Source organism: Sedimentitalea sp., from assembly GCF_039973035.1.
Classification (GTDB): domain Bacteria; phylum Pseudomonadota; class Alphaproteobacteria; order Rhodobacterales; family Rhodobacteraceae; genus Sedimentitalea.
The window spans coordinates 1-56,556 of record NZ_JBDWLR010000090.1 but is presented as its reverse complement, the minus strand read 5'-3'; the positions used below and the strand labels follow the sequence as shown (position 1 = coordinate 56,556).

Sequence of the window (56,556 nt, the reverse complement as noted above, 5' to 3'; positions counted from 1 at the left end):
GCTGAACCAGCTTCCCGGTGTGGTCGAAAATGGCCTGTTCATCGAAATGTGTGATCTCGTGATCGTTGGTCATGCTGACGGTCGTGTCGATCTGCACCATGTCACCAAGGCGTCGGTCTGACATGACCGGCACCCCAAACCGACAGATCCATTTAACCGAGTGAAGGTGCATCCGGATGAGCTTTGATTATGATCTCTTTGTAATTGGAGGCGGCTCTGGCGGTGTGCGTGCCGCGCGCGTGGCCGCATCCGAGACCGGCGCCAAGGTCGCGCTCGCCGAGGATGACCGCTATGGCGGCACCTGTGTCATTCGGGGCTGCGTGCCCAAGAAACTCATGGTGTTTGCATCCGGATATGGCGAGATGGCGGCTGAGGCGCGGTCCTATGGCTGGGACATTTCTGATGGCGCATTTGACTGGACCGCGTTCTGCGACAAACTGAATGCCGAACTCGACCGGCTCGAAGGCGTGTATCGCAAACTTTTGGGCAATGCGGGTGTCACCACGTATGACGCACGGGCGACGCTCAAGGATGCGCATACGGTCAGCCTGTCGACCGGCGAAGAGATCACGGCCAAGCATATTCTCGTGGCGACGGGTGGGCATCCGGTCCGGCCTGATCTGCCCAATGCCGACCTTGGGGTCGTGTCCGACGATATCTTTCATCTGACCGAACTGCCGAAATCTCTGTTGATCATCGGTGGTGGCTACATCGCCTGCGAATTTGCCTGCATCATGCGCGGGCTGGGCGTCGAGGTAACGCAATACTATCGTGGGGCGCAGGTCTTGCGTGGCTTTGACGAAGAGGCCCGCGGACTGGTGGCCGAGTCGATGCGCGACAAGGGGGTCGATCTGCATGTAGGTACCGATATTATCGAGATGGGCCCCGCAGAAAGTGGTGGCAAGGCAGGCGATCCGGTTCGGGTCAAGGCCACCAACGGCAGCGAGCGCGTGTTTGATTCGGTGTTGTTTGCCACGGGTCGTGTCGCCAACACCGGCAACATGGGGCTGGAAGATGTCGGGGTCAAACTGGGTCGCAAGGGTGAGATCGTCGTTGATGAATACAGCCAGACCGCGGTGCCATCCGTTTATGCCATCGGTGACGTGACAGACCGGGTCAACCTGACCCCGGTTGCGATCCGCGAGGGCATGGCCTTTGTCGAGACCGTATTCAAAGGCAATCCGACGCCGGTGGATCACGAATTGATCGCAAGCGCGATCTTTACGCAGCCAGAGATGGGTACGGTTGGCCTGAGCGAAGAGGCCGCTGCCGAACAGGAACCGATCGAGGTCTATTGCACCAGCTTCCGGCCGATGCAGACAGCCTTTGCCGACAAACCCGACCGGGTGATGATGAAGCTTGTAGTCAGCAAGGCAAACCGCAAGGTTCTGGGCTGTCACATCGTTGCGCCCAATGCGGGCGAGATGATTCAGCTCGCTGGCATCGCAGTCAAGATGGGGGCGACCAAGGAAGATTTCGATCGGACGGTTGCGGTCCACCCGACGATGAGCGAAGAAATCGTGACAATGAAAACACCGATACGGACGGCCTGACCGTTTCAGGCTTGAATATTCTGATATGGCATCCACCTATCAGACACGCATCAGCGCAGCGCCTAATGGCGCGGTATGACAAGGGGAAACACAACATATGGCGGGAAACAGTGGCGGTCCCTGGGGGGGCGGCGGTTCATCCGGCGGCGGTGGCGGCGATGATGATCGTCGTAACGGCAGCGGCAAACGAAGCGGAGAGGGCAAGCCCGGCTCTGACGGCGCGCAGATTCCGGAAATCGACGAACTGGTCAAGAAAGGCCAGGAGCAACTGCGCGTCCTGATGGGCGGTCGCGGTGGTTCGGGGCAGAAAGGCGGCGGCAGCAACGGCACCGGTGGATCCGGTGGCGGTGGCGGCGGCAGCCCTCTGTTCACTCGTGGAACACTCGTACTTGGCGCGCTCGTCGCAGCTGTTGCTTGGGGTATGGCGAGCTTCTACACCGTCAAGCCCGAAGAAAAATCGGTCGAGCTGTTCCTTGGCAAGTTCTATTCGATCGGCGAACCCGGTCTGAACTTTGCGCCTTGGCCATTCGTGACGGCAGAAGTCATCCCGGTCACGCGCGAACAGATCGAAGAGATCGGTGCAGGCACCCGTGGCAATGATGCCGGGTTGATGCTGACCGGCGATGAAAACATCGTCGATATCGACTTTCAGGTTGTCTGGAACATCGCGTCACCGGACCAGTACCTGTTCAACCTGCGTGATCCGCGTCTGACCATTCAGGCGGTGTCGGAATCGGCGATGCGCGAAATCATCGCGCAATCCGAACTCGCGCCGATCCTGAACCGAGACCGGGGGATCATCTCGCAGCGGCTTGAGGAACTGATCCAATCCACCATGGATAGTTATGACAGCGGCGTGAACATCGTCCGAGTTAACTTTGACGGTGCCGACCCACCAGAGTCAGTCAAGGACGCCTTCCGCGCCGTACAATCGGCTGGGCAGGAACGCGACCGGCTGGAAAAGCAGGCGGATGCCTATGCCAACCGGGTGCTTGCGGGCGCAAGGGGTGAGGCCGCACAAACGCTGGAAGAATCCGAAGGCTATCGTGCGCGTGTTGTGAACGAAGCAACCGGTGAAGCCAGCCGTTTCAGTGCGGTTCGCGCCGAGTACGACAAGGCACCGGAAGTGACGCGCAAACGTCTCTATCTGGAGACCATGGAGCAGGTGCTGGGTGATGTGAACAAGATCATTCTGGATGATACCAGCACCAGCGGCGGACAGGGCATCGTTCCCTACCTGCCCCTGAACGAGCTTCGCAAGCCAGCGCAGGAGTCAAACTGATGCGGAAAACTACTTTTCTCCTTCCCATCCTCGTGTTGGTCGTTGTTGGCGCCTTATCTGCGGTATTTATCGTAGACGAACGTGAACGGGCGCTGGTTCTTCAATTCGGTCGTGTGATTGACGTCAAGGAAGACCCCGGCCTCGCCTTCAAGATTCCGGTGATTCAGGAAGTCGTTACCTATGACGACCGCATTCTGGGACGTGAAGTCGGCCCGCTCGAAGTCACGCCGCTGGATGACCGCCGACTGGTTGTCGACGCGTTTGCGCGCTACCGCATCACCAATGTGCGCCAGTTCCGCGAAGCGGTTGGTGTCGGTGGTATTCCTGCCGCCGAAGCGCGGCTGGATTCAATCCTGCGTTCACAGATTCGCGAGGTTTTGGGTTCTGTCAGTTCAGACGACATTCTGAGTTCGGACCGTGCGACGCTGATGCTCCGTATCCGGAACGCGGCGATTGCCGAAGCGCGCGGACTTGGTCTTGAGGTGATCGACGTGCGGCTGAAACGTACTGACTTGCCGCAGGCCAACCTTGAAGCGACATTTGCAAGGATGCGGGCAGAGCGGGAACGTGAGGCGGCGGACGAAATCGCGCGTGGTGAAGAGGCTGCACAGCGGGTGCGTGCCCAGGCCGACCGTACGGTGGTCGAACTGGTGTCCGATGCCCAGCGTGAGGCAGAGATTATCCGTGGTGAAGCAGATGCGTTGCGCAACAACATCTTTGCTGAAGCCTATGGTAAAGATCAGGAATTCTTCGAATTCTATCGCTCACTCATTGCGTATCAACGTTCGCTGAAGGGCGACAACTCGTCGATGGTCATGTCGCCGGATTCCGAATTCTTCAACTACCTGCGCTCGCCGACTGGCGCGTCGTCGGACAAGTAGCGACCCAATATGGGTATGATTCTTCTGGCTCTCGGGCTGGTACTGATTGTCGAGGGGCTGGCTTGGGTGCTGGCCCCTTCGCTTATTGAACAGATGCTTGAAATGCTGCGCAATCTGCCTGAGTCGGCGCGCCGTCAGATTGGCGCGCTTGCCATTGTCAGCGGGTTGATCCTGCTGTGGTGCGCGCATTGGTTCGGAGCAGTCTGAGAGAGAATGGCTGTTCATACCATCCGTGCATCCATTCAATTCCACTTGAATATCGGCAACACCCTTTGCTGCGCGCGGCAAAGACCCTACATATTGCAAGGAATGCAGGATCGGCACCGCGCGTGCATCCGGTCCGGAGAAATTTAAAGAGGAGATGGCATAGTGAGGCCACAGGCAATTGCAATTCCAGCAGCGGACAAACACCCCGTACAGGCGCGGATACGCCTGCTTTGGCTAGGTCTTCTGGCGCTGAGCTTCCTTATGGTGCAGGCGCTCGCTGCGCAGGCCAAGCCGGAAAGCCTGGCACCGCTCGCTGAAAAGATCAGCCCGGCGGTGGTCAACATCACGACATCTACCATGGTCGAAGGCCGAACCGGACCGCAGGGCATCGTACCCGAAGGCTCGCCCTTTGAGGATTTCTTTCGCGAGTTTCAGGACCGCAACAATAGGGACGGAGAGCCCCGGCCGCGCCGTTCTTCGGCACTTGGTTCCGGTTTCGTGATTTCCGAAGATGGATATGTCGTCACCAACAACCACGTGATTGACGGTGCGGATGAGATCCTGATCGAATTCTTCTCCGGCGATGAACTGCCCGCCAAGGTGATCGGGACAGACCCGAACACTGATATTGCCCTGCTCAAGGTCGAGTCGGATGAGCCGCTGTCTTTCGTAAGCTTTGGCGACAGCGACAATGCGCTGGTCGGTGATTGGGTGATGGCCATGGGCAACCCGTTGGGGCAGGGCTTTTCTGTCTCGGCCGGTATTGTGTCGGCGCGCAACCGGGCGCTGTCGGGCACCTATGACGACTACATTCAGACGGACGCGGCGATCAACCGGGGCAACTCGGGTGGCCCCCTGTTCAACATGGAAGGCGAAGTGATTGGCGTGAACACTGCGATCCTATCACCGAATGGTGGCTCGATCGGTATCGGGTTTTCGATGGCATCCAACGTGGTGACACGCGTGGTCGATCAGTTGAAGGAGTTCGGTGAAACCCGTCGCGGCTGGTTGGGTGTGCGCATCCAGGATGTGACCGAGGAAATCGCAGAGGCCATGGGGCTGGAAGTTGTGGCGGGTGCGCTGATCACCGACGTGCCGGAAGGTCCCGCCAAAGAGGCAGGATTGCTGTCTGGCGATGTGATCGTCAACTTTGACGGAACCGAAGTCACCGATACCCGCAGCCTTGTGAAAAAGGTTGGAAACACGACCGTCGGCAAGGCCGTCCGTGTTGTGGTTTTCCGCGATGGCGCCACCAAGACCATTCTGGTTACACTTGGCCGCCGTGAAGAAGCCGAAGGCGCGGTTCCTGCTGCTGCCACCGAACCGGATGCCGAGATCAAGGAAGAAGAGGTTCTGGGCATGACCATAACCGTTCTGACGCCTGAGATGCGCGGAGAGCTTGGCGTTGACGACGGGCTGAACGGGTTGGTCGTGATGGATATCGACGAAACCTCGGAGGCCTTTGAAAAAGGGCTGCGGGCAGGTGATCTGATCACCGAAGTTGGCCAGCAAAAGGTGACGTCAATCGATCAGATGGACGAGCAGATCACCGCTGCGCGTGATGCAGGCCGCAAATCACTGCTTCTGCTGGTGCGCAGGGGTGGTGATCCGCGTTTTGTGGCGCTTAACATCGAAGACTGAGATCCGCCGGCATTCACCGCGAAAACACGATGAAACGGCAAAGAGCCATGCGTTTGCACGCATGGCTCTTTTTCCGGGGGCCGGTAAGGGAGGAGCACACAGGGAAATGGCCGGCCCTGGAAACTGGGGGAACAGATGGTCAGGGCCACCTGTCCCGGGAATGCAAGCGCAGCTGGACACGATGGAACTGGTTACCGAGAGAAACAAAAAAACTGACTAAATGTCCCATTGGGGAAAGATGTTTGGGGACGGAGGAACAGGCACGATTTCGGAGCGTTAGGGGACGGCGTGTCATTGTAGCTCCTTTCATTTCTAACTGTGCCAGAGGCGTTGCGCTTTTCGTACACCCTTTTTGCCCGAGAATCGCCTCGCCGTATGTGAACCAGCACACATAGCAGAGCTAAAAAGCACAAATTGTCAGAATTTTTTCGCATGGGTCGCAAGACCCTGCACCCGGTTCAGATCCGGCCGGGTTCGGCCAGCCGCGACAGACCTTCCCAGTCCTGGATCACCAGACCACCGCGCGCGCCCTTGATGATACCGTCGCGTTTCCAGATCGACAGGATCTTGGAGACCGCTTCGCGCGTTGCGCCGACGAACTCCGCAAGCTCTGCCTGAGACAGGTCGAGTTTGCAGGGCGTGATCGTTTCCCCGGGGGCCAGATGAAGAATCTTGCAGGCCAGCCGGGTCGGCAGAGGTAGGAAAACCTGTTCGTTCAACTGACGTCCCATCCACCGCATGCGCTGACCCGCAAGGTGGATCATGTCGACGGCGAGTTCAGGTTGCCTGCGAATTTGCTTGAGCACATCCGCATGGCGCACACGCCACAGCAGCGCGTCTTCGACAGCGGTGGCGGTAGCAGTGCGGGCACCGGGATCAAACAGGGAAATTTCGCCAAACAACTCGCCGCGCCGCATCATTTCGAGCGTCAGCTTGCGCCCATCCGCCGCGAGCACGCTGAATTCCACGGCCCCCTTGATGATCGCATAGAGCGCATCGCCCTCGTCGCCCTGCTCAAACAGCGTATCCCCCGGCGCCAGTTTGATCTCGGTCGCCTGCTCGGACAGCATTTTTCGGAGCCCGGCGGATACATCCGACAGGAATCCGATCTCGGGCAGGCGTTGCGATGCCATACTTATGTCCCCTTTGCTCTCTCCGGCTGCAGACTAGCAAATTTCACGACCCCGGCAAAAGCGGGAAAAGTGGTTTTCTGACCGGGAGCGCAGGGGATCGTGAGTTTCGTGGCGTCGAAATGATCCAACAGAGACCCGCACGGTTAGATCAAAATGCGAAATTTAAGCGAATCCGGGTCGATCAAGAACCTCGTGCGGGCAGATTCGGCTGGCGTGTCTCAAATTGCTTGACTAAAGAGAGGTTCGAGACACGCAGGGGAGCCGGACGGCATGGCAAAAATCACATATATCGAGCATGGCGGCAAAGAGCATGTGGTCGAGGTCGCCAACGGGCTGACCGTGATGGAAGGTGCACGCGACAATAATATTCCGGGTATCGAAGCCGATTGCGGCGGGGCCTGTGCCTGCTCGACCTGCCATGTTTATGTCGATCAGGGTTGGGTGGAAAAGCTGCCGGCCAAGGACGACATGGAAGAAGATATGCTCGACTTTGCTTATGAGCCTGATGCCGAACGCTCGCGTTTGACCTGCCAGATCAAGGTCACGGATGCTCTGGACGGTTTGATCGTTCAAATGCCGGAAAAGCAGATATGATACCGGACCGGGCGCGGCGTCGACCCGCCCGCCTGTGGCAACGGCCCACACGCCGCGCATTGCTTGTCTGGGCGCTTTCTTGCGGATGTCGCTTGCACCTGAGCGAACCCTTTTCGACTGACAAACCGGCCTTGCTGCCTGGGCTGTCTTGATTAAGTGGAGAGGGCGGTGAAGTATGCAGCGCTTACTGGAGTTAAAACTGGTGTTTCCCGTTTTGTCGATCGCGATGCCGAGCTTCTCTTGCAGGACTTTGTTCCGCCCGCCGCGCCGTTGATGATTTCCGATGCTATCGCGACTCCAGCTTTGTGTCCCTGACGCTGCCTCCGGGGTGGCAGGGCGAGCGCGCCGTTCGCCGCATCGACAGATCGCGGGGATCCTGTCCGGTAGCTATCGTCCAGACGCCTGAAGAGGGTTAGGGCGAGCCCGTCCTATAAGGCCCGCCAGCCAATGTCGCGCCGGAAAAAGCCCTGCGGCCAGTCGATGTTGTCGGCCATATCATAGACCCGTTGCCGGGCTTCGGCTAACGAACTGCCACGGGCGGTGAGGTTCAGAACCCGCCCACCGCTGGCCGTGACCTTGCCATCGCGTTCGGAGGTGCCTGCGTGAAAGCACATCTGGGCGCTGGATTCGGGTAGCCCGTCAAGCCCGCCAATTACATCGCCCTTTTGGTAGCTGCCGGGATAGCCTTGGGCCGCCATGACCACCGTCATTGCGTGATCATCAGCCCAGTGCACCTGCGCCTTGTCTAGGCGCGCTTCTGCTGCGGCATGCATCAGGTCCATCGCCTGCGCACCGAGGCGCATCATCAGGACCTGGCATTCCGGATCCCCAAAACGCACGTTGTATTCCACCAGACGCGGCTGGCCGTCCTTGATCATCAACCCGACATAGAGCACGCCCTGATAAGGCATTTCGCGCCGCGCCATTTCGGCCATGGTGGGGCGCACGATTTCTGACAATGCCTTTTCGGTGATGTCGTCCGTCATGACGGGGGCGGGAGAATAGGCACCCATGCCGCCGGTATTGGGGCCGGTATCGCCTTCGCCGACACGTTTGTGATCCTGCGCGGTGCCGATGGGCAGCACGGTTTCGCCATCGCAGAGCACGAAAAACGATGCTTCTTCGCCCTCCATGAACTCTTCGATGACGACTTCGGCTCCGGCACCGCCAAAGGCACCGCCGAACATGTCATCGATTGCGGCCAATGCCTCGGCTTCGTCCATCGCGACGATCACGCCTTTGCCGGCGGCCAGACCGTCGGCCTTGACCACGATCGGTGCGCCCTGTGCGCGGACATAGGCCTTGGCGGCATCAGCGTCGGTAAAGTGCCCATAGGCGGCGGTGGGAGCGTTGGCGGCGTCGCAGATTTCCTTGGTAAAGCTCTTGGAGGCTTCGAGCCGCGCCGCTGCTGCGGAAGGTCCAAAGACCAGAAACCCACCTTCGCGAAGCCGGTCGGCCACGCCAGCCGCCAGCGGGGCCTCGGGGCCGATGATCACAAAATCGATTGCATTCTCTTCGGAAAAGGTCACAACCGCGCCAGCATCTTCGATGTCCAGCGCTGCGCAGCTGGCGATCTGAGCGATCCCGGCATTGCCCGGTGCCACGATCAGCTTGTCGCATTTCGGGTTCTGCAACACAGCCCAGGCCAGACTGTGTTCGCGTCCGCCGCCGCCGAGAATGAGGATGTTCATGAAAATGCGCTCCGATCTGCTTGGCCTTGTTGCGCCCGCGTTCTAAGCTGCGCGAACAGGCGAAACAAGGCACCCTCATGTCAGAACTGATAGACGACCCGCTTCCGGGCCAGAACCTGCCCGAATATTCGGTTACCGAGCTTTCGGGTGCGGTCAAACGCACGCTTGAGGGCGAGTTTGGGCGCATCCGGGTCAAGGGAGAGGTCGGGCGTGTGTTCAAGGCACGGTCCGGCCATCTCTACTTTGACGTCAAGGATGACCGTTCGGTGCTGGCCTGCACCACATGGAAGGGCCAGATCGCCGGACTGTCGGTGGTGCCGGAAGAGGGATTGGAAGTGGTTGTGACCGGCCGCATGACTGCGTTTGGCGGGCAATCCAAATACAATCTCAACGTCGATGACGTGGCGGTGGCAGGGCAGGGCGCGTTGATGGCGCTGTTGGAAAAGCGCAAGAAACAGCTGGCTGCAGAAGGGCTGTTTGATCCGGCGCGCAAGCGTCCCTTGCCCTATTTGCCCGAGGTCATCGGGGTTGTCACCTCGCCTTCCGGGGCGGTGATTCGCGATATTCTCCATCGATTGCGTGACCGGTTTCCGCGCAAGGTGTTGATCTGGCCGGTGGCTGTGCAAGGCGCCGCCTGCGCACCCGAGGTCACACGCGCCATAGAAGGGTTCAACCGTCTGACACCGGGTGGCGCATTGCCACGGCCCGATCTGCTGATCGTGGCGCGCGGCGGTGGTTCGGTCGAGGACCTGTGGGGCTTCAATGAAGAGATCGTGGCCCGTGCGGCCGCAGCATCAGAGATCCCGCTGATCTCAGCGGTCGGTCATGAAACCGATACGACCTTGATCGATTTTGTATCGGATCAACGTGCCCCGACCCCGACGGCGGCGGCCGAACTCGCGGTGCCCGTGCGGCTCGATCTCATGGCGCATATGGATGGGCAGGGCGCGCGCCTTAGCCGTGCGGTTAGCCAGGGCGTTACCCGTCGGCGTCAACGTCTTGCCGATGTCGCCCGCGCGCTGCCTCGGCCTGACGGGTTGTTGGATTCGCCGCGCCAGCGGTTGGATCAGGTCGGTGACCGGCTTGACTCGGCGCTCATCCGTTCGGTTCAGGCCCGGCGCATCAAACTTGCCGACCTCTCGGGCAGCTTGCGGCCTTCGGCGTTGCGCCGGATGTTGCGAAACCACCGCGAAGACCTTGATGCACGTGCGCTGGCGCTGCCTCAGGCGCAGGCTCGCGCCAATCGGCGGCGGCACGATGCACTTGGCAACCTTGCGTCCAGGCTGCGCCCAAATCAGCTTTTGACGCGGGTCGAGCAGAAATCTGCGAGCTACCAGACGCTGATTCGCCGCCTTTCGATTGCCGCGACCACGCGCACCGCGCGCTTGCAAAGTCAGGTGGATGGCATGGATCGGCTGCTGGCCACATTGGGATACGAATCCACGCTGAAGCGAGGCTATGCCGTCGTGCGCGCCGACGAACAGGTCGTGACCACGCGCGAGGTTGCCGCGACATCCGCCTCGCTAGAGATCCAGTTTGCTGACGGGCGGCTTACCGTTGCCAACGGGCCATCGCGCAAGGCCGCGAAACCGTCCGATAAACCAGATCAGGGCAGCCTGTTCTGAGCGGCGTCACGCCGTCAAAGGCGGAAACTTGCGGTCAAACGCCTGTTTCGGGTCCATAGCATAGCATCTCGGTATCGTTTTCCTGCGCCTCGTACAGTTCGGTCTCGTCCGGGCTGTTCTCAAACCGGGCAACCAATCCGCGAGATGTTTCTGTGAACGCCCAGCATTGTGCATCCAGCCGATCCTCGTAGACAAAGCAAATCTGCCCCGCCTCTTCGTACCAGATGCCTTCTCTGCAATTGCCGTCGAGAAAAGACCAGATCACCCGTCGTCCATCAAGGTAACGCTCAACCCCATAGGCTTGGCCTTCGTAGCCGTAATAGAGGGTCTTGCCTCGCGTGTAGGAGTCAAAGGCCTCGGCATCCATGGTGCTTTGCGCGAGCACGGGACCAGCAATCAGGCATAGGGGAATCAGGGTGCGTATCATCATTCTGTGAGAATGGCAGATCGGGGCGGTTTAATCCAAGGGTGCAGCCGACTGCCATTTTGCCACGCGCGGGTCCATGATGCGCCGCCAAATCGGGGGAAACAGCGCCAACGCGGCCATCACCGGCATCGGCCTTGGCAAAATCGGCATGGTCGCCGCATCCAGATCGAGTGCTGCGAAATGGCGGGCAGGGTGCTGGTGGTGGTCCGAATGACGCGGTGCGTTCAGCATCATTGCACCCGAGTACCAGTGCGGTGCGTTCCAGGAATGCTGCGGCCCCGCCGGTTCGCGCCGCCCGTCAGGTCGGTGACCACGGCGCAGTCCGTAATGTTGGACATAGTCCGCGAGTAGTAGCTGCATCTGTGCATAACCGGAGATGGCGAGCAAGACCCAAATGCCGCGTATACCGGCCATAAGATATGCGAGAGCCAGCATCGCGACTGCTCCACCGCAATAGGCGACATAGGGGTGGTTTAACGCGCAGGGAGCCGGAACCTTGCGCGTCCGCGCCACATTTTCCGCCTCCAGACCCGCCCGGAATGACCCGACCCAAGCGCGGGGCCAGAACCGGTAGAACCCTTCGCCGGTGCGTGCCGAATTTGGGTCGTTTTCGGTTGCGACGTGAACATGATGCACTCTGGGGTGGGCCGAGGAGTGATGACCGAACAATAGTGCGATGAACACGGTCTTGCCCAATCGTCGCGGCCATTTTTCTTGTCGATGGATCAACTCGTGTGCGTTGGAGTTGGCCACCTGCCCGAGATAGAGGCCGAGGGCCAAACCTAGCACCACGCCTTGTGTGACGCCCAGCTCTGTCCGGGTTGCGATCGACCAAACGCCCAGCAGGAGCAGCGGCACGTGCAGAATGGCAAGACAGATGTTCAGCGCCAGACCCAGCCGTTCGGCTCGGTCATTGCCGCTGGCCGGCAAAGGAGCGACAGGCAGGCGATCCATAACCATCACGAAAGCGGTCACATAGAGAAACGCCGCCAGTGGCCAGAAGCTGCCCCAAACACAGGCCGCGACCAGAACCGCGATCGGGCTGAGACTGGCCAGTGAAAACCGCAACATGTTTGGGAACAACGCTTTCTGTTCTGAACCGGGACCGGGCGTTCGGACGGCAGCATCGCGCGCAGTTCTGAAACTGTCAAATTGCGGTTGTACCAGGGGGTGCGCAAACGAGGTTCATTCCCTCCATAATCCGCGGCAAAGGCTGACGCCCTTTCAAACCGGCGCAAACCTGATTAGGTGGGGGAAAGACCCGCGTGGAGACCGGCATGGCGTTTTTCAAGAAGCTCAAGGACAAGCTGTTCAAATCCTCTTCAAAGATCGAAGAGGGGCTTGATGCGATCGTCGAAGATGGTGGCGAGGTGGAAGCGCTCGCGCCGACACCCGATCCTGCCCCGACGCCGGTGGAAACGCCGCCGCAGCCCGAGCCCGATGCGCCAGCGCCTCCGGTCGAGGATCCCGAACCCGATGTCGTTCCGGCGCCGGTTCCTGAGCCCGTAGAGATCCCGGAACCTCATCCAGCACCGATCCCGTCTGATCCGATGCCTGCCCCCGTGCCTGTTGAAGCGCCGCAGCCAGCGCCGGAAGCGCCGGTGCCCTCGCCGGGGCTGCTTGGTCGACTGCTGGGCCGTTCACAGTCCAAAACCGTGGTGCGCAGGGCGCTTGACGATGACATGCTGGAGCAGCTTGAAGAACTGTTGATCAGCGCCGACATGGGCGTGGATACTGCTCTGCGTGTCACGGCCAACATGGCCGAAGGCCGTTTTGGCAAAAAGCTCTCGACCGACGAAATCAAGTCACTGCTCGCCAGCGAGATTGCACGGATCATGGAACCGGTGGCACGTCCGTTGCCGATTTATCCCAAGCGACCGCAAGTGGTGCTGGTGGTCGGTGTGAATGGATCGGGCAAGACCACGACCATTGGCAAACTGGCCAGCCAGTTCAAGGCAGCTGGAAAATCGGTTGTAATCGCCGCCGGTGATACCTTTCGTGCCGCCGCGGTCGAGCAATTACAGGTTTGGGGCGACCGCGCAGGTGTGCCGGTTCTGACCGCGCCTGAAGGATCCGATCCTGCCAGCCTCGCGTTTGATGCAATGACCAAGGCGCAGGAAGACGGGGCTGATCTCTTGATGATCGACACGGCCGGGCGGCTGCAGAACCGCGCAGATCTGATGGAGGAACTGGCCAAGATCGTGCGCGTGATCCGCAAGAAAGACCCGGATGCGCCGCACAACACGCTATTGGTTCTCGACGCGACGACCGGGCAGAACGCGCTCAGTCAGGTGGAAACCTTCCGCAATATTTCGGATGTGTCGGGTCTGGTCATGACCAAGCTGGACGGCACCGCCAAGGGCGGTGTTCTCGTGGCACTGGCGGACAAGTTCGGGCTGCCGATCCACGCCATTGGCGTCGGTGAACAGATCGATGACCTCGCGCCCTTTGATCCCGAGGATTTCGCCGCAGCCCTGACCGGTGTGGACACGGCTGTGTGAGGGAGGCGCAACCGCGCTATTTGTCTTTGGTTCCGATGAAATGTTCCAACTGCCTGAGCAGGGTCAACACCACGACCACGATCACCGCGGTCATGGCCGCAAGTGGCATCTGTCCTGAACCACAGGCCAGACCGATAGCTCCGGCAAGCCACATTGAAGCTCCGGTCGTGATGTTGCGAACCTCGCCACCCGAGGTAAAGATCACGCCAGCGGCCAAAAAGGCGACGCCTGCGGTGACCGCTTCGATCAGGCGCAGAGGGTCCACCCGTTTTGCCTCTTCGGCACCAAACGGCATCGAAGCCAATTGCTGGCTGACGAGAATAAAGAGACACGCAGCCATCGACACGAGCATGTGCGTGCGCAGGCCTGCGGGCTTGCCCTGTGTTTCGCGCTCGAGCCCGATGACGGCGCCCAGCCCCAGTGCCGCGACCAATCGGGCCGCGGCAACTTCGGGTCGCACCGCACTGAACGTTCCGTTGAGTTCGTCGAGAAACACTTCGATCATCTATAGGCCTTTGGGTTCGGGTTATCGGATCAACGCGTTGACGCGCAATTTGTTCCAACGCCGGATTGCGCGGATATGAGCGATTGGCTGATTTCGCTGGAGGGGACTGCCGCCGGGCACAGTCTGGCGCTTTGGCTCGCTTTGTCGGCGGCATTGTTGCACGCGGTGTTTGGAGCGTTGCAAAAGGGCCGGCATGATCCGTGGCTGTCGCGTGGCGCAATTGACGCATCGTATGCGTTGATGGCGGCCCCGTTTGCGCTGTTCGTCGTGCCGTGGCCCGAGCCGCATATGTGGCTGATTTTTGCGGGCGCCTGGGTCATCCATGTCGCTTACAAAGTGTTGCAGGCGCTGGCCTATACCAAAGGGTCCTATACGGTTGTCTACCCGGTGGTGCGTGGCACCGGGTCGCTGTTTGCCGTGATCGGTGCCTACCTGCTCTTTGGCGAAGTATTCACCACAATACAGTGGGGCGGGGTTGCGGTGCTGCTAGCGGGCATCTTCGGACTCGCCGCCTATAACCTGCGCTATCTGGACAACCAGCGCGAGACATTGCATCTGGCGTTGGCACTGGCGGTTGTAACTGGCCTGTTTGTCGCGCTCTACACGACCTATGATGCCTATGGCATTCGATCTGCAGCCGATCCCTTCACCTTTCTGGCGTGGTTTTTCATGATCGACGGGATTGTGATGCCGATCTATGCGGCAATGCGATGGCGCGCGATGACGGAACGCCCGGCATTGCCCCCTCTGATGGCGCGCGGCGTTGTGGGCGGCCTCGTGGCGTTTGCCAGTTTCGGGGGAATCATGCTTGCCACGCGCCTGGATAAAGTGGGCGAAGCGGCGGTGTTGCGCGAAACCTCGACCGTATTTGCCGCATTGATTGGCTGGCTGGTGCTGAAAGAGACCGTGGGGCCGCGCCGGATCGCACTTATGACCTTGATCGCGGCAGGTGCAGTGATAGTTGAGATAGGCGGATAGGAGCGGATATGGCCGAGCAGAAACCAAAAGAGATCAACATGGTCCTTAAGCAGGTGCTGGAGTTGGGTCCGACCATCGCCTTTTTCCTGCTATATTTGCGCATTCAGGACGACGTATTCACGTTCTACGGAACTGAATATTCGGGGTTTATCGTTGCCGCCGTGGTCTTCGTACCGATCCTGCTGGTTTCCATGGCGATCCTGTGGCGCCTGACCGGACATCTCAGCCGGATGCAGATTTTCACCGCGATCATGGTGATCTTTTTCGGGGGTCTTACAGCGTGGTTCAATGATGAACGGTTCTTCAAGATGAAGACCACGATCGTCTATGTTTGCTTTTCCACGCTGCTGGGGATCGGGCTCTTGCAGGGGAAATCCTATCTGGCCTTCGTGATGGGCGAGTTGATTCCCATGCAGAATGAAGGCTGGATGATCCTGACGCGCCGGTTGTTTATCGTGTTCATCGTGCTGGCAATCGGCAACGAACTTGTCTGGCGAAACATGTCGGATGCGGCCTGGGTCAAGATCGAAACCTTTGCGTTTCCCGCCGTGCTGTTCGGGTTTCTCTGGTGGCAGATCCTGGCACTCCAGAAATACATGATCGATCCGGAGGACAAATCCGACCCGGACGTTCGCGCCTAAGCCAACTACGCAAGCGTTGATATGAAATATCCTGTACGGCCCTGATCATGTGGGTCTTTGCATAAAGAACGAGGGCTGCGGCAACTTTGGACGCGGGCAAATCCGTGACCAACGCCTCGCAGGCTGTGTGGGTAACCCGGCGCGCAAACGGTCGAGTGTCATGTGTTCGGGGTGCCGCAGAAGATTCGCGTAGAACCTCAGGATGCCGGGACGCATATAGCTGGACCAGTGACAGATGCGCCGCTCAGGGGGGGCAATCTTGGCCCCCAAGGATGACAGGTGCTGCAAGGTATCGGCGCAATCCAGTTGCAGCGTTACGGCATTCTCCGCATCCAGCCCCTGTCCCAGAGTGCGGTCTGCAGGTACAGGTGACGCGATCAGTTGTTCATAGAGACAATCATAGAAATCGTTCTCTCGGCTGGTGACATTGACAAAGCTGGCGCTGCGCCCGGCATCTGTTTGCAAGGCGTCCTGTATGCGGGATTGATAGCAGGCCCCGGTCATCGAGATAATCCGGTCCACTTCGCCGCCCGGTAGGTGATGAAGCGCCTCTGCCGCGACTTCGATACCCATCGAATGTGCCACGATATGCACCCGTCGATGCGGCGCGCGTTGTCTGATCAGCCACAGCGTTTTGGCAAGGGCGCGCCCGGCAGAAACGGCGCGACGCCGCGCCGCCCAGATCGACCCTCGTGCAAACCAGCCAAAGGCCAGCCCGATGCCCTCGTCAGAATGACCCGTACCCAACCCCAGCCCACGTGGCCAGCTTGGCGCGGTCCAAGGCACTGACTCGGGATCAAGGCTCAGGATGTGGCGATGTGGGCAATGGCCGTGACGTCCCGGTTCATAGCTGAAACCGTGTGTCATCACGATCACAGGCCCGCGTCCGGTCGCCATCCGTCTCAGGAGGCTCGCAGGTGATTGCGTGGAGCCGTGCTGTTCGCAGGATTCGCCCGTTGCGTTTAATCTGATGATCGGCATCGGTCCGGTCTCATACAAGAGCATGTGTCGTCAGAGTAGCTCGACACTATGATGCAATGATGAAAGCAACATTACGGGGCCGTAACGATCGGCTTACTATGGCTTGACCTGCAGGGCCCCCTCGCGCTAATCAACCTGCGAACGACGTGGCGATTTGTTACCGGATTGCGGGCCACGATAAACAACACCGCTAAAAGGTCAGGATGAAAGGCTCCTTTCGCTTGACCGCGATCGGGGCCAATTTTTTGCGCCCCCATATGAGCAAGAGGGTGATATGATCAAAGATTGGAATAAGCGGACGACTGCCGTTCATGGTGGCACGCGCCGCAGTCAGTATGGCGAAGTCAGTGAAGCGATTTTTCTGACCCAGGGCTTTGTCTATGACAGTGCCGAAGCGGCCGAAGCGCGGTTTATCGAGGCCGGAGAAGACGAGTTCATCTATGCGCGCTATGGAAACCCGACGGTACGCATGTTTGAGGAACGTATCGCCGCGCTGGAGGGCGCCGAAGACGCCTTTGCAGCGGCCTCGGGAATGGCCGCTGTGTCAGGCGCGCTCACCGCAATGCTCAAGGCAGGTGACCATGTCGTTTCTGCCAAGGCGTTGTTTGGCTCCTGTCTCTATGTGCTCGAAGATGTGCTGAGCCGTTTTGGCGTCGAGGTGACCTTTGTCGACGGGACCGATCTGGACCAATGGCAGGCGGCCATCCGCCCGGACACCCGGGCCGTGTTTTTTGAATCCGTCTCCAACCCGACCCTCGAAGTGATCGACATTGCTGCGGTCAGCGCATTGGCACATGCGGTCGGAGCGACGGTTCTGGTGGATAACGTCTTTGCCACGCCTGTGTTTTCGCGCGCGATCGAACAAGGTGCCGACGTGGTGGTTTATTCCGCCACCAAGCATATCGACGGGCAGGGCAGGGCGCTGGGCGGCATTATTCTCGGAACCCGCGAATTCATTCGCAAAACCGTCGAACCCTACATGAAACATACCGGTGGTGCGATGAGTCCGTTCAACGCCTGGATCATGCTCAAGGGGCTGGAAACGATGTCGCTCAGGGTCAATGCCCAGGCCGTATCTGCGCTGGCCCTGACCGAGGCCTTGCAGGGACATGACGGATTGGCGCGCGTGCTGTATCCTGGCCATCCTTCGCATAGTCAGTTCGATCTGTGCACAAGGCAGATGGGCAAGGGCGGCACCGTGGTATCGCTTGATCTGAAGGGGGGGCAGCCGGCAGCATTTCGATTCCTGAATGCGCTGACCATCCCGAAGATTTCCAACAATCTGGGCGACGCCAAATCCATCGTGACTCATCCGGCGACCACGACGCACCAAAGGCTCAGCGAAAAACAGCGGGCCGAGTTGGGTATCACTCCGGGGCTGATCCGCCTGTCGATCGGTATCGAGGATACCGACGATTTGATCGCGGATGTGCATCAGGCGCTTGCTGCGGCGGACTAGACACCGCCCTGCTGACTATTTAGCCGATGGCCTGCTCATGGGCGATGCGTAGCTCGTCGATCAGCAGGTCGATATCGGCACGGTCGGTTGCGTGGTTGGTGATCGAAACCCGTATGATCTGGCGATCGTGCCAGACCCCGTGGCTGGGATAGACTTTGCCACGGGCCTGTACGCGCTGCAAAACTTCAGAAGTTCGGGCATCTTCGCCACAACTGATCGCCACTTGGTTTTAAACGACATCGTTCAGAATCTCGAACCCCGGCTCTGCTGAAAGCGTTTCTGCCAGATACGTTGCAAGTGCGCAGTGACGGCTGATCATCTCACGCACACCAGAGGCCCCGAGGTGTTTCAGGATGGCATAGCTGGGCACACCACGCGCGCGACGGCTCAGTTCGAGGGTGCTGTCGTTGGGTTCCCAGATTTCGCCGGTATCAGGCAAGTATGCGCCCCGTGCACTCATCGCTGCGACAAGCGTTGTCCGGTCGCGCAGGATACAAAGACCAGCGTCATAGGGCGCGTTCAGCCATTTGTGCAGATCGACCGCCCAACTGTCTGCATCGGCAACGCCTGCAAGTCGACTGCGCAGTTCGGGAACCGCGTGCATCCAGAGGCCAAAGGCCCCGTCGACATGCACCCACCCCTGTTTCTGCCGCACCAACGGAATCGCGTCGGCAAAGGGATCAAAGGTCCCTGTGTTGATCTGCCCGGCCTGCAAAACGACGAGAGGTGGCTGGGCACAGCCTTCGAGGGCGGCTTGCAACGCGTCCAGCAGAATACGCCCCTGATCATCGGTCGCGATGTGGATCGCCTGCCCAAGGCCAAATCCGGCATATTTAAGCCCGGCGAGAGGGGCCGAATGTGCGTCGGCGCCGATCAAGACAGGAATTTCGGGCGCGCCGAACAAACCGCGCTCGCTCACATCCCAACCGCGCCGCGCCAGCAAAGCATCTCGGGCTGCGATAATCACCTGAGTATTCGCCACGGTCGCGCCGGTCACGAGGCACACGCCGCAATCATCCGGTAATCCCAGAAGGCCAAGGCACCAGCGGCACACCGTCTGTTCGATCACCGCGACCGAGGGGCTTTCCCAAGCCGAAGCGGAATTCTGACCCCAGGCAGCGACGAGAATGTCCGCCGCCAAGCCCACGGGCATCGATCCACCGCAGACATATCCAAAGAACCGTGGCAAGGTGTGTCCATGAATACCGCTTGCCGCCGCGCTCGCGAGGTTTTCAATGACCGTCGCCGCGTCTTCTCCGATTTCTGCAAGAGGCGCGTCGAACCGTTCTGATATCTCTGCGGGTCTCAGGTTTGGTGTCACCTGAGAACTCTCAAGAGAGGTACGATAGGCGATGGCGATCCGTGCAGCGGCTTCGACGGCTTGTCTGTCGCCGTCGCGAAACGGCTGGACGGCATCATGGAGGCTCGGATTGTCTGCTGCGCTCTTCATGATTGGCTCTCCAGTTGATGTTTCGCCGTAACACGCGCTGCTCGCCAACGTGCCATCTCATTCCGACGCTATGCCGTGGTCTTGTACGAGAAACATAGGGTGCGCATTCGCGCTGCGTCCAGCCTCGGGTTCGAAGGTCGAGGTGCCATGAGGCTGCGGATTCGTTAACATTGTTTCCCCCGGGAACCGCCAGCGGTGTGTCGTTTTGTGCGTAATCGAAGGTGGCAATGGAAATGTCTACACCATCGAACTATGTTAAGCCCTGCGCATTCGTCCGACCGGGCAAGACAGGAGCATGAAATGAACATCCACACGCCGGAGCCTGACCACATCCCGGACGACCACGAGGCAAAAGCCGCGCTGGATGTGTTGCGTGCATGGGCGCAGGGGGCAAGCGAAGCCGAGATTCTGGCACTTGATCCGTCGATTGCGCGGCTGCTGCCCGAATCAAATCTGAACTACCCGTCGCTGTCGCGCGAATATCCTGAAGATTTCAAGGTGGACGCCGCCTATCGGGCGTCGATGCCCGATCTGCAAAATGGCCCCTCCAGCCTTATCCGGGGTTCTCAGCAGCAGATTCAGCATGTGGGGATCAGCAATTTTCGCCTGCCGATCCGCTTTCATACGAGAAACGGTGCGGATCTGACCCTGGAAACGTCGGTCACTGGAACTGTGAGCCTCGACGCTGACAAGAAGGGCATCAACATGTCCCGCATCATGCGCAGTTTTTACAAGCATTCGGAACGAACGTTCAGTTTCGAAGTGATCGAATCTGCGCTTGATGACTATATGGCCGATCTCGACAGCCTTGATGCGCGCCTGCAGATGCGGTTTTCCTTTCCGATGCGGGTGGAAAGCCTGCGCTCGGAGCTGGAGGGCTATCAATACTACGACATCGCGCTGGAACTGATTGAAGCGGCCGGTGTCCGCAAAAAGATCATACATCTCGACTATGTCTATTCTTCGACCTGTCCCTGTTCCTTGGAACTATCCGAACATGCGCGCGCCCTGCGCAACCAATTGGCCACACCGCATTCACAGCGATCAGTTGCGCGGATATCGATTGAAGTCGAGAGCGATGTTGACTGCCTGTGGTTCGAGGACTTGATTGATGCCTGTCGCCGCGCGGTGCCAACTGAAACACAGGTGATGGTCAAGCGCGAGGATGAACAGGCCTTTGCCGAACTCAATGCCGCCAATCCGATCTTTGTCGAAGACGCCGCACGCCTGTTTTGTGAACAGCTCAAGGCTGATCACCGGATCGGTGATTTCCGTGTTGTCGCCAGCCATCAGGAAAGCCTGCACAGCCATGATGCTGTCAGTATTCTGACCGAGGGTGACATTTTTGCGGCGCAGAGCCTCGACCCCCGCCTGTTCGGAACGCTGGTACATCCGGGCTGAATTGCGATCGGATACATCGCGCGCGGGACCGTGTCAGCGATTTGCTGCCTGTAAATTAGGTATTGACTTCTGGTGCTTATGTGCCGGAACGCGCGATTATGCCGCAATGCAGCATTTGATGCTGCAAAAGCAACCTTCTTTGTATATAAGAGTAGCGAGCAGGGCTGAATCTGTCCCGGGAAACCCGGGCGGAGTCCCGCCGGAGGCAAGAGTAAATGAACCAAGCGATCAACCGGATCGGCGAAGTGGCTCAGAATTGGGTGGCTGTTGCACAGTTGGCGACCGATACCCATTGGGTTCTGACCATGCGACTAATGGGGTTGTCAGGGGCTTGGTCGTTGCCGGATGGCGAAAGCCAGGCAATGATCGGCGAAAAAATTCCCGCCTTTACTGAGGCAGCGCTAAGCGGAACATTTGCGATGATGTCCGGAGGCAGCCCCGACCGCGTGTTTCGGGAGACACTGGAACCAATTTCAAGCAAGGCCAGCGCCAATCGTGAACGATTGATTGAACGCGGCCCACTTGTTTTCGGGCGACGCGTCTCCACGAACTGAACAAGATTTAACGGAGTAAGACAAGAATGACCCCTTTGCCCAACGCGCTGGACGTTCAAGCCGCCTGTGCGCGCATGACCAGCAAGATTTTCAGCAATAACCTCAAGCTGGTGGAAATGATGACCCGCACGGCTTTGCAGGCGCAGATGGCCCCCCTTCGTGCGCTTCAAGGTACTGGGTTTGCACCGAAGCCCGCGGCCAAAGTTGCACCAAAGCCCGCAGCAAAAGCTGCGCCCAAGCCGACCGCCAAGGTTGCACCAAAGCCAGCCGCCAAAGCTGCACCGCAACCCGTTGCCAAGGCCGCACCCAAGCCGGCGCCGAAACCTGTCTCCAAAGCAGCGGACGCTCCTGCAACCACGACCGCATCGGCACCTGCTGCAAAGGTCGCGCCGAAGCCGGTCGAAAAGGCTGCTACAAAGCCAGCCGCGAAGGCCGCACCCAAGCCTGCCGCGAAGGCCGCGTCCCAGCCAGTTGCGAAGGCCGCCCCCAAGGCAGTCGCGAAAGCCGCGCCCAAGCCAGTCGCGAAGGCTGCGCCCAAGCCTGCCGCGAAGGCCGCACCGAAGCCTGCTGCGAAGGCCGCGCCCAAGCCAGCCGCCAAAGCCGCGCCTAAGCCTACGGCTGCGAAGGCCAAAGAAGAGCCCAAGACGGCGAAACCTGCCGCAAAGCGTGCAACGGCGACTCCCGAGGCCATGCCGAAATCGTAATCGGCCAAGGTATGCGATCAACACGAACTGACTCAGCACGATTTCGTGCTGTTTGGTCAGTCTAAGAAACTTCAGGCGCGGTCCGCAGAATAGCGGATCGCGCTTTACGTAGATGCCGCACCGCAGAATGGCCCTGTGAAAAATCAGGGATTCGTGTTAGGCTGTTGGCATGTGGGAGGAAACCAAGCGACCGTGATCGAGGTTTCCAAATGAACGATGACACTGTTTACATAGACTACGCCCCAACGGGCTGGCGAGATCGACTGGATGCATTTCTCGTCGAACAGGGACAAGGGTTTAACGCCCGCCTGGTCAGCCAAGATCGACTACATGATCTCATGGCGCTGGAAAGCTTTTCCGATGCCGAACTCGAGCGGATCGGATTGCAACGACAGGACATACCAGCCTTTGTCTTTGCGGATCTCTTTGGCTCTGTCTCCAGCGGCGCACTGGCTGGTCCTTGACACGCCTCACTGGTCACGCCAACGCTGCGCCTCATGATGGACCTGCGCCCAGTTGGATATGTGATCGGTTTGCTCATCGCCATTCTTGGTGGTGCGATGCTGTTGCCGATGTTCACAGATCTCTTTTACGGCAATGACCATTGGCCGGTGTTTTTTGAATGTGCCGTCATCACCATACTGGCGGGTGGCGCCACATCTCTTAGCTGCGCAAATGGTGTAAAGCAGGGGCTGACCATTCAGCAGATCTTTTTGCTGACATCCGCTGTGTGGGTTGCCCTGCCATTGTTCGGAGCTTTGCCGCTAATGCTCGGCGAGACCGAGCTTTCCTTTACCGACGCCTATTTCGAGGCGATGTCGGGCCTTACAACCACTGGGTCAACGGTGATCAGCGGGCTGGATGATCTGCCCCATGGCCTGCTGTTGTGGCGTGGCCTGCTGCAATGGCTGGGTGGGGTCGGCGTTATCGTGGTCGCGATGGTGTTTCTGCCCGAACTTCGGGTTGGAGGCATGCAGATTTTCAGATCTGAAGCCTTTGATACAATGGGTAAAATCCTGCCGCGCGCAACCGAGATATCCAGCCAGATATCGGTGATTTACCTCGGGCTGACCTTTGGGTGCATTGCATGTTACTCGGCGCTTGGGATGGATATGTTCGACGCTGTGGTACATGCGCTGACCACGGTTTCCACCGGCGGGTTTGCCAACTACGATGCGTCGTTCGCGAAGTTTTCGGGCCCCCTAGAATATGTCGCGGCGGTATTCATGATCCTCGCTGCGCTGCCATTCGTACGCTACGTGCAACTGATCAATGGCAATTCCACCGCGATCTGGCGTGATCCGCAGATACGCGCGTTCTTTGGGACCATCGCCGTTCTTGTTCTGGTGATGTGGGCCGAGCTTCAACGCATCTTCCCGCATCATTGGGAGCAATCGTTTCGCGAAGCGTTGTTCAACATCACCTCGATCATCAGCGGCACCGGTTATGCCAGCGTCGATTACATGACCTGGGGGCCGCTTCTCATCACCCTGTTCTTCTTGATCGGGTTGATCGGGGGCTGTGCGGGATCAACGACCTGTTCGATCAAGATTTTCCGCTTTCAGCTCCTCTTTGCGTCGATCCGGGTGCAGCTACAGCGGATTCGCCTGCCCAACGGGGTGTTTATCCCGCGATATGATGGCAAGCGCGTAGATGACGATGTGCTGAATTCGGTCATGTCGTTCTTCGTTTTCTTCATCGTGACCATCGGAATCGTGAGCTGGGCGCTTGCGATGACCGGGCTTGATTTCGTCACCTCGATTTCGGGCGCGGCGACTGCGGTCGCCAATGTCGGTCCGGGACTTGGCGATATAATCGGCCCGGCGGGTAACTTTGCCACGCTGAATGATTCAGCCAAATGGATCCTGTCCTTTGCAATGCTCTGCGGTCGTCTGGAACTGATGGCCATATTTGTAATCTTTACCGTTCAATTCTGGAGGGCCTGATGCCTGACACAGCACCCCAAACGCGCCGCCCTCTTGGCGCGCAGATTTCTCACATGCTGCACGATCGCGGGGTCGAGGTGATCTTTGGCATTCCCGGCGTGCACAATCAGGAAATGTATCGCGGCATCGAAGAGGCGGGGATCACCCACGTTCTGGCGCGGCACGAACAGGGTGCGGGGTTCATGGCCGATGGCTATGCACGCGCGACGGGAAAACCTGGCGTTGCCTATGTGATCACAGGGCCGGGGCTTTGCAACATCATGACCCCGCTGGGGCAGGCGCAATCGGATTCGGTTTCGGTACTGGCGATTTCGTCCTGTCTGGATGAAACCGCCTCCCGCAAGGGCCAATTGCATCAGATGAACGACCAGGAAATCGCGGCTGGTACCGTGTGTGACTGGTCGGCCACCGCGCACAGCGCAGCTGCCGCCTATGGTCTGATCGACCGCGCGTTTGAAGAGTTCGAGAGCGATCGTCCCCGTGCCAAGCACATTCAGGTGCCGATTGCCCAACTTGAGGCCGCAGCCGAGCCCGCGCCAGCGCCTAACATGCCCGCCACACCCGTCCGGGCGGGGGAGGCTGACATTGCGCCCATCCTGTCGTTGCTCAATGTCGCGCGTCGCCCATTGTTTATTTTGGGCGGCGGGGCAAAAGGTGCATTCTGGCGGCAAATCATGTCCCAGACCGGCGCCGCCTGTTTCACCACCTATGCAGGCCGGGGCTGTGTGGGGGCGGGCTATCCGCTTGATTTCGGCTCAACGCTCGCACGACCGGGCAGCGTTGACATCATCGCCAGCGCTGATCTTGTCATCGCCATCGGAACAGAGCTGGCCGAGGTCGATCTCTGGCGTGCCGAACTGGGTCATACTGCTCCGTTGGTGCGGGTCGATCTGGACCCGGCCTGTCTTTCGGATGCACAGCGTGCCACGGTCAAGATCCGCGCAGATGCTCGCAACGTGGCCACGGCGCTGCTGCACGCCACCGAAGACTCCACCTCCAAGACCGATTGGAGCGCTGAGGACGTGGCTGAGATCAGAACCCGCTGGCGCGCCGAAGCAGCCGCCGAGCGTCCGGGGATCGCCCCGATCTGTGATGCCCTGCGGGATGTGCTGACGCCGGATACGATGATCTACTCCGACATGACGCAATTCGCCTATGTTGCCAACGAAATCTGGCCCATGCATCGTCCCGGCCATTGGCACCACCCCAGCGGCTTTGGCACGCTGGGCTATGCGCTGCCGGCTGGGATCGGCGGCGCGATTGGTCGCCCGGGCAAGCAAACGCTGGTGATCATCGGTGACTACGGGTTCCAGTACACGATGGCGGAACTGGGCGTGGCGGTCGAACTTGGTCTGCCACTTCCAATCCTGCTTTGGGACAATGGCAAGCTCAAGGAAATCGAAGACAGCATGACCCGCGCGCAGATTGCGCCAAATGCGGTGATCGCGCGCAATCCGGATTTCTGCAAACTGGCCGAGGCGTTCGGCGCAAATGCGGCTGCACCGAAATCGCTGGAGGACCTGCAGAACGAGGTTCGCACCGCGTTTGCCGCCGATGGCCCGACCCTGATCTATGTGACCCCTGAGATCACTGGCTAGGGGCGCGGTTGACAGCCCCCGGGTATGTGCGTTCACATCACTGCAACCTAACGTCGTAATCTGGAGTACCCATATGTTCACCCGAAGCCTTTGCCTCGTTCTCGGGCTGGCCGCTACCGGCCTGTCTGCTACCGGCCTGTCCGCTGATCCGCTGCCGTCGTGGAACGACACGGATGCAAAATCACGGATCATCGATTTTGTCGTTGGCGCCTCCGACCCGGACAGCGAAGATTTTGTGGTGCAGGCGGACCGTATCGCCGTTTTTGACAATGATGGCACGCTGTGGGCCGAGCAGCCGGTCTATTTCCAACTTCTTTACGGGATCGACTTTGTCGCACGTAAAGGCGCCGAAGATCCCGATTTCCTGACCACAGATGCGCTTAATGCTGCCGCCGCAGGTGACATTGAGGCGCTCATGGCGACCGGGGAAGAAGGACTGCTTGAGGTTGTGAACGCGTCCCATGCCGATATGTCGGTCGAAACGTTTCAGGCGGGTGTCCTGACGTGGCTCGATACTGCCAAACATCCAAAGACCGGCAAGCGCTATGACGAGATGCTCTATCAGCCGATGCTAGAACTGTTGCGTTATTTGCGGGACGAAGGTTTTGCCACCTACATCGTTTCGGGCGGAGGTATCCATTTCATGCGGGCCTTTGCCGAAGACGCCTATAACATCCCGCCACAACAGGTGATCGGCAGTTCAATCAAGTCGAGCTATGAAGTAATTGATGGCACCCCAACCGTTCTCAAGGACCCGGGAATTGCCTTTATCGACGACAAAGAGGGCAAGCCGATTGCGATAGAAACGCGGATCGGAAAACGACCGATCTTTGCAGCCGGCAATTCGGATGGTGATTTTCAGATGCTTGAATGGACCACGGCAGGCGAGGGCCCGCGTTTTGGCCTAATCGTGCATCATACCGACGCCACCCGTGAATACGCCTATGATCGTGACAGCCATATTGGGCAATTGGCGCGCGGCCTTGATGAAGGCCCGGATCGGGGATGGCTGATTGTCGATATGGCAGAAGATTGGGGAACCGTCTGGCCCTCGGAATAGACGGCAGACAAGCCATGGCCGGACAGATCAGGCGCGTCCGGCCATCAGGATTGAGGCGCTTCAGCCAAGCACGCGATAGCCGCGTCCCGCCATGCAGTTCCTGACGATGTTCTCGCGGCTGTTGTTCTGCCGCGCAATGCCTGACGCGAGACCGGCAATCGCACCGACTGCTGCCGCCTCGCCAAGGTTGTCGCTGTTGCCGTTCCAGATCACGGTCGAGGCCGCGCCGATGCCCGCGCCGGCGGCCGTTGATCCCGCAACCTGCCCATCCACGACACCGCCAGATGCCGCGAGTTGCTGGCAAGCGGCCAGATCAGCTTCGTAATTGGGTCCTTTGGGCCCGTCGATTACCGGCGTATAGTTCGCACCGCTGTTCGCGCAAGCTGTCGCAAGAAAAAGCGCAGGAAGGGTGACAAGCAGGCTCAGTCGGGGCATTTCAGGTCCTCTCAATGGTCCCGTGAATTTGTACACTTTGGACCAAATGAGTCCAAGAAAAACAGCATCTTTTGGTGACGCCTCAGTCCCAGCAATTGACCAGAACGGTCATGCCGGACGCGATGCGCGTCATTTCGGTCGGAGGAATATCAGACACATCAGCGCTGTCTTCGACGGCGACTCCGGCAAGCTCCAGCACGCCCCTTATCGCATCTGCATCGGTGGCAAACCCAACGTCTGCGGGCAGTTGCTTGCCGTCTTCGGAGATAGAGGGCAACAGCATCCCTAACACGCCACCACCGGCGTCGAGCACCGGTCCGCCTGCATCTCCGGGCAGTGCGTTCAACGCCAGTCGGCTCATTTGCGCTTCGCCGCGCAACCCTTTCACATCGGCCAATGTGCCAAATGTCAGGGTCGGTGCGCCCAGTTTGCCTTCATAGCTGAACCCAGAGACTGCAACTTCGGATTGCAAACGCCCCTTTGCTGCACGGAATCGGGCGACTGACATTGGGGCCAATGCCTGCTGTGGGCGCAGAACGGCAATTCCCAGATCGGTGTCGCTGGTCACTAGGTCAGCCTGATATTCATCGTCCAGCGTGATCCGCGTGCATCCCACCGCCGCATCTGCCGATGTGACAACCGTGCCCTTGCCATCAACATAAAACCCGGATCGCGAAAGGCGCGGTTTGCGCACCTCAAGCCCGGCGACAAGGTCCACGTTCTGCACGGTGTCGCCGCCTGCAGCGGGGTCCAGCACCCCCTGGGTTCGGGTAAAGCTGGCTTTCATCGCCTCAAGCACCCGTTGCCGACGGGCTTCGTCGCCATTGGGCCACAGCAGTGTGAAGCCTTTGATTTCACCGCTTTCAAGCCGCGCTTCGGTGTAAGAGGTGAACGCCTCGCCGTGGCCTTCAAGCATAAAGTCGATCCTGCCGCGTTCGCGATGCCCGTCCAGCGGTACGATTTCCAGCGTCTGCATGATGTCATACAGACCGTAGAGCGTCGCCTGTGTGCCCGGCTGACTGATCAGCAAGACCTTGGCTGCAAGATCGTCGGTGGTGGCCTCGTAATGGGCAAAGGGAGGCTCATAGCGGTCAAAGGCCACGACACCGGCAGGCATTTCCATCTCGATCCCGGCCTGTGGGTCGGATACGCGTTTCATCCCAACGCTGATCAGCGGCTCGTTATATTGATCCATCAACACTTTGCGCTGCGCCGTGGTCAGGATGCCGGTCGCCTCAAAGCTATTGTTTAGCTGCCAGTCCGACATGGATTGGCGCGTGCCTCGGCCAAAGGAGCCATCGATGACCGAGTTGTAGAACCCCGCCGAGCGCAAGGCGACCTGCAATTCGCGCCGTTCTTCACCGGTTAGCAATCGTTCGCTGCGGCGTGCTTCGGCAGGTGTTTCATCTGACGGTGCCAAGGGCGCTTCCGGCAATGTTGTCTGGGGGTCCGTCTGCGCGATCGGCGCGGCAACCACGCCGCGATCGAGAACATCCGAGCCTTCGGGCCAAAACTGCTCGTCGAGGTTGCGAGAGTAGGCGATAAAGGAATCTGACGGGATCAGCCGGTCTGCGCGATAGACCTGCAGCACCCGCTGAGCATCCTCACGCAAGTAAGGGCCGAGCAGGATGCCGTACCAGGTGCCGCCCAGAGAAAACCCGTTCACATCTGCCAGCTGCGCCGCATAGTCCTGTGCCCTATTTCGGGCGACTTGCAAATTTGGGTGCGCTTCGATCTGCACCCAGACCGCTTCTTGGCTCGCTTGCTGCGCCGTGACAGCGCCGTTCAATGCAAAAACCGCAACTACCAGCGATGCGAAAAAAGTCCTGACCATGTAAACCTTGCCTCAAACCGTCGTGAATCTGCGGCACATAAACAGGATTTCGCGTCGAATACCACGGATTTCAACTTGCAGGCGGGCGCTCTTTGCGGCGTTGACCCCGCTGTGCCACAGGCATAGGTAAAACCCGCTTCGCTTGGCCATCCGCGCCGGGCCAGAGGCAGCACTTCTCCGGACCGTAACGGGAACCGCCGCATGACCGACCAGACTACCGCCCCACGCTCTTTTCAGGAAATCATCCTGAGGCTTCAATCCTATTGGGCGTCAAAGGGCTGCGCCATTCTGCAACCCTATGACATGGAGGTCGGGGCAGGGACATTTCACCCGGCCACCACCCTGCGCGCGCTTGGCAGCCAGCATTGGGCCGCAGCCTATGTGCAGCCTTCGCGCCGTCCGACCGATGGACGGTACGGCGAAAACCCCAACCGTTTGCAGCACTATTACCAGTATCAGGTACTGATCAAACCCAGCCCACCAGATTTGCAGGCGCTGTATCTTGGTTCACTTGCGGCCATCGGGATCGACATGGAACTGCACGACATCCGCTTTGTCGAAGACGATTGGGAAAGCCCGACGTTGGGCGCATGGGGGCTTGGCTGGGAGGTTTGGTGTGACGGGATGGAAGTTAGCCAGTTCACCTATTTCCAGCAGGTTGGCGGACACGACTGCACCCCGGTCTCGGGCGAACTGACCTATGGTCTGGAACGTCTGGCCATGTATGTGCTGGGCGTCGAGCATGTGATGGACATGCCGTTCAATGACCCGTCTGCGCCGATCCCGTTGAGCTATGGGGATGTGTTCAAGCAGACCGAAGAGGAATACGCCCGCTGGAATTTTGACACCGCCAATACCGAGATGCTGTTGCGTCACTTTGAGGAAGCCGAAGAGGAATGCGCTGCCATTCTCGCGCAGCCCGCAGACGACCCCAAGACCGGCAAGCGCATCGTTATGGCGCATCCGGCCTATGATCAATGCATCAAGGCCAGCCACATTTTCAACCTGCTTGACGCGCGGGGGGTGATCTCGGTCACTGAACGGCAGGCTTACATCGGTCGGGTACGCGCGCTGGCGAAACAATGCGCGGATGCCTTCGTGGAGACCACAGCCGGCGGATACGCCGCATGACATACCTTGGCAAGCGGGCCCAGCCATGACACTGGGCCGTCTCGTTATCTTGCTGTTGCTGTTCTGCGCACTCGCGGCGGGGGCAGCACTCTATTATCTGCAGGTCTATGGATATTATGACACGGTCGAGCTTGATCCGGGCCAGGATGTCCAGTTGGTGTCGCTAGAGACCGACACGGCCGAACCGATCCCTTATGATGGGTTCCAGGCGATTGATGCCGAGAGTTCGCCGATCCGGTACCGGGCTTGTTTCACCACCACTGCCAGTCCGGAAACACTGGCCGCGAGCTATGTTGCCGTGGCCGATGCAACCCCGCGCAACGCGCCGTTCTGGTTTGATTGCTTCGACGCTAAGGCCATCGCTGAACGGATCGCAGCAGGCAGCGCGCAGGTGTTTCTCGGGGCAAAGAACGTACATTACGGCGTGGACCGTATCGTTGCGGTCACGGATGACGGTCGGGGCTATATCTGGCACGAGCTGAACAACTGCGGTGCCAAGGCCTATGACGGGACCGTTGTCGGCGAAGAATGTCCGCCATTTGAGCCGCAGAACAACTGAACCGGGACTGTCCGTATGAACGCCGCCCTCCTAGTTCCTGACTTCCTCACGGCCACGATTGGCTTTGCCGTATTTCTTGCAGGTGCGGAAACCAATGCACGCCTCGAGTTCCTGCGCCGTTTCAACATTCCCGAGCCGGTGACGGGCGGCTTGGCCATGGCGGTGATCGTGCTGGCGATCTACCTGTTCACCGGGATCGAGATAAGTTTTGAACTCAATACGCGTGATTTCTTGCTGGTGCTGTTTTTTGCCGGGATCGGTCTAAATGCGCGGTTCTCAGATCTGTTGGCGGGCGGCAAGCCGTTGATGCTGCTGGCCATTCTGACGGTGCTGGCGATTCTGTCGCAGAACATGATTGGCGTAATCGGCGCGTCGATCTTTGGCTTTCCTGCGCAAACCGGGGTCATGTTCGGCTCTGCCGCCCTGATCGGTGGGCATGGCACTGCGATTGCCTGGGCTCCGGATGTGGCCGCCGCCACAGGGCTTGCGAACGCTGCGGAGCTTGGCGTTGCGGTTGCGACACTGGGCCTCGTGCTGGCGGCACTGATCGGTGGCCCGATCGCCGGTCATCTGATCAGCCGTTACAAGCTGACTCCTGATCGACCGGACGAGGTCAACACCGTCGGTCTCACCGATGATCCAGACGGCGGGACTGCCATCAACCACATGTCGATCATGCGGGTTCTGTTGTATCTCAACGTTGCGATCATCCTCGGTTATTTCTTGCACAGCGCACTGGATGCCGCCGGGGTAAAGCTGCCGCTGTTCGTGCCTTGCCTGATCATGGGCATTGTCATTGCCAACCTGCGGGCCCTCCTGCTCCCGCAAGCCCGGCCGGTGACACGAACCCGTTCTCTGGCCCTGATCTCGGAATTTGCGCTCGGTGCCTTCCTCGCCATGTCGCTGATGAGCTTGCAACTCTGGACCATCGCCGATCTTGGGATCGCGATTGCAGTCATCATGCTGGCGCAAACCGTGTTCACCGTGATCTTTGTGCGCTACCTTTTGTTCCCGTTGATGGGGCGGGGGTACCGCGCGGCAGTGTTGGCGGCGGGTTTCGGCGGCTTTGCCCTTGGTGCGACGCCCACAGCCATCGCCAATATGACGGCTGTGACCAAACGCTATGGGCCGTCGCCTATTGCCTTTGTCATACTCCCCCTTGTATCCGCCTTTATCGTCGATATCGCCAATGCGGTGATCATCCAGATGATCCTGAATTTCTGAGGACCTTCCATGCCTGACCTGCTCATCGAACTGTTTTCCGAAGAGATCCCCGCCCGGATGCAGGCGCGCGCCGCCGAGGACCTGAAAAAGCGTGTGACCGACGGTTTGGTCGAGGCCGGTCTGACCTATGCCGGGGCCGCTGCCTTTTCGACCCCGCGCCGATTGACCCTCGCGGTTGAAGGGTTGCTGGCGCAATCCCCGGCACAGCGCGAAGAGCGCAAAGGCCCCCGTGTCGATGCGCCGGAAAAGGCGATTCAGGGTTTTCTGCGTGGGGCGGGCGTGGCGCTGGACGATCTGGAGCAGCGTGATACTCCTAAAGGCGCAGTCTATTTCGCCGTGATCGAAAAGCCGGGCCGACCCGCCGCCGAGATCATCGCCGAAGTGCTGGAAGCCACCATCCGCAATTTCCCGTGGTCAAAATCCATGCGATGGGGCAACGGTACCCTGCGTTGGGTGCGCCCGCTGCATTCGATCCTCTGCATTCTGACAGATGAGGCCGGGGCCAGTGTTGTGCCGATGACACTGGACAATCTGACGACATGCGACAGCACCGAAGGCCACCGTTTCATGGCGCCGGGCCGGTTGCCCGTCACCTCGTTTGAGGATTACGAAGCCAAGCTCAAGAACGCCAACGTGATGCTGAACCCGGCAGAGCGTGCCGATCACATCTGGGCCGATGCCTCCAACCTCGCCTTTGCCGCTGGCCTTGAAATCGTCGAAGACAAGGGCCTGCTCGCCGAAGTCGCTCGATTGGTCGAATGGCCGGTGACGTTGATGGGTGAGATCGACGCCGAGTTTCTCGACCTGCCGCCGGAAGTGCTGCAAACCAGTATGCGCGAACACCAGAAATTCTTTTCCGTGCGCAACCCGAAGACCGGCCGAATCGAACGCTTTGTCACCGTCGCCAACCGCGAAACCGCTGATCAGGGCGAGACCATTCTGGCGGGCAACCAAAAGGTGCTGTCCGCACGATTGGCCGACGCCAAGTTCTTCTGGGAAAACGATCTGCGCGTGGCGAAATCAGACCTGAGCGTCTGGACGCAATCGCTTGAAAACGTGACGTTCCACAACAAACTGGGCAGCCAGGCCGAGCGCATCGGGCGCATCGCAACCTTGTCGCGCGACCTCGCCACCGCGACTGGTGCCGACGCCGACGAGGCCGAACTTGCTGCGCGCTTGGCCAAGGCGGATCTCTCCAGCGAAATGGTTTATGAGTTCCCTGAACTTCAGGGACTTATGGGGCGGTATTATATTGAAGAAGCGGGCCACCCCACCGAAGTCGCCGCCGTGGCGCAGGAACACTACTCGCCGCTCGGCCCCTCCGACGATGTGCCCACCGCACCGCTTTCGGTCGCCGTGGCGCTGGCCGACAAGCTCGATACATTAACGGGATTCTGGGCGATCGACGAGAAACCTACGGGATCAAAAGACCCCTTTGCTCTTCGCCGGGCCGCTTTGGGGGTTATTCGGTTGGTGTTGGAGAATGAGATTCGCGTTGACTTGCTTTCTCAGCTTGGTTGGGGAACATCACTGAATCGCTTCCAGTTGTTGATTAATGAAGCGCTTCTAAGTGGGGACGTTCAATCGGCCGATGCACACAAGCGGAGCGGTGCCGAGGGCCGTTTCGCGAAGGGTAAGTTTGATGTAGTCGATCTAAATCTCCTTGCCTTCATCCACGACCGCCTCAAGGTCTACCTACGCGATCAGGGCATCCGCCATGACATCATCGACGCCTGTATCGCGATGGACGGTCATGACGACCTGACCCTGCTGGTGAAACGGGCGAAGGCTTTGAATGAGGTGCTGGCCACCGAGAACGGTGAAAACCTTCTGCAAGGCTTCAAACGCGCCAACAATATTCTGTCCCAAGCCGAGGAGAAGGATGGCGTCGAGTATTCCTATGGCGCGGATGTGAATTTTGCCGAGAGCGACAGCGAAAAGGCTCTCTTCGCAGCCCTTGATGCGGCCAAGGCGAAAATCGACCCGGCGCTTGCGGCGCAGGATTTCCCGACCGCAATGGCCGCCATGGCCGGATTGCGCGCGCCAATCGACGCGTTCTTTGAGGATGTGCAGGTCAACACCGACAGCGAGGTCTTGCGCCGCAACCGGTTGAACCTGCTCAGCCAGATCCGCAGCATCTGTAGCTCGGTGGCTGACCTGACTCGCGTCGAAGGCTAGCGGCCCGGCGTACGCTTTCTCTTGCGCCGCCGACCCCTGCGCCTATGGTGCAGGGCTAGATACAGTTCGCCGCAATGCAGAAAACCCATGCAGAATAATCCGCATACCACGCTGATCACTCCGGATGCGCCGCTGGCGGCCTCGTCTCATGGCGGGCGGGCAAAGTGTTTACAGCGATTGGTCAGGCTGGACATGCCGGTGCCGCGCACGGTGGCCCTGTCGTTTGACGCGGTGCATCGGATTGCGGCCGATGAAATGCCGGATATCGTCGCCATTGTCGGACAGTTCGAGCCGGACACCCTGTTGTGCGTGCGCCCGTCGTCGGAAGACCCGGATTGGGGCGGTCCGGGGGCTGTGCTGAATGTCGGGATGAACGACGCCCGCTATGCCGAGCTGTGCGAGTCGTTGGGGCGCGATGCGGCGGCGGCACTGTATCTGCGGTTCGTGCAATCCTATTCGTTTCATGTCGCACGGCTTGACCCCGATATGTTCGACGATGTTGCCGGTGACGGGGCGCAGGGGTTGCGGGATACGCTGCATGCCTATGAGGCCGAGACCGAAGAACGGTTTCCGCAGGACCCCGCGGCGCAGCTTGCCGCCGTGCTGCGATCCATGGCGCGGGCTTGGGAAGGAACGTCGGCACGATTGCTGCGTCAGGCCAAGGGCGCGCCGGCCGATGCCGGGTTGGGCCTTGTCGTGCAGGAAATGATCCCCGGTCTGGGGCAGGGGGAATGTGGCTCGGGCGTGTTGCAACTTGTTGATCGCGAGACCGGCAAGCCACAGCTTACCGGGCGGTACCTTAGCCAGAGCCAGGGGCGCGATGCGCTTGGGGCCGGGAGCGAGGCGCTCTATCTGGAAAAAGACGAACGCGGTCCGTCGCTGGCGGAACTTGCTCCTGAGGCCTTTGCTGATCTCAAGGAGCACGCGGCCCTGATGCGACGCAAGCTGCGCGAAGAGATGCAGGTGGAGTTCGTCATTGGAAACGGTGATGTGCACATTCTGGACGGGGTGCGCGTATCGCGCAGCAGCCGTGCGGCGGTCAGGATTGCCGTTCAACTCGCCCGTGATGGCATCATAACGCCGCAAGAGGCGGTGATGCGCATCGATCCACATGCGGTGACTGAACTGCTGCACAGGCAAGTCGCGCCGGATGCAGAGCGCGACGTGCTGGCGACCGGCATTGGTGCCAGCCCCGGTGCGGCCACCGGGCGCATCGTCTTTACCTCTGCCGAAGCACAGGCGTCTGCGGCGCGGGGCGAAGCCTGCATCCTGATCCGGCGCGAGACGTCGCCGGAGGATATTCGCGGTATGCACGCCGCAGCCGGGGTGCTGACCGAACGTGGCGGCATCACCAGCCACGCGGCGGTGATCGGGCGCGGGTTGGGTCTGCCGTGTATCGTTGGGGCCTCTGAACTGCGCTTTGTCACCGGCAAGCGGCAACTGATCGCGCCCGATGGGCGGGTGTTGCGCGCAGGCGAGATCATCACCATCGATGGCGGCAACGGTGAAGTGCTTGCTGGCGAGCCGGCCACGATCGAGGCCGCGCTCGATGATGCCTTTCAGACGTTGATGGGGTGGGCGGATGAGGCGCGCGACATCGGTATCCGTGCCAATGCCGACAGCCCTGCCGACGCCCAAACCGCGCGAAATTTCGACGCGCAGGGCATCGGCCTCTGCCGAACCGAGCACATGTTCTTTGATCCCGGTCGCATGACCGTGATGCGCGAGATGATCTTTGCCCAGACCTCCGCCGGGCGCGCCGCGGTTCTGGAGCGTTTATTACCGATGCAGCGCGACGACTTTGTCCAGCTGTTCCGCATCATGGAAGGCAAACCGGTTTGTATCCGGCTGTTTGACCCGCCGCTGCACGAGTTTCTGCCAAACACCAAGTCCGGGCAGCGCGAGTTGGCCGAGGCACTGAACCTGCCTGTCAGCGATGTTGTCCGTCGGATCGAAGCGATGGAAGAATACAACCCGATGCTCGGCCTGCGCGGCGTGCGACTTGGGGTTACGGTGCCTGAAATCTACGACATGCAGGCCCGCGCCATTTTCGAGGCGACGTTGCGCGCCAGCGAAGATGGCGAGCCGGTGGTGCCCGAAATCATGATTCCGCTCGTTTCGGCTCGACGCGAAGTTGAACTGGTGAAAAAGCGGGTGGATGCGGTCGCGGCTGCGGTCCGGGCCGAACAGGGCAAATCCTTTAACTTCCGTCTTGGGGTCATGGTCGAAACGCCCCGTGCCTGTCTGCGCGCGTCTGAATTTGCGCCCTATACCTCGTTTCTCAGCTTTGGCACCAATGATCTAACCCAGATGACATATGGCTTGTCGCGCGACGATGCCGGGCGATTCATGTCTGATTATGTGCAGCAGCACGTCTTTCCTGAAGATCCGTTTCACGTGCTCGATACCGACGGGGTTGGCGAATTGGTACAGCTTGGGGCCGAGCGGGGCAGGGCCAGCAATCCGGGGATTACCCTGTCGATCTGTGGCGAACACGGGGGAAACCCCGAGTCCATTGCGTTCTGCCGGACCGCCGGATTTGACTATGTGTCCTGTTCTCCGTTCCGGGTCCCCGTTGCAAGGTTGGCCGCTGCCCAACTTGCGATCGCGGACACGCTATCCGGGGGCTGACGCCAAATTTGCCAAATATTGAGACGATCCACCATTCAGTTGACTCAAATTAGAGCAGTTCATACGCGAAAATCCGCTTGCAAAATCCGCAAAACTGGATCTTGCGCGAAATATTGTCTATGGCCTGCCCTGCGCTTGTCGCGGGAGGGTCCAGCGCGGATCGTTCTTTGGGGAATTGAAAAAAATGTTTCGCTCGAAAACCGCAGTTGCGGTCGTCTGCCTTTTTGCGTTTACACATGGCTTGGTACCTGACACGGCCAACGCCGATGCCAAACTTTCCGACTCTGTCGCAGAAGCGCAGGATGGTGCCAAGTCCAAGAAATTGGGATTGGGCCCCTACTTAAAATCGCTGCTGACGGCCTCGCAGCCACGGGCCGAAGTCAAGCCGATCACCGCGACCTTCTCCAAGAACTGGCTCGACAACCAGCCCGCCGCCAGCGGCGGCGAGCAGTGGCGTTGCCTATCCGAGGCGCTGTATTTCGAAGCACGCGGCGAAACCGTCAAAGGCCAGTTCGCAGTTGCCGAAGTCATTCTGAATCGTGTTGAAAGCGCCCGTTTTCCTGACTCTGTCTGCAGCGTGATCAATCAGGGAACCGGTCGTCGCTACCAGTGCCAGTTTACCTATACCTGTGATGGGCGTGACGAGGTGATTGCAGAGCCCGGGGCGTTCCGCCGTGTTGCCAAGGTTGCGCGCGCCGCAATCGACGGTGTCGGTGTCGGTGTCGATCTGACCGATGGGGCCACCTATTATCACACCAATGCAGTGCGCCCATCCTGGTCGCGCCGTTTTCAGGAAACCGCCCGTATCGGCGTGCATGTATTCTATCGCCCGGGGATTCGTACAGCGAGCAGCGAATAGGCGTTACATCGCCGGGTAAAACTATTCTGCGTCAAAAGGAGCGGCCATCCGGGAGGGGGCATCCGCGAGGAAGCAAGCGATGGTTCGCAGCGATCCTGATCTGACGCACTTTACCGACCGCCACTTTGGTGATGCCGGACGGTCTAGGGTCAGCGATAATGAACTTGGGAGGGTTCATTGTCGCTGGCCCGCACTCTTTTTAAATGTCAGTTTTTTACGCGACCGGAGAAATGATTGTCGTCTGGTGACGTCCCTCTTGTCCTGCTAGGTTAAACGGTACATTTGACGTTCCATCGCAACAGGCCCAAACCACAGGCTCCTAGATGACTTCTGAAATCCGTCTCGCCTTTGCACATCCCTCCGAACGCGCCGAGGCAACTGCTCTGCAGGAACCGCTTGATCGAATCTCGCTGCGCGATCACATCGTCGCGGTTGATATCGGTGCCTTTCAGGCCGAACGGGGCAAGACCCAGAGGATCTGCTTTAACGTTGTTGTCGAAGTCCAGCCGCTCACCGGACCGATAGACGACGATGTCGACCGCATCCTGTCCTATGACAAGGTGACCGAGGCCATTACCCATGAGCTGGCCGAGGAACGGCTGAATCTGCTGGAAACACTCGCCGCACGTATTGCCGAGCGCATTCTGCTGGAGCCGCAAGCGATGCGCGTCTTTGTGCGTGTCGAAAAACTCGACCGGGGGCCGGGTGCTCTTGGGGTGGAAATCGTTCGTGGCCGCGATCAGGTTGTGCAAGAGGGGCTGGAAAGCGCCACACATGAAGATGATCGGCCACATCCGCGCCTTACTTACCTGTCCAATCGCGCGATCGCGTCAGACAACCTTTCAGGCTGGATCGACCAACTTGCCGGTGGTGATCGCCCATTGGTGCTCTGTGTCGGCGCACATGAGCAGCCGCGTCCGATGACCGGGCACAAGATGACTCAGCGGCGGATCGACCTTTTGGCCATCGAACAGAACGCTTGGGCACTGGCCGCGCGTGATTTACGGTGCAAGGTCGTTGCCACAAGAACCGAACTCGATTGGGCGATGAAGAACGGCCAGATCTGTGTCTGGGCACCGTCCAAAATCGTGCTTGATGCTGTCGACGGCCCATCTGCGGCGCCATCTGACGCGGTGACGCTGGCGGCTTGGTTTGCCGCTACGTTTGCGGCTGATGAAATGCTGGTGATTGGCTCTGACCTTCCGGATGATCCCGGCGTGCCTTTGCGCGCGGTTTCAGTGGAGCAGCAAATCCTGTGATGCTGACTGCGAGACCGCTGGTTCAGCATGGGGTCACCCGGCCAGACGACGCGATGCCGCTCGCTGGCAGCACGAGTCATTGGTTTAGCCATGCCGAAATTCTTGACCGGACCGCTCAGCCACGACTGGTGACAGTTTCAGAACTGCCCGGTGATCTGCTGGAGAAGCTCACCGCGCCGCGTGCAGATGTGATGGGCCTCGACATGGGGGTGCCGCAGATCATGGGCATCCTCAACGTCACACCTGACAGCTTTTCCGATGGTGGCGTGCATTTTGATCCCGATACGGCCCGCAACGCCGCGCTTGCTATGGTCAAGGCGGGGGCAACGATCATCGACATCGGCGGCGAATCGACTCGCCCCGGAGCCGACACCATTGATGACGAGAGCGAGACAATCCGCACCGCTCCAGTGATTGCAGCGCTCAGGCGCGAAACGGACGTTCCAATCTCGATAGACACCCGCAAATCTGTCGTTGCCCGTGCGGCGCTGGCCGCTGGCGCATCAATGGTCAATGACGTCGCTGGCTTTACCTATGATCCTGATCTCGGCCCCCTCTGCGCCGCAGAAGGGGTGCCGATCTGCATCATGCACGCGCTTGGCGACCCGGCGACGATGCAGCAGAACCCGCGTTATGATGATGTGGTTCTGGATGTTTATGACTACCTACAGGCCCGTGTTGAGGCACTTTCAGCGATCGGAATCCCGCGTCATCGCATGGTAATCGACCCGGGTATTGGCTTTGGAAAGACTGAGGCGCACAATCTCGCACTTCTGCGCAACCTCAGCCTGTTTCACGGTATTGGGTGCCCGATCCTGCTCGGTGTTTCGCGCAAACGCTTTATCGGAACGATTGGTCAGGCCCCCGATCCGGCGACCCGTGCACCGGGTTCCATCGCGGTGGGACTTGCCGCACTGGCCCAGGGTGTGCAAATCCTTCGGGTACATGACGTGGTCGAAACGGCACAGGCCCTGCGGCTTTGGACTGCGGCGCGATAAGAGCAAGGACATCTGATGCGAGAATTGTTTGGAACCGACGGCGTGCGTGGAACGGCCAATGTACATCCGATGACGGCCGACATGGCGCTGCGCATCGGGGCTGCGGTCGGACGCTATTTTCGGCGCGAGGCCGGTGGCGTCCACCGGGTGGTGATCGGCAAGGACACGCGGCTCTCTGGCTATATGTTCGAAAACGCTCTGACAGCCGGGCTGACCTCGACGGGTATGAACGTGCTGCTGCTTGGCCCGGTGCCGACGCCCGCCGTCGGGCTGATGACCCGTTCGATGCGCGCCGATCTGGGCGTGATGATTTCGGCCAGTCACAATCCCGCCCAAGACAACGGGATCAAGTTCTTTGGCCCTGATGGCTACAAGCTCTCCGATCAGGTCGAGGCAGAGATCGAAGCCCTAATCCACGTCGGCGTAGAACCCGCACAGGCCATGAACATCGGCCGCGCCAAACGGATTGACGACGCGCGGTTCCGCTATGGTGAGCGAGTCAAATCGTCATTGCCGCGCGACCTGCGGCTCGACGGGCTTAAGGTGGTCATAGACTGCGCCAACGGCGCCGCCTATCGCACTGCACCGGAAACGCTCTGGGAACTGGGCGCGGATGTGATCCCAGTTGGCGTTGCGCCTGACGGGCACAACATCAACCGCGACTGTGGCTCGACCAAACCGCGTGCTGCGGCGGAAACGGTGGTCGCCCATGGGGCGGATGTGGGCATCTGTCTGGACGGGGACGCTGACCGCGTCATCCTGATTGACGAAACCGGCACCATTGCAGACGGCGATCAGTTGATGGCGCTGCTGGCAACACGCCGCGCCGCCGAAGATCAGCTTGCTGGCGGCGCTCTGGTTGCGACGGTCATGTCTAACCTCGGGTTGGAACGTCATCTTCAGTCACAGAGGCTGCGGCTGGAACGCACCGGCGTTGGAGACCGCTATGTCGTCGAGCGCATGCGCGAGGGTGGCTATAACCTTGGCGGCGAGCAATCGGGTCACATCGTGATGACGGATTATGCCACGACGGGTGACGGGCTGATGGCTGGGCTGCACTTTCTTGCCGAAATGGTGCAATCCGATACGCCCGCCAGCCAGCTTGCCCGCCAGTTTGAACCGGTGCCTCAACTATTGAAGAATGTGCGTTATGGCGACGGGCAGCAGCCGCTTGATCTGCCCGCTGTGAAGACGGCCATTGCCGATGCGGAATCCGAACTGACCGGTAAGGGGCGTCTGCTGATCCGTAAATCGGGGACCGAACCACTGATCCGGGTGATGGCGGAATGCGAAGACCCGGCGATCCTCGACCGCGCGGTCAATAGCATTGTTCAGGCGGTGACAGAGGCCGTGGCGGTCTGACCTCTACGGGTCAGCCTCCGAACAGCCGCCGCAAGGCCCCAAGCTGGCTCAGAGCGACGCCTGCCAGAATTAACGCCATCGCCCAGATCAGCGACGCTGGCAGCGGCTCTCCGAGGATGGCCGCGCCCATCAGGACCGACCACACCGGTACTTGGTAATTCACGAGGCTCATGAACACCGGCCCTGCTGTGCGCACCACGGTGACTCGCAGCAGGTTGGCCGCTGCTGTCGGGACCATTCCAAGAAACACCACCAGCCACAGGGTGCGCGTATCCAGCATCGGGGGCGGCCCCTCGACGATCCAAGCCATTGGGATGACCAAAAGCGCGCCGAGCAACAGCAACACCGCAGACAGCCCGACCGGATCGACCGGGGGCAGGCGGCGCATCAAAATCGAACTTACCGCATAACAAGCCGCCGCACCGACACAGGCGATCCGTCCCGGCATCTCCAACGATACGCCGGTACTTTCAAAAGCCTGTCCACCGATCAGCATGGTGATCCCGACGAATCCAATCACAAAGCCGATGGATCGACGCAGGGTGATGCGTTCGCCCGGCACAAGGAAATGCGCGAGCGGCAGCACCATCAGCGCGACGCTTGCCATCGACACTCCGGCGAAACCCGAGGTGACATATTGCTGACCCCATGACAGCAGCATGAACGGCACAGCCGAACTGAGCGCGGCGATCACATAGAGGTTGAAACGCTGCCCGCCTGTTGGTGAGGTCGTAAACAATTGCCCGCCGCGCATCCACCAAATCACGCTGGTCAGCAAGGCACCGAACCCAATCCGACAGGCGGCCAGCCAAAACGGCGTGATACCCACGAGGGCGAGTTCGATCACCAGAAAGGTGCCGCCCCACACGAACCCCAAGGTTGCGATCATGGCCCAGCTCTTGGCGGTGATTTCGGGGCGGGTATCCATAAATATCAATGGCCTGTTGGGTGGTGTTAACGAGGTGCGTTACATTGAAACGAAATGACCCCGGCGGTTAGCCGGGGTCAAGAACGAACGCTTCGATCATGATCGAAGGATGCGCCTAAGCGCCCTGCGTTGATCAGTTCTTTTCTTTGTCGACCATCTTGCCGGCAGAAATCCAAGGCATCATGCCGCGCAGTTTTTCACCGGTTGCTTCGATCTGATGCTCGTCATTGATCCGGCGTGTCGCTTTGAACGACGGCTGACCGACCTGATTTTCTACCATGAAGTCACGCACGAACTTGCCGGTCTGGATGTCGTTCAGAACCGCTTTCATCCGTGCCTTGGTTTCGTCATAGGGCAGGATCCGCGGGCCGCTGACGTATTCGCCGTATTCCGCCGTGTTCGAGATCGAGTAGTTCATGTTGGCGATGCCGCCTTCATAAATCAGGTCCACGATCAGCTTCACTTCGTGCAAGCATTCGAAATAAGCCATTTCAGGCGCATAGCCGGCTTCGACCAGCGTTTCGAAACCCATGCGGATCAGCTCGACCAGACCGCCACACAAGACCGCCTGTTCGCCGAACAGATCGGTTTCGCATTCTTCGCGGAAGTTTGTTTCGATGATGCCCGAGCGGCCGCCACCGATGGCAGAGCAATAGGACAGGCCGATTTCCAGCGCCTTGCCGGACGCGTCCTGATCCACGGCAACCAGGCAGGGCACGCCGCCGCCTTTGGTGTATTCCCCACGCACAGTGTGGCCGGGGCCTTTGGGGGCCATCATGATGACATCGACACCGGGTTTGGCTTCGATCAGGCCAAAATGCACGTTCAGGCCGTGGGCGAACGCAATCGCGGCACCTTCGCGGATGTTGTCGTGCACATATTTCTTGTAGGTCTCGGCCTGCAGTTCATCGGGCATTGTGAACATGATCAGGTCGGCCCAGGCGGCGGCTTCGGCGATTCCCATGACCTTCAGGCCTTCGCCTTCGGCTTTGGCCGCGCTGGCCGAGCCTTCGCGCAGGGCAACGACGAGGTTCTTGGCGCCGGAATCGCGCAGGTTCAGCGCGTGGGCGTGACCCTGGCTGCCATAGCCCAGAATGGCCACTTTCTTGTCTTTGATCAGGTTGATATCGCAATCGCGATCATAATAGACGCGCATTTTGGCGTTCCTTTCACGGTCAGATGTTCTGTGAAGGGTGTATCCGGGGTTGAGACGGATTGGCAGGGGCAATGGGTGGTAATTTTCCACGGTATTCGCCATAACTATTCGCGAAACATTAATCTTTCGGAAAATTCATGCTAGACGATACGGACCGCCGTCTTTTGCGCCTGCTGCAGTCAGAGCCGACTTTGACAAACGCAGAGCTTGCGGAAATTGCAAACCTCAGCACGTCTAAGGTGTTTCGCCGCATTGAAAAGATGCAGGCACAGGGATTGATCCTGGGCAAAGAGGCGGTGATCGATTGGTCCGCACTCGGCTATGATGTCGAAGTCAGCCTCAGGTTCACATTGGACAAGACACAGCCGCGGGCTTTTGACGATTTCATGGCCGCCGCTCGCGAGGTGCCTGAAGTCCTCGAAATCCAGACCTTTCTGGGTCGTGTCGATGTCCGCCTCTCGGTGATCGCGCGGGACATGGCGGAGTATCAGCAGATCTACCGCACACGCATACTGACCCTGCCGCATATTGCCGACATCGAGTCGCTGATGCATCTCGCCCGTATCAAGAGCAACGAGGCCCTGCCGCTGTGATCGAACTTGATGACACTGACCGGCTTATTCTGCGCGCGCTGGCTAAGGACGCCAGCCAAAGTGCCGGTGCCATCGGCCGAAGACTGGGTATGTCGCAACCCGCTGTCTGGCGGCGGATCCGGCGATTGGAGAAAGAGGGCGTGATCAAGGGCACGCGTCTTCGATTGAACGCTGAGGCACTTGGTTTCGGGGTGACGGTTTTCCTTGGTGTCAAACTTGCGCGCAAGGGTCAGGTCAGCCTCGAAGATTTTGAGCGCGCGGTCAGTGCGATCCCCGAAGTGCAGACTGTCGAGCATGTTCTGGGCCTCTATGATTTTCGCCTGCGGGTCGTCGCACGCGATCTTGCCGATTTCGAACGGGTGCTGCGTCGACGCATAATGACGCTGCCCGGCGCGGGTGATGTCGAGGCCAATGTCCTGCTGAGCGAAGAGCGTCGTCCCGGGCCAATCGGATAGGGCGCAACAGTGCGAAATGGCGGTTTGCCAAAGCGGCCTTGGTCGGGCTATGGAAGGCTGAATATTCTCACGGAGGACACCCATGCCCGCGCTGCTCGATACCGTTGACCCCGAAGGACTTCAGGAGTTTTCCGTTGTCTTTACCGATCGTTCGCTCAACCATATGTCCGCCGTGTTCCAGCAGGTCATGCGCGACATCTCAGGGATGCTGAAAGAGGTCTACAACGCAGATGCGGTTGCCGTGATCCCCGGCGGCGGCACCTATGGGATGGAAGCGGTCGCGCGGCAGTTCGCCCGCGATGCCAACGTGTTGGTGGTGCGCAATGGCTGGTTTTCCTACCGTTGGAGCCAGATCATCGAAACCGGAGGCCTGACAGCCCAGACCACCGTGATGAAAGCGCGGCAGACCGCCAACACCAGCCCATCGCCTTTTGCGCCAGCCCCGATTGACGAAGTGGTCGCGGAAATCCGGTCCAGCCGCCCGGACGTCGTGTTTGCCCCGCATGTTGAAACCTCGGCGGGGGTGATCCTGCCGGACGACTACGTTACCGCCATGGCCGCTGCCGCGCATGAGGTTGGCGCGCTGATGGTGCTCGACTGTATCGCGTCTGGTTGTGTCTGGGTGGATATGAAGGCAACCGGCGTCGATGTGCTGATTTCCGCCCCGCAAAAGGGCTGGAGCGCGTCACCCTGTGCCGGTCTGGTGATGATGTCCGAGCGGGCCGAGGCCAAGCTGCAAGAGACCACATCCGACAGCTATGCGATTGATCTGGCCAAGTGGCGGCAGATCATGGTGGCCTACGAGAACGGTGGCCATGCCTATCATGCCACCATGCCGACCGATGCGCTGCGCGATTTCCGTGACACGATGCTGGAAACCCGTGAATATGGGTTTGATCGCCTGCGCACCGCGCAATGGGCGCTTGGTGACGGGGTCCGCGCGATGCTGCGCGAGATGGGCGTAACTTCGGTTGCCGCTGATGGTTTTGGCGCCCCGGGCGTTGTTGTCAGCTATACCGGCGACCCGGACGTTCAGAATGGCAAGAAATTTGCCGCAATCGGAATGCAGATCGCAGCAGGCGTGCCACTGCAATGCGATGAACCTTCGGATTTCAGCACGTTCCGGCTCGGCCTATTTGGTCTGGACAAGCTTTATGACGTGGATGGCACCATCGGTCGTCTCAAGAGTGCGCTTGATCAGGTCCTTTAAAGGACCTGATCAACGGTCCGCTACCTGACCCCAAGCCCCATCTGCATCAAGGTGCGTCGGACGGGTTTCAGCGAATAAAGTGCGTCCAGTCCAGCCGCCCGCGCGTCACGCAGCGGGCGGGCATCCAGCATCGAGGCGCGGTTCAACAGGTCAATTCCTTGCGCGCGCAGCGCGACATCGCGGATGCGCGCAGCGTGATAGGCGTCGAGCATCTGCATATCGCCCAGTCCCTCTGGGCGCGCCAATGCCAGGTCGAGCAGCGCGCGCAGATCGGCGAGAGACATGTTCAGACCCTGTGCGCCGATCGGCGGCACCACATGCGCCGCCTCGGCCATCAGCGCGATGCGTTCGCCTGATATGCGATCGGCCTTCTGGGTGATGATCGGCCAGATCGTCCGGCGCGAGGCGAGCGTTAGCGGACCGAACAGACCACAGGATCGCTCTGTCATCTCGGCCTCGAAATCGGGTTGATCCATCTGGAACAGCGAAGTTGCGCGGGGGCCATGCTCCATCCAGACCACGGCCGAAGACGGCTGCCCGTTGTAGTCGGGCAATGGCACAAGCGTGAATGGTCCGCCGCTGCGGTGAATCTCGGTCGAGACGTTTTCGTGGGGTACTGAGTGGTTGACCGCAAAGGCCAGAGCCTTTTGCCCATAACGCGTGGTATGCACGTCGATCTCGGCCGCTTGGCGCATGGGCGAGTCGCGCCCGTCGGCGGCGATCACCAGCCGTGTCTTGAGTCGGCCCCCATCGTCCAGACCGACGCGTGCTTCGCCCTGACGCGTGAACAGGCTGGTGGTGCCGGTTCCCGGGCGGAAATCAACGTTTGGCAGATCGGTGAGCCGCGCGACAAGCTCGCGACGCAGAAGCCAGTTGGGAAGGTTCCAACCAAAGGGTTGGTCCGAAACCTCGGAAGCATTGAAATCACGTACGATACGCGGTTCCGGCCGCGCGCCTCCGGCATCGACGATGCGCATCACCTGAAGCGGCGCAGCATAGGGGGCAAAACGATCCCATAATCCGCAGGGTTCCAACAGATCGCGCGCCGGTTGCAGGATCGCGGTGGTGCGCAGGTCGGCGCCTTCGGCGTCACGGACGGTGATGGGCGGGGCGGGATCGACGCAGATCACATCAAACCCGGCATCACCAAACACAACAGCTGCCGTCAGGCCGGCAACGCCGCCGCCGGAAATCAGGATATCACAGGAATTTGCCATCGGAGCAGCCTTTCTTGTCAATTCAGCCTAGGTCAGCGCCCGGACAGAGACCAAGCGACATGCTGTCCCGGCTCTTGGTCCTCGCTGGCCCTAGCTTACGGTCGCGAGAAACGCGCCAAGATTATCCGTATGATGGTGAATATGGTCTGCACCATGCGGCTCTGGTGCGACATGAACTGTGCGCATGCCCATGGCGTGCGGCGCGGCGAGGTTGCGTTGATCATCTTCGAACATCGCTGCGCGCATAGGATCGGTTTGGTCTTGGGTAAACACGGTTTCGAACGCTTCACGTTCCGGTTTGGGAAGAAAGCCCGCATGTTCGACGCCATAGACCGCATCAAACAAGCCGGCGAGCCCACGCGCCGCCAGCACCCGTTCGGCATATGGGGCGCAGCCATTGGTATAGACGATACGCCGCCCTGGGAGATCGGCGATCCGGTCGCGCAGGTCAGAATCCACTTCGAGATGATCCAGAGAAATGTCGTGCACATCCGTCAGATACGGGCCGGGGTCGACATCATGTTCACGCATCAGCCCAGCCAGAGTCGTGCCATATTGGTGCCAGTACTGTTTACGCAACTGGTCGGCCCGATCCCGGCCGACGCCAAGCGCATCCATCACGAATTGCGTCATCCGCACTTCGATCTGATCGAAAAGACGAGCTTGTGGCGGATACAGGGTGTTGTCCAGATCGAACACCCAGGTTGTCACGTGAGAAAAGGCAGCTTTGACCATGCCAGTGATCTAGGGCACCGAGCAGGGCAAATCAACCGCGGGGTTGATCGCCAAGGCCGCGCACCTGTAGACAGGACAAACCCAAGGCCGGAAAGGATCGGATGACCTACATCAAACAGCCCCATACCGATGCCTATCACCTGATCCTCGAAGCGATCGATGTCGGTGTCTATAAACCCGGTGATCGGTTGGTTGAAAGTGACCTCGCCGAGCGGTTCGGCGTCTCGCGTACCCCGATCCGCGAAGCGCTGCAGCGGTTGGAGACCCAGTCGCTGCTGGAACGGGACGGTCGGTCGCTGATTGTGGCGTCGCTCAATCACAACCAGATGGCCGAGCTTTATGTAGTCCGCCGCGAGCTTGAAGGGTTGGCGGCGCGCCTTGCGGCACAGCATGCCACCGCCGAAGAGATTGCGGTACTGCGAGCCATGGTGTCGGCGGATGATGCGCTGATCAATGATCCGGCGGCACTGGCGCGTGCGAACCGACGGTTTCACAAGCAGATCCATCTTGCATCGCACAATCGCTATCTGGTGCAGCAGCTTGATCTGGTCCATCGGACGATGGCGCTGATGGCGACGACATCCCTTGCGGCGCAGGGGCGCGGTGAAATCGCCCAAGGGGAGCATGATGGCATCGTCAGTGCGATAGAGGCGCGTAATGAGGGCAAGGCCGAAGCTGCCCTGAAAGAGCATATTTCAGTGGCCTTCATGACCCGCCTGAAACAGGATGCGGATGCACGCGAGCGCGCCGACTGACACGTGTGGCTGCATTTGGGGTTCAGTGCTCTGACTTACTGAGCGTTGGGCGAGAACGATTGGCTCAATCAGTGTTCAGCTCTGACGGCGCATGACCATGCTGGGTCTTGTCCCAGTAATAGGGCCGAAAGATCAATTCATAGAGCGCCTTGTAGGCCGCAATCGCCGCGAGCGGAAAGTAGAGCGGCATCGTCGGCACCCATCGCAACAGGAACCGTCGTTCCGTTGCCGCCACAGACGCAATCCCAATTGAGAGCACCAGAAGCTCGGCGCAAACGAAGAGGCGGGCAATCACCAACGCTATCGACGCAGGCACAAGCGTTTGCACCGGATGCTGCCAACCCAAGAGCACCAGCCAGAACGACCAGAGCACCGGCGCGAGCAGGAATTGGCTCAGGGTGCCGACGAAAAACGCCTGAAGGCTCAAAAAACGTGCCAGGCCGAGATCGCAGAACAGCTGATGTGGATTTCGCATGTGTACGAGATAGGTGACCATAAACCCCTTGAGCCAGCGCGAGCGCTGCTTGATCCAAGGCCATGGTCGGCAGTTCGCCTCTTCGAACGTTACCGTATCAATCAACTCTGTGCGATACCCGGCACGGCAAAGCCGTACCCCGAGGTCAGCATCTTCGGTCACGTTATGCGCATCCCACCCCCCCCAGTTCCTCAAGCTTGTCGCGCCGAAAGAACAAGGTCGTTCCGCCCAGCGGTATCACAAGACCCAAACGCGCAATTCCGGGCAGAACCACCCGAAACCAGCTCGCGTATTCGATGGTGAAACACCGTGCGAGCCAGTTTGTTCGCGGATTGTAATAGTCGAGGACGCCTTGCAAGCAAACGACGTCCTCCGGTGCCTCAGCAAACCGCGCGGCAACCGTTTCAAGCTGATCCGGGGCAGGGGCGTCTTCGGCGTCCCAGACACCGATGATATCACCACGACAGAAATCGAGCGCATAGTTCATAGCTCGTGGTTTGGTGGTCAAACCGTCATGGGCCGGGACGCTGATCACCCGCATCCATGCCGGAAGCCGGGTTTGCGCCAGCGTTTGGCGTGTGACATCGTCGTGTTCCTCAAGCACCAGAACTACATCGAGCAGCGCCTTGGGATAGGTCAGCCTTTCAAGCCTGCGGATCAGCGCCCCGGCGATTTCCTTTTCGCGAAACAGTGGCACAAGCATCGAAATTTTGGGGCGCCGGGCGGGCGGTCGCCCCGTAAAGGGGGGCTCATCGGATGTGATTGCGGTACTGGGAAGGAAGAGGAATGCAGAAAACGCCGCTAATTTGAGGGACGCAAACATGATGAGCGTTGTGATTGCCAAAATGCTGACTGCGGCAAGGACCGTTATCGGCATGAAGACTAGCGCGACCGCCACCAAAAGCAGAATTGCAGGTAGAATTCCGCGCCTTCCCGATTGCCAGGTTCGACAACTGAATTGGGCCGGGACACGTGCGCCGGCCGCCTTTGCCATTGGCCTCCTGAACCTCTCGGCAATGGAGGCTTCTATCTGGGCACCGCTGGCCAGGATTGGCAGGGTACTGGCATAGGTATCGCCAAGGGCCGCGCGCACGGCATCAAAGCGGTCTGGCCTGTCTGTCGCGATCAGGACGGTTCCGTTTTCGCGCTTCCACGGGATGACGCGATGGCTCAGCCAAAACCCATGCGGCATCCGGTGGCACAGATCTTCGTCCGGAGGAGCGAGTGTCAGATCAACCTCGCGGATCTGGTGCTGTAGCGCCAACGCGTCGCGGATATCGCCCGGACTGGCCCATCCCTCTGACACCAGGATTTCACCAACCGGTGCGCCCAGTGTCATCTGCAGGTGCAGGGCACGGATCAGCTGGGTCGAGGAGATAGCGCCGCTGTCGGCCAGATACTCGCCTAGGGGCTTGCGCCTGCGGTTGTGGGCAACCAGAGCCGGGTGCGACGTCAAAAGCCGCAGGTTTTGAGTATTCATCCCGGTCGCCCGACCCACTGTGAAAGTCGGAGTCAGCGTGGGGCCCGCAGAGTTAACACCGGGTTAAGCTACTGCGATATATTTATAATCCCAGTTAGGTCTGCCGCGTATCTTAAGCTTTTTGTGCGCTCATCGCTTCTGCAAAGCGCTCGAACAGATAGAAACTGTCCTGCGGGCCGGGGCTGGCTTCGGGGTGGTATTGCACGGAATAGACAGGGCGGTCGGTCATGCGGATTCCGCAGTTCGAACCGTCAAACAGAGAGCGATGGGTCTCGATAATGCCATCCGGCAGCGTCTGTGCATCAACTGCAAAGCCATGATTCATCGAGGTTATTTCCACCTTTCCGGTTTCCATATCCTTGACAGGATGGTTGGCGCCGTGGTGGCCGTGGTTCATCTTGACGGTATTCGCGCCAAGGGCAAGGGCAAGCATCTGGTGGCCAAGGCAAATGCCGAAAACTGGGATTTCGGTCTTGTCCAGCACGTCCCGGATCATCGGCACTGCATAGGTGCCCGTCGCTGCGGGGTCGCCGGGACCATTGGACAGGAACACACCATCAGGTTGATGCGCCAACACCTCTTCGGACGTCGTCGTCGCGGGCAACACGGTCACGTCGCAACCGGCGCTGGCAAGGCAACGCAGGATATTGCGTTTGGCACCGTAGTCGATGGCGACAACCTTGTATTTGGGCGAGTTGTGGGGCGCATACCCTTGGGGCCACGCCCACCGCATTTCATCCCAACGATAGGATTGCGCGCAGGTGACTTCCTTGGCGAGGTCCGTGCCTTCAAGGCCCGCAAAACCGCGCGCAGCAGCCACAAGCGCTTCCAGGTCGAAGTTACCGTCCGGATCATGCGCAAGTGCCGCATGTGGCGCACCCTGTTGCCGAATGGCGCGCGTCAGGCGACGGGTATCAACGCCACCAATGGCAATGCGTCCACGCCGGGCGAGCCAATCCTGAAGATTTTCGACAGCGCGCCAGTTGCTGGGCGTTGTCGGGTCCCACTTAACAACCATGCCCGAAGCAACCGGATCGGCGGTTTCATCGTCGTCGGGATTAACACCGACATTGCCGATATGAGGGAAAGTAAAGGTGACGATCTGACCTGCATAGGACGGATCGGTCATAATTTCCTGATAGCCGGTCATCGCAGTGTTAAAGCAAAGCTCGGCCGTGGTTTGCCCGGTTGCACCAAATCCGGTGCCGTAGAAAACAGTACCATCCGCAAGTGCCAGGCAGGCGGTGGGCTTTGGCAGGGCGGATGTGGCCATGGCGCGACTCTCTGATGTGCTGAATTGACGGATACCTAAGCGGCGCGCGGGCACAGGTCAAGCCCGGTCACAATTTGGGACCCTCTGCATTAACAATGGGTTACGTCGCGACCGGATGGTTGTATCGCGCTTTTTCCTTCTATAATGTCGGGGTTTCGAACTCCATGGGGATGGAACAAGCGATATGAACATGCGAACGCGGGTGAATGACGCCCTCAAACAGGCAATGCGCGACAAGGCCACGATGCGGCTATCGACGTTGCGATTGATCTGTGCAGCGATCAAGGATCAGGACATCGCCGCGCGTGGCGAGGGGGGCGACGAAGGTGTCGGTGATCCCGACGTGCTCGCGATCCTGAGTAAAATGACCAAGCAGCGGCAGGAAAGTGCGCGCACCTATGAAGAAGGCGGGCGGATTGATCTTGCCGAAAGGGAACGGCAAGAGATTGAAATATTAGAAGAATTTCTTCCAAAGCAACTGGGCGAAGATGAGGTTGCTAAGGCCGTTCGTTCGGCGGTTGAAGAAACCGGCGCCACCTCGATCCGCGACATGGGCAAGGTGATGGCCCAGCTCAAGGGCAAGTACACCGGACAAATGGACTTCGGAAAAGTTGGCCCGTTGGTCAAAGACAGGCTCTGCACCGGCTGAGCTTGGTGATGCGGCCCGCGCTGCTGGGCCGGGTACAGCACCTCTCAAATTCTGGGCCGACAGTGAGTCTCCTGCAAATCGGACCGGGTTCGCGCGAATCGGCGCGATTCGCGCGGGTAGCTTATACCCGCCGGGAGTGAATCCTGCCCGAGCCCTTTTGAGATCAATCGCGTAGTGCCCTGTTCAGCTCTTCATAAAGGGCGATGCGCTCGTCCTCGGAAAGAAACGCACCGATTTCGACCTCGCGCCCCCCGCCTTTGAGGGTCACGTAATAGGGCACCGGCCCGTCAGTTTTGTGCATTTCGGTTGTGGCCCAGTAGCGATTGCAGTGCCATTCCTGTGCGTCCCCCTTAGGGTTGTGTCGGATCAGGTGGGCGTCCTTGTCGGTGAGCGTGAAAATTTCAAGCACCTGCGCATTGCGATGGCTGCGGTCGAGCGCGAACCAGAGCCCCCCGACTGCAATCAAAAGGAAGGGCAGGAGCCCCCAGAGCAGGACGCTGCCCAAGAGCGGCACTAGAGGGATCAGGATGAGTATGAAAGTTGCGCCAATAAAGCCGACAAAACCTTTGGGCGGCAACGACTGGTGCGGCCAAAGCTGAAGCTCTTGCGCGGCATTGGGTGTATAGGATTTTGACCAGCTATAGGGCATCGCAATATTGAGGCATGACTTTCGGCGATGTTAGAAAGCGACGCCCCGTTGGTGAACGGGGTTTGCAGGGCTATCCGCCCATTGTGATCGCGTCACGACGTCACGCGAGCCAGGCGTTTGCCGCGTCGGCGTCTGCCTTGTCGAAATACCGGGTTTCGGCAGAGATGAAGTGACGCATCAGTTTCTGCGCCAGTTTCTGCCAGCCTTCATCGCCGAGAATCGCAACCTTGGTGGGAATGTGGCGATGATCACGAACCAGTTTCAGGTGGTCGCCAAGTGCGGCCAGACCATGCCAGCCATCAAACTCGCGCAGGTCCAGCAACAGCTTGAACCGACCATGATCACGGACATAGGCATCCAGATCTTCTTCGGCACTGGCATAGGCCGCGGTGTCGAGCTTGCCGAGCAATTGGACCTGCAGGATGTCGTTGCCCAGATCCTTCATGTGCAGGCTGCCAAGGGATTCGGTCAGCCAGCGGCGGGCGTCGTCCAGTTCGTCGAGTTCAAAGGTTTCCACCGCACCGGGCATGGCAAATCCCAAGACCTGTACCATGTTCTCGATCCAGTCGGCATCGGTGACAACAGCGATCCTTTCAAACCCAGACCAGTGACGCATCCCGAGCTTGGCGTCCGCCCAGGCGGCCTTGGCCGTAAAGCCGGAAAAGTCGGGGCCCATGCGGATCAGTACACGCAGGTGGTCGTGAGTTGCAGCGGCCTCATCCATCGCTGGCGTCAGAGTGTCAGCGTAGTCATCAGCCGTGAGCGTGCCGGTCAGCTGAACTTCGAGAATTCCTTGGGGGGTAACGGGGGTGACGATGATCATTGGACGTCTCCTGTATGTCGAATGTCTGAACGTTAAGGCCCGGCAGGATTTCCAACAAGAGGCCGCATGAACCCCATAACAAAAAAAGGCCCCGGGGTTTCCGGGGCCTTTGTCGTTCATTCAGATCAGGATCAGTGGGCGGAGCCCTTGTCCCATTCTTCCTGCTTGGGCAGGATTTCGAATGTATGTTCCGGCGGTGGGCTGGGGATAGTCCATTCCAGCGTATCCGCATATTCGTTCCATGGGTTGTTTTCTGTCACTTTGGCGCCGCGTGTCAGCGTGTACCAGATGATACCGAAGAACAGCAGGAACGAGGCAAACGACAGGAACGCACCAAGGCTCGACCACCAGTTCCAATAGGCAAATGCCTCGGGATAGTCGATGTAGCGGCGTGGCATGCCTTGACGACCCAGGAAGTGCTGCGGGAAGAACGTCAGGTTGGCACCGATGAAGAACATCCAGAAGTGTATCTTACCCATGGTTTCAGGATACATGCGACCGGTCATCTTGGGCAGGTAGAAGTAAATACCCGCAAAGATGGTGAAGACCGCACCGAGGCTCATCACGTAGTGGAAATGCGCTACAACGTAATAGGTGTCGTGATAGTAGCGGTCCACAGCGGCCTGCGACAGGACGATGCCGGTGACCCCACCGATGGTGAACAGGAACAGGAAACCGAAGGCAAACAGCATCGGTGTCTTGAACTCGATCGACCCGCCCCACATTGTAGCGATCCAGCTGAACACCTTGACGCCTGTTGGCACCGCGATGGTCATCGTGGCCAGCATGAAATAAGCCTGCTGGTTCAGGGTCAGGCCCACAGTGTACATGTGGTGCGCCCAGACAACAAAGCCGAGGAAACCGATAGCGATCAGCGCCCAGACCATCGGCAGATAACCGAAGATCGGTTTACGCGAGAAGGTCGCGATCACGTGGCTGATCAGACCAAAGCCGGGCAGGATCACGATGTACACTTCGGGGTGGCCAAAGAACCACAGGATGTGCTGATAGAGGATCGGATCGCCGCCGCCAGCCGGGTCAAAGAAGGTAAACCCGAAGTTGCGGTCCATCAGCAGCATGGTGATCGCACCCGCCAGAACCGGCAGAGACAGCAGGATCAGCCAGGCAGTTACAAAGATCGACCAGGCAAACAGCGGCACCTTGAACAGAGTCATGCCAGGGGCACGCATGTTCAGGAAGGTGGTGATCATGTTGATCGCGCCGAGGATCGACGAAGCGCCGGAGACGTGCACTGCGAAGATCGCGAAATCCATCGACATACCGCCTTCGTTGACCGAGAGCGGCGGGTATAGCACCCAACCAACACCGGACCCGGCCTGGTCATTGCCGCCGGGTGCAAGCACCGAGCACACCGCCAGGGTCGTGCCAAAGACATAGAGCCAGAAGGACAGGTTGTTCATGCGCGGGAACGCCATGTCGGGCGCGCCAATCTGCAAGGGCATGAAATAGTTGCCAAATCCGCCGAACAGGGCGGGGATCACAACAAAGAACATCATCAGGATACCGTGTCCGGTGATCAGGACGTTCCAGAGATGACCGTTGGGAGTACAGGGACTCGACGAATCGGCAAAGAGCCGGGCGCCTTCCATACACATGTGCTGAACGCCGGGCTGCATGAGTTCGATCCGCATATAGACGGTGAACGCGACAGAGATAAAACCGGCGAGTGCGGACACCACAAGATACAGAATACCGATGTCTTTGTGGTTGGTGGACATGAACCAGCGCGTGAAGAAACTGCGCTCGCCCGCGTGCTCGTGACCATGAATGGCTGCGTCGGCCATTTGGCGCCTCCTGTTACATATGAACACGCACCCAAGGTCTGGCGCGTGCGAAATTCCATTCAGGTTTTAGAATGACTACAGGTGGGCTTCAATGGCCGAGTTTGATTTGGATCAAGATAAATTGCCGCGCCCCCCTTGTTTTTCGCGCTCTACCGGGGCGCTGCCCCGGACCCCGGAGTGTATGGACAAAGATGAAATAGGGACGTGATCGCGGCTTGCGTGGGTTGACCTGCGGTGCACCGCTTCGCACAAAGCGCAAGACAGGCGAAAATGCGGGAGCGGACCGATGACCTACGACGACGACAATATCTTTGCAAAGATCCTGCGCGAAGAGATTCCTTCAAGCCGGGTATATGAAGACGATGACACGTTGGTGTTCATGGATATCATGCCGCGCGCCGATGGGCATTGCCTTGTCATTCCAAAGACTCCATGCCGCAACATTCTGGATGCAAGCGAGGCCCAGCTGGCGGCAGTGATGCGTACAGCACAAAAGGTGGCGCGGGCCGTGATGGTCGCGTTTGATGCGACCGGTGTGACGGTACAGCAGTTCAACGAGGCGGACGGCGGGCAGGAGGTTTTTCACCTGCATTTCCATATTTTGCCGCGCCACGCCGATGTCAGCCTGCGCCCCCCGGGGAAGATGGGAGACATGGCGGCAATTCAGGCCCACGGAGACCAGATTCGCGGCGCGTTAGGAAGATAGAGCGAGGCTTTTTGCGAGGTTCTGCCAGTCTGTGATGACGTTCGTGATTGCGAAATTCACGCAGTATTGGGCGGGCGTGGTTTTGTGTGCAGGCAGATCGGTCAACCTTGGTCGCAGGGTATTTTAAGTCCGCGATCCGTGCATTGGTATGATGCACCTGTTTCCGTGGAGCGTTGAGAGGTAGCTCCGGTGCTTCTTCCTGCGACGCTCTTTGTGGCGGGCTCTTTAGGGTCTGGACCCATTGATTTCAGGCGAGCATCATGATTCACCGCCGGAAAACTGAGCGGTGATATGTCTGATCTTTTCTGGTTGAGCGACGCGCAGATGGCGCGTTTGAAGCCCTATTTTCCGAAGTCGCACGGCAA

General features: G+C 59.4%; 54 protein-coding genes and 1 riboswitch (1 of these 55 only partly in view). Of the genes, 34 read left to right on the top strand and 20 right to left on the bottom strand.

Going from position 1 to position 56,556, the window contains the following annotated elements; genetic code table 11:
* The 6 genes from rpiA to ABJO75_RS23720 all read left to right on the top strand — a co-directional run.
* Positions 1–121: the 3' portion of a ribose-5-phosphate isomerase RpiA gene (gene rpiA / locus ABJO75_RS23745; protein WP_348127578.1), read on the top strand. 611 nt of this gene lie to the left of the window's left edge; 121 of the gene's 732 nt are visible here — the last part of the coding sequence; the start codon falls outside the window, past its left edge; it ends in the stop codon at positions 119–121.
* A gap of 55 nt (positions 122–176) precedes the next feature.
* Positions 177–1,553 (top strand): glutathione-disulfide reductase, encoded by a 1,377-nt coding sequence (gene gorA / locus ABJO75_RS23740; RefSeq protein ID WP_348127575.1) that lies wholly within the window; start codon positions 177–179, stop codon positions 1,551–1,553.
* 97 nt (positions 1,554–1,650) lie between these two features.
* On the top strand, positions 1,651–2,835 hold the full coding sequence (hflK, locus tag ABJO75_RS23735; protein ID WP_348127573.1) for an FtsH protease activity modulator HflK: 1,185 nt from the start codon (positions 1,651–1,653) through the stop codon (positions 2,833–2,835).
* Positions 2,835–3,716, top strand: coding sequence for a protease modulator HflC (locus tag ABJO75_RS23730; protein ID WP_348127570.1), 882 nt, complete (start codon positions 2,835–2,837; stop codon positions 3,714–3,716). Before hflK ends, ABJO75_RS23730 begins: the two co-directional genes overlap by 1 nt.
* Positions 3,717–3,725: 9 nt before the next feature.
* The gene (locus tag ABJO75_RS23725; RefSeq protein WP_348127568.1) at positions 3,726–3,923 is read left to right on the top strand and encodes a DUF2065 domain-containing protein; all 198 of its coding nucleotides are present in this window, start codon (positions 3,726–3,728) and stop codon (positions 3,921–3,923) included.
* Between the two features lie 162 nt (positions 3,924–4,085).
* A complete protein-coding gene (locus ABJO75_RS23720; protein ID WP_348127566.1) occupies positions 4,086–5,564 on the top strand; it encodes a Do family serine endopeptidase in 1,479 nt (492 codons plus the stop codon).
* A gap of 458 nt (positions 5,565–6,022) precedes the next feature.
* On the opposite strand, the gene ABJO75_RS23715 is transcribed toward ABJO75_RS23720, so the two are convergent.
* The gene (locus tag ABJO75_RS23715) at positions 6,023–6,697 is read right to left on the bottom strand and encodes a Crp/Fnr family transcriptional regulator (protein WP_348127563.1); all 675 of its coding nucleotides are present in this window, start codon (positions 6,695–6,697) and stop codon (positions 6,023–6,025) included.
* Between the two features lie 270 nt (positions 6,698–6,967).
* Between ABJO75_RS23715 and ABJO75_RS23710 the strand changes: the two genes are divergently transcribed.
* Positions 6,968–7,291 (top strand): 2Fe-2S iron-sulfur cluster-binding protein, encoded by a 324-nt coding sequence (locus ABJO75_RS23710; RefSeq protein WP_348127560.1) that lies wholly within the window; start codon positions 6,968–6,970, stop codon positions 7,289–7,291.
* A 428-nt stretch (positions 7,292–7,719) separates the two neighbouring features.
* Here ABJO75_RS23710 and purD read toward each other — a convergent pair whose 3' ends face one another.
* A complete protein-coding gene (purD, locus tag ABJO75_RS23705; protein ID WP_348127557.1) occupies positions 7,720–8,982 on the bottom strand; it encodes a phosphoribosylamine--glycine ligase in 1,263 nt (420 codons plus the stop codon).
* A 77-nt stretch (positions 8,983–9,059) separates the two neighbouring features.
* On the opposite strand from purD, the gene xseA reads away from it, so the two are divergent.
* Entirely contained in the window at positions 9,060–10,607 is a 1,548-nt protein-coding gene (gene xseA / locus ABJO75_RS23700) for an exodeoxyribonuclease VII large subunit (protein ID WP_348127554.1), read from the top strand.
* A gap of 34 nt (positions 10,608–10,641) precedes the next feature.
* Here the strand turns inward: xseA and ABJO75_RS23695 are convergent, their stop codons facing one another.
* Positions 10,642–11,034: a hypothetical protein gene (locus ABJO75_RS23695; RefSeq protein ID WP_348127552.1), complete on the bottom strand. Its 393-nt coding sequence runs from the start codon at positions 11,032–11,034 to the stop codon at positions 10,642–10,644.
* A 30-nt stretch (positions 11,035–11,064) separates the two neighbouring features.
* On the bottom strand, positions 11,065–12,105 hold the full coding sequence (locus ABJO75_RS23690) for an alkane 1-monooxygenase (RefSeq protein WP_348127550.1): 1,041 nt from the start codon (positions 12,103–12,105) through the stop codon (positions 11,065–11,067).
* A gap of 206 nt (positions 12,106–12,311) precedes the next feature.
* Between ABJO75_RS23690 and ftsY the strand changes: the two genes are divergently transcribed.
* Entirely contained in the window at positions 12,312–13,535 is a 1,224-nt protein-coding gene (gene ftsY / locus ABJO75_RS23685; protein WP_348127547.1) for a signal recognition particle-docking protein FtsY, read from the top strand.
* A 16-nt stretch (positions 13,536–13,551) separates the two neighbouring features.
* Here ftsY and ABJO75_RS23680 read toward each other — a convergent pair whose 3' ends face one another.
* Positions 13,552–14,040 carry an MgtC/SapB family protein gene (locus ABJO75_RS23680; RefSeq protein WP_348127544.1) on the bottom strand — a complete coding sequence of 163 codons (489 nt, stop codon included), beginning with the start codon at positions 14,038–14,040 and terminating at the stop codon, positions 13,552–13,554.
* Positions 14,041–14,115: 75 nt separating this feature from the next.
* Between ABJO75_RS23680 and ABJO75_RS23675 the strand changes: the two genes are divergently transcribed.
* Positions 14,116–15,018 (top strand): EamA family transporter, encoded by a 903-nt coding sequence (locus ABJO75_RS23675; RefSeq protein WP_348127541.1) that lies wholly within the window; start codon positions 14,116–14,118, stop codon positions 15,016–15,018.
* 8 nt (positions 15,019–15,026) lie between these two features.
* The gene (locus ABJO75_RS23670) at positions 15,027–15,659 is read left to right on the top strand and encodes an inner membrane-spanning protein YciB (RefSeq protein ID WP_348127539.1); all 633 of its coding nucleotides are present in this window, start codon (positions 15,027–15,029) and stop codon (positions 15,657–15,659) included.
* A 45-nt stretch (positions 15,660–15,704) separates the two neighbouring features.
* Here the strand turns inward: ABJO75_RS23670 and ABJO75_RS23665 are convergent, their stop codons facing one another.
* Positions 15,705–16,526: an alpha/beta hydrolase gene (locus ABJO75_RS23665; protein WP_348127536.1), complete on the bottom strand. Its 822-nt coding sequence runs from the start codon at positions 16,524–16,526 to the stop codon at positions 15,705–15,707.
* Positions 16,527–16,776: 250 nt separating this feature from the next.
* Positions 16,777–16,854: riboswitch (SAM riboswitch) on the top strand.
* Positions 16,855–16,914: 60 nt separating this feature from the next.
* Here ABJO75_RS23665 and metZ point away from each other — a divergent pair.
* Positions 16,915–18,099 (top strand): O-succinylhomoserine sulfhydrylase, encoded by a 1,185-nt coding sequence (gene metZ, locus ABJO75_RS23660; RefSeq protein WP_348127533.1) that lies wholly within the window; start codon positions 16,915–16,917, stop codon positions 18,097–18,099.
* 19 nt (positions 18,100–18,118) lie between these two features.
* Here the strand turns inward: metZ and ABJO75_RS23655 are convergent, their stop codons facing one another.
* Both ABJO75_RS23655 and ABJO75_RS23650 read right to left on the bottom strand, forming a co-directional pair.
* Entirely contained in the window at positions 18,119–18,280 is a 162-nt protein-coding gene (locus ABJO75_RS23655) for a hypothetical protein (RefSeq protein ID WP_348127531.1), read from the bottom strand.
* 48 nt (positions 18,281–18,328) lie between these two features.
* Entirely contained in the window at positions 18,329–19,549 is a 1,221-nt protein-coding gene (locus ABJO75_RS23650) for an aminotransferase class V-fold PLP-dependent enzyme (RefSeq protein ID WP_348127528.1), read from the bottom strand.
* 300 nt (positions 19,550–19,849) lie between these two features.
* Here ABJO75_RS23650 and folE2 point away from each other — a divergent pair, with 300 nt between their 5' ends.
* The 7 genes from folE2 (at position 19,850) to ABJO75_RS23615 (ending at position 26,812) form a co-directional block, all read left to right on the top strand.
* Positions 19,850–20,950, top strand: coding sequence for a GTP cyclohydrolase FolE2 (gene folE2 / locus ABJO75_RS23645; protein WP_348127525.1), 1,101 nt, complete (start codon positions 19,850–19,852; stop codon positions 20,948–20,950).
* 215 nt (positions 20,951–21,165) lie between these two features.
* A complete protein-coding gene (locus tag ABJO75_RS23640) occupies positions 21,166–21,504 on the top strand; it encodes an antifreeze protein (protein ID WP_348127522.1) in 339 nt (112 codons plus the stop codon).
* A gap of 26 nt (positions 21,505–21,530) precedes the next feature.
* Positions 21,531–22,208, top strand: coding sequence for a hypothetical protein (locus ABJO75_RS23635; RefSeq protein WP_348127520.1), 678 nt, complete (start codon positions 21,531–21,533; stop codon positions 22,206–22,208).
* 209 nt (positions 22,209–22,417) lie between these two features.
* Positions 22,418–22,672, top strand: a complete 255-nt coding sequence (locus tag ABJO75_RS23630) for a DUF1127 domain-containing protein (protein WP_348127517.1) — start codon at positions 22,418–22,420, stop codon at positions 22,670–22,672.
* Positions 22,673–22,705: 33 nt separating this feature from the next.
* Positions 22,706–24,154, top strand: a complete 1,449-nt coding sequence (locus ABJO75_RS23625) for a TrkH family potassium uptake protein (RefSeq protein WP_348127514.1) — start codon at positions 22,706–22,708, stop codon at positions 24,152–24,154.
* Positions 24,154–25,752, top strand: coding sequence for a thiamine pyrophosphate-binding protein (locus tag ABJO75_RS23620; protein ID WP_348127511.1), 1,599 nt, complete (start codon positions 24,154–24,156; stop codon positions 25,750–25,752). Before ABJO75_RS23625 ends, ABJO75_RS23620 begins: the two co-directional genes overlap by 1 nt.
* Before the next feature lie 73 nt (positions 25,753–25,825).
* Positions 25,826–26,812, top strand: a complete 987-nt coding sequence (locus ABJO75_RS23615) for an HAD family hydrolase (protein WP_348127509.1) — start codon at positions 25,826–25,828, stop codon at positions 26,810–26,812.
* A 60-nt stretch (positions 26,813–26,872) separates the two neighbouring features.
* Here ABJO75_RS23615 and ABJO75_RS23610 read toward each other — a convergent pair whose 3' ends face one another.
* Positions 26,873–27,247 (bottom strand): glycine zipper family protein, encoded by a 375-nt coding sequence (locus ABJO75_RS23610; protein ID WP_348127506.1) that lies wholly within the window; start codon positions 27,245–27,247, stop codon positions 26,873–26,875.
* Positions 27,248–27,329: 82 nt separating this feature from the next.
* Entirely contained in the window at positions 27,330–29,081 is a 1,752-nt protein-coding gene (locus ABJO75_RS23605) for a serine protease (RefSeq protein WP_348127504.1), read from the bottom strand.
* 201 nt (positions 29,082–29,282) lie between these two features.
* On the opposite strand from ABJO75_RS23605, the gene ABJO75_RS23600 reads away from it, so the two are divergent.
* From ABJO75_RS23600 to glmM, 9 genes are all read left to right on the top strand, one after another.
* Entirely contained in the window at positions 29,283–30,212 is a 930-nt protein-coding gene (locus ABJO75_RS23600) for a glycine--tRNA ligase subunit alpha (RefSeq protein ID WP_348127502.1), read from the top strand.
* 25 nt (positions 30,213–30,237) lie between these two features.
* A complete protein-coding gene (locus ABJO75_RS23595; RefSeq protein WP_348127499.1) occupies positions 30,238–30,771 on the top strand; it encodes a DUF6446 family protein in 534 nt (177 codons plus the stop codon).
* 15 nt (positions 30,772–30,786) lie between these two features.
* On the top strand, positions 30,787–31,995 hold the full coding sequence (gltS, locus tag ABJO75_RS23590; protein WP_348127496.1) for a sodium/glutamate symporter: 1,209 nt from the start codon (positions 30,787–30,789) through the stop codon (positions 31,993–31,995).
* A 9-nt stretch (positions 31,996–32,004) separates the two neighbouring features.
* Positions 32,005–34,173, top strand: coding sequence for a glycine--tRNA ligase subunit beta (glyS, locus tag ABJO75_RS23585; RefSeq protein ID WP_348127493.1), 2,169 nt, complete (start codon positions 32,005–32,007; stop codon positions 34,171–34,173).
* A gap of 87 nt (positions 34,174–34,260) precedes the next feature.
* On the top strand, positions 34,261–36,804 hold the full coding sequence (locus ABJO75_RS23580) for a putative PEP-binding protein (RefSeq protein ID WP_348127491.1): 2,544 nt from the start codon (positions 34,261–34,263) through the stop codon (positions 36,802–36,804).
* Positions 36,805–36,988: 184 nt separating this feature from the next.
* Entirely contained in the window at positions 36,989–37,663 is a 675-nt protein-coding gene (locus ABJO75_RS23575) for a cell wall hydrolase (RefSeq protein ID WP_348127488.1), read from the top strand.
* A gap of 323 nt (positions 37,664–37,986) precedes the next feature.
* Positions 37,987–38,922, top strand: a complete 936-nt coding sequence (locus ABJO75_RS23570) for a dihydroneopterin aldolase (protein ID WP_348127485.1) — start codon at positions 37,987–37,989, stop codon at positions 38,920–38,922.
* Positions 38,922–39,920: a dihydropteroate synthase gene (gene folP, locus ABJO75_RS23565; protein ID WP_348127482.1), complete on the top strand. Its 999-nt coding sequence runs from the start codon at positions 38,922–38,924 to the stop codon at positions 39,918–39,920. The genes ABJO75_RS23570 and folP overlap by 1 nt, the downstream gene beginning before the upstream one ends.
* A 15-nt stretch (positions 39,921–39,935) precedes the next feature.
* Positions 39,936–41,282: a phosphoglucosamine mutase gene (gene glmM, locus ABJO75_RS23560; protein ID WP_348127479.1), complete on the top strand. Its 1,347-nt coding sequence runs from the start codon at positions 39,936–39,938 to the stop codon at positions 41,280–41,282.
* A 10-nt stretch (positions 41,283–41,292) separates the two neighbouring features.
* On the opposite strand, the gene ABJO75_RS23555 is transcribed toward glmM, so the two are convergent.
* Positions 41,293–42,210 (bottom strand): DMT family transporter, encoded by a 918-nt coding sequence (locus tag ABJO75_RS23555; RefSeq protein ID WP_348127476.1) that lies wholly within the window; start codon positions 42,208–42,210, stop codon positions 41,293–41,295.
* A gap of 133 nt (positions 42,211–42,343) precedes the next feature.
* A complete protein-coding gene (ilvC, locus tag ABJO75_RS23550) occupies positions 42,344–43,366 on the bottom strand; it encodes a ketol-acid reductoisomerase (protein ID WP_348127473.1) in 1,023 nt (340 codons plus the stop codon).
* Positions 43,367–43,503: 137 nt separating this feature from the next.
* On the opposite strand from ilvC, the gene ABJO75_RS23545 reads away from it, so the two are divergent.
* From ABJO75_RS23545 to ABJO75_RS23535, 3 genes are all read left to right on the top strand, one after another.
* Positions 43,504–43,959, top strand: coding sequence for an Lrp/AsnC family transcriptional regulator (locus tag ABJO75_RS23545; protein ID WP_348127471.1), 456 nt, complete (start codon positions 43,504–43,506; stop codon positions 43,957–43,959).
* Complete coding sequence (locus tag ABJO75_RS23540; RefSeq protein WP_348127468.1) at positions 43,956–44,414, top strand: Lrp/AsnC family transcriptional regulator; 459 nt, start codon at positions 43,956–43,958, stop codon at positions 44,412–44,414. The genes ABJO75_RS23545 and ABJO75_RS23540 overlap by 4 nt, the downstream gene beginning before the upstream one ends.
* An 82-nt stretch (positions 44,415–44,496) precedes the next feature.
* Positions 44,497–45,624 (top strand): aminotransferase class V-fold PLP-dependent enzyme, encoded by a 1,128-nt coding sequence (locus ABJO75_RS23535; RefSeq protein ID WP_348127466.1) that lies wholly within the window; start codon positions 44,497–44,499, stop codon positions 45,622–45,624.
* Between the two features lie 20 nt (positions 45,625–45,644).
* On the opposite strand, the gene ABJO75_RS23530 is transcribed toward ABJO75_RS23535, so the two are convergent.
* Both ABJO75_RS23530 and ABJO75_RS23525 read right to left on the bottom strand, forming a co-directional pair.
* On the bottom strand, positions 45,645–46,841 hold the full coding sequence (locus ABJO75_RS23530; RefSeq protein WP_348127463.1) for a UbiH/UbiF family hydroxylase: 1,197 nt from the start codon (positions 46,839–46,841) through the stop codon (positions 45,645–45,647).
* Between the two features lie 90 nt (positions 46,842–46,931).
* Complete coding sequence (locus ABJO75_RS23525; protein ID WP_348127460.1) at positions 46,932–47,576, bottom strand: pyrimidine 5'-nucleotidase; 645 nt, start codon at positions 47,574–47,576, stop codon at positions 46,932–46,934.
* A gap of 101 nt (positions 47,577–47,677) precedes the next feature.
* On the opposite strand from ABJO75_RS23525, the gene ABJO75_RS23520 reads away from it, so the two are divergent.
* Complete coding sequence (locus ABJO75_RS23520; protein ID WP_348127457.1) at positions 47,678–48,331, top strand: GntR family transcriptional regulator; 654 nt, start codon at positions 47,678–47,680, stop codon at positions 48,329–48,331.
* Positions 48,332–48,395: 64 nt separating this feature from the next.
* On the opposite strand, the gene ABJO75_RS23515 is transcribed toward ABJO75_RS23520, so the two are convergent.
* The 3 genes from ABJO75_RS23515 to carA form a co-directional block, all read right to left on the bottom strand.
* Entirely contained in the window at positions 48,396–48,968 is a 573-nt protein-coding gene (locus ABJO75_RS23515; protein WP_348127454.1) for a glycosyltransferase, read from the bottom strand.
* Between the two features lies 1 nt (position 48,969).
* Complete coding sequence (locus ABJO75_RS23510; protein ID WP_348127452.1) at positions 48,970–50,286, bottom strand: glycosyltransferase; 1,317 nt, start codon at positions 50,284–50,286, stop codon at positions 48,970–48,972.
* Between the two features lie 112 nt (positions 50,287–50,398).
* Positions 50,399–51,559 carry a glutamine-hydrolyzing carbamoyl-phosphate synthase small subunit gene (gene carA, locus ABJO75_RS23505; RefSeq protein WP_348127449.1) on the bottom strand — a complete coding sequence of 387 codons (1,161 nt, stop codon included), beginning with the start codon at positions 51,557–51,559 and terminating at the stop codon, positions 50,399–50,401.
* Between the two features lie 184 nt (positions 51,560–51,743).
* On the opposite strand from carA, the gene ABJO75_RS23500 reads away from it, so the two are divergent.
* Positions 51,744–52,208, top strand: coding sequence for a GatB/YqeY domain-containing protein (locus tag ABJO75_RS23500; RefSeq protein ID WP_348127447.1), 465 nt, complete (start codon positions 51,744–51,746; stop codon positions 52,206–52,208).
* A 163-nt stretch (positions 52,209–52,371) separates the two neighbouring features.
* Here ABJO75_RS23500 and ABJO75_RS23495 read toward each other — a convergent pair whose 3' ends face one another.
* From ABJO75_RS23495 to ctaD, 3 genes are all read right to left on the bottom strand, one after another.
* Complete coding sequence (locus ABJO75_RS23495) at positions 52,372–52,857, bottom strand: DUF2244 domain-containing protein (RefSeq protein ID WP_348127444.1); 486 nt, start codon at positions 52,855–52,857, stop codon at positions 52,372–52,374.
* A gap of 100 nt (positions 52,858–52,957) precedes the next feature.
* On the bottom strand, positions 52,958–53,680 hold the full coding sequence (locus ABJO75_RS23490) for an STAS/SEC14 domain-containing protein (protein WP_348127442.1): 723 nt from the start codon (positions 53,678–53,680) through the stop codon (positions 52,958–52,960).
* 131 nt (positions 53,681–53,811) lie between these two features.
* Positions 53,812–55,485 carry a cytochrome c oxidase subunit I gene (ctaD, locus tag ABJO75_RS23485; protein WP_348127440.1) on the bottom strand — a complete coding sequence of 558 codons (1,674 nt, stop codon included), beginning with the start codon at positions 55,483–55,485 and terminating at the stop codon, positions 53,812–53,814.
* Between the two features lie 286 nt (positions 55,486–55,771).
* On the opposite strand from ctaD, the gene ABJO75_RS23480 reads away from it, so the two are divergent.
* The gene (locus tag ABJO75_RS23480; RefSeq protein ID WP_348127437.1) at positions 55,772–56,191 is read left to right on the top strand and encodes an HIT family protein; all 420 of its coding nucleotides are present in this window, start codon (positions 55,772–55,774) and stop codon (positions 56,189–56,191) included.
* Positions 56,192–56,556: the final 365 nt, after the last annotated feature.

What these genes read in the sequence shown, in the direction of transcription:
- ABJO75_RS23605 (WP_348127504.1), bottom strand. Translation starts at nt 29,081, where the DNA reads ATGGTCAGGACTTTTTTCGCATCGCTGGTAGTTGCGGTTTTTGCATTG.
- ABJO75_RS23620 (WP_348127511.1), top strand. Translation starts at nt 24,154, where the DNA reads ATGCCTGACACAGCACCCCAAACGCGCCGCCCTCTTGGCGCGCAGATT.
- gorA (WP_348127575.1), top strand. Translation starts at nt 177, where the DNA reads ATGAGCTTTGATTATGATCTCTTTGTAATTGGAGGCGGCTCTGGCGGT.
- folP (WP_348127482.1), top strand. Translation starts at nt 38,922, where the DNA reads ATGCTGACTGCGAGACCGCTGGTTCAGCATGGGGTCACCCGGCCAGAC.
- metZ (WP_348127533.1), top strand. Translation starts at nt 16,915, where the DNA reads ATGATCAAAGATTGGAATAAGCGGACGACTGCCGTTCATGGTGGCACG.
- ABJO75_RS23610 (WP_348127506.1), bottom strand. Translation starts at nt 27,247, where the DNA reads ATGCCCCGACTGAGCCTGCTTGTCACCCTTCCTGCGCTTTTTCTTGCG.
- ABJO75_RS23630 (WP_348127517.1), top strand. Translation starts at nt 22,418, where the DNA reads ATGAACGATGACACTGTTTACATAGACTACGCCCCAACGGGCTGGCGA.
- ABJO75_RS23555 (WP_348127476.1), bottom strand. Translation starts at nt 42,210, where the DNA reads ATGGATACCCGCCCCGAAATCACCGCCAAGAGCTGGGCCATGATCGCA.
- ABJO75_RS23650 (WP_348127528.1), bottom strand. Translation starts at nt 19,549, where the DNA reads ATGAAGAGCGCAGCAGACAATCCGAGCCTCCATGATGCCGTCCAGCCG.
- glyS (WP_348127493.1), top strand. Translation starts at nt 32,005, where the DNA reads ATGCCTGACCTGCTCATCGAACTGTTTTCCGAAGAGATCCCCGCCCGG.
- glmM (WP_348127479.1), top strand. Translation starts at nt 39,936, where the DNA reads ATGCGAGAATTGTTTGGAACCGACGGCGTGCGTGGAACGGCCAATGTA.
- ABJO75_RS23615 (WP_348127509.1), top strand. Translation starts at nt 25,826, where the DNA reads ATGTTCACCCGAAGCCTTTGCCTCGTTCTCGGGCTGGCCGCTACCGGC.
- xseA (WP_348127554.1), top strand. Translation starts at nt 9,060, where the DNA reads ATGTCAGAACTGATAGACGACCCGCTTCCGGGCCAGAACCTGCCCGAA.
- ABJO75_RS23490 (WP_348127442.1), bottom strand. Translation starts at nt 53,680, where the DNA reads ATGATCATCGTCACCCCCGTTACCCCCCAAGGAATTCTCGAAGTTCAG.
- ABJO75_RS23690 (WP_348127550.1), bottom strand. Translation starts at nt 12,105, where the DNA reads ATGTTGCGGTTTTCACTGGCCAGTCTCAGCCCGATCGCGGTTCTGGTC.
- gltS (WP_348127496.1), top strand. Translation starts at nt 30,787, where the DNA reads ATGAACGCCGCCCTCCTAGTTCCTGACTTCCTCACGGCCACGATTGGC.
- ABJO75_RS23530 (WP_348127463.1), bottom strand. Translation starts at nt 46,841, where the DNA reads ATGGCAAATTCCTGTGATATCCTGATTTCCGGCGGCGGCGTTGCCGGC.
- ABJO75_RS23525 (WP_348127460.1), bottom strand. Translation starts at nt 47,576, where the DNA reads ATGGTCAAAGCTGCCTTTTCTCACGTGACAACCTGGGTGTTCGATCTG.
- ABJO75_RS23575 (WP_348127488.1), top strand. Translation starts at nt 36,989, where the DNA reads ATGTTTCGCTCGAAAACCGCAGTTGCGGTCGTCTGCCTTTTTGCGTTT.
- ABJO75_RS23730 (WP_348127570.1), top strand. Translation starts at nt 2,835, where the DNA reads ATGCGGAAAACTACTTTTCTCCTTCCCATCCTCGTGTTGGTCGTTGTT.
- ABJO75_RS23640 (WP_348127522.1), top strand. Translation starts at nt 21,166, where the DNA reads ATGAACCAAGCGATCAACCGGATCGGCGAAGTGGCTCAGAATTGGGTG.
- ftsY (WP_348127547.1), top strand. Translation starts at nt 12,312, where the DNA reads ATGGCGTTTTTCAAGAAGCTCAAGGACAAGCTGTTCAAATCCTCTTCA.
- ABJO75_RS23635 (WP_348127520.1), top strand. Translation starts at nt 21,531, where the DNA reads ATGACCCCTTTGCCCAACGCGCTGGACGTTCAAGCCGCCTGTGCGCGC.
- ABJO75_RS23495 (WP_348127444.1), bottom strand. Translation starts at nt 52,857, where the DNA reads ATGCCCTATAGCTGGTCAAAATCCTATACACCCAATGCCGCGCAAGAG.
- ABJO75_RS23500 (WP_348127447.1), top strand. Translation starts at nt 51,744, where the DNA reads ATGAACATGCGAACGCGGGTGAATGACGCCCTCAAACAGGCAATGCGC.
- ABJO75_RS23675 (WP_348127541.1), top strand. Translation starts at nt 14,116, where the DNA reads ATGAGCGATTGGCTGATTTCGCTGGAGGGGACTGCCGCCGGGCACAGT.
- ABJO75_RS23680 (WP_348127544.1), bottom strand. Translation starts at nt 14,040, where the DNA reads ATGATCGAAGTGTTTCTCGACGAACTCAACGGAACGTTCAGTGCGGTG.
- ABJO75_RS23710 (WP_348127560.1), top strand. Translation starts at nt 6,968, where the DNA reads ATGGCAAAAATCACATATATCGAGCATGGCGGCAAAGAGCATGTGGTC.
- ABJO75_RS23520 (WP_348127457.1), top strand. Translation starts at nt 47,678, where the DNA reads ATGACCTACATCAAACAGCCCCATACCGATGCCTATCACCTGATCCTC.
- ABJO75_RS23665 (WP_348127536.1), bottom strand. Translation starts at nt 16,526, where the DNA reads ATGACACACGGTTTCAGCTATGAACCGGGACGTCACGGCCATTGCCCA.
- ABJO75_RS23715 (WP_348127563.1), bottom strand. Translation starts at nt 6,697, where the DNA reads ATGGCATCGCAACGCCTGCCCGAGATCGGATTCCTGTCGGATGTATCC.
- carA (WP_348127449.1), bottom strand. Translation starts at nt 51,559, where the DNA reads ATGGCCACATCCGCCCTGCCAAAGCCCACCGCCTGCCTGGCACTTGCG.
- ABJO75_RS23535 (WP_348127466.1), top strand. Translation starts at nt 44,497, where the DNA reads ATGCCCGCGCTGCTCGATACCGTTGACCCCGAAGGACTTCAGGAGTTT.
- ctaD (WP_348127440.1), bottom strand. Translation starts at nt 55,485, where the DNA reads ATGGCCGACGCAGCCATTCATGGTCACGAGCACGCGGGCGAGCGCAGT.
- ABJO75_RS23595 (WP_348127499.1), top strand. Translation starts at nt 30,238, where the DNA reads ATGACACTGGGCCGTCTCGTTATCTTGCTGTTGCTGTTCTGCGCACTC.
- ABJO75_RS23510 (WP_348127452.1), bottom strand. Translation starts at nt 50,286, where the DNA reads ATGAATACTCAAAACCTGCGGCTTTTGACGTCGCACCCGGCTCTGGTT.
- hflK (WP_348127573.1), top strand. Translation starts at nt 1,651, where the DNA reads ATGGCGGGAAACAGTGGCGGTCCCTGGGGGGGCGGCGGTTCATCCGGC.
- ABJO75_RS23725 (WP_348127568.1), top strand. Translation starts at nt 3,726, where the DNA reads ATGGGTATGATTCTTCTGGCTCTCGGGCTGGTACTGATTGTCGAGGGG.
- ABJO75_RS23480 (WP_348127437.1), top strand. Translation starts at nt 55,772, where the DNA reads ATGACCTACGACGACGACAATATCTTTGCAAAGATCCTGCGCGAAGAG.
- ABJO75_RS23695 (WP_348127552.1), bottom strand. Translation starts at nt 11,034, where the DNA reads ATGATACGCACCCTGATTCCCCTATGCCTGATTGCTGGTCCCGTGCTC.
- ilvC (WP_348127473.1), bottom strand. Translation starts at nt 43,366, where the DNA reads ATGCGCGTCTATTATGATCGCGATTGCGATATCAACCTGATCAAAGAC.
- ABJO75_RS23625 (WP_348127514.1), top strand. Translation starts at nt 22,706, where the DNA reads ATGATGGACCTGCGCCCAGTTGGATATGTGATCGGTTTGCTCATCGCC.
- ABJO75_RS23570 (WP_348127485.1), top strand. Translation starts at nt 37,987, where the DNA reads ATGACTTCTGAAATCCGTCTCGCCTTTGCACATCCCTCCGAACGCGCC.
- ABJO75_RS23670 (WP_348127539.1), top strand. Translation starts at nt 15,027, where the DNA reads ATGGCCGAGCAGAAACCAAAAGAGATCAACATGGTCCTTAAGCAGGTG.
- purD (WP_348127557.1), bottom strand. Translation starts at nt 8,982, where the DNA reads ATGAACATCCTCATTCTCGGCGGCGGCGGACGCGAACACAGTCTGGCC.
- ABJO75_RS23580 (WP_348127491.1), top strand. Translation starts at nt 34,261, where the DNA reads ATGCAGAATAATCCGCATACCACGCTGATCACTCCGGATGCGCCGCTG.
- ABJO75_RS23545 (WP_348127471.1), top strand. Translation starts at nt 43,504, where the DNA reads ATGCTAGACGATACGGACCGCCGTCTTTTGCGCCTGCTGCAGTCAGAG.
- ABJO75_RS23600 (WP_348127502.1), top strand. Translation starts at nt 29,283, where the DNA reads ATGACCGACCAGACTACCGCCCCACGCTCTTTTCAGGAAATCATCCTG.
- folE2 (WP_348127525.1), top strand. Translation starts at nt 19,850, where the DNA reads ATGAACATCCACACGCCGGAGCCTGACCACATCCCGGACGACCACGAG.